This is a genomic window from Cysteiniphilum halobium (genome assembly GCF_003574425.1).
GTDB lineage: Bacteria > Pseudomonadota > Gammaproteobacteria > Francisellales > Francisellaceae > Caedibacter > Caedibacter halobius.
On the sequence record NZ_QLIU01000030.1, the window covers coordinates 1 to 57,671 of the forward strand.

Genomic DNA, 57,671 nt, shown 5'->3' on the forward strand with positions numbered 1-57,671 from the left:
GAATACAAAGACGCTAAATTAAAGCCAATCAAACGTAAAAAACATGGTCGGTTACAGTCTAGCTATTTCCGGTATGGCTTGGATATGATTGCTAATGCTTATCAAAGAGCAGCTTTTAGCATAAGAGATTTTAAGCTCTGCCTTAAGATTTTAAATCGACCATTACAGGAGCTACTCAAATGAAAAAATCATCGTGTACAGAGATGTTAATTATAATCCACACATGTATAGAGCTTATCTTGGACTTGATATTCCAAAGGGCGATATTGCAATGAAAATATGTGGTGATATTTATAGGTGGCATAATGGAGAAATATTATTATTAGATCACTCCTTTCCTCACTGTCCTCATAATAGGACAAAAACACCAAGAGTTGCCCTTGTTATTGACTTTTTAAAACCAGATAAAAACAGACAGGAAATGTTAAGCCTCGAGACAGATCTTATTAATAAAAGAATGATAGACAACCCTCTTGGCTTAGGAATATTTACAACAGAAGACAAGGTAAGTGATGAAACTTTTAAAAAATATGGGCTAGAATATCAGCTTAATTGGCAAGGGGAAAATATGGTTTAAATCATTATTGACATTATAATATCTAACATTGATCAACAAATTACTAATATAGTCATTTAACCATTCATGAAATCTAATGGGAGTCCGCTATTTTGTTAAATATAAGTATAGTTCAGAAAAAACCTATGCAAATTACTCAAATGCAGATGTTAATGGAAATCACAGAAGAATACTTACGCTCTGCCCAACAGCAAGAAGCTAATATTATTGTATTTCCGGAGTACTATAATGTTCCTATAAATGAAGATATTATTCAAAATACAGCACTAACTAAAAACCATTATCTTTCCATATTTAGCTCATTGGCTAAAGAATATGAAATATGGATGTTTGTCCCTCTTGTTTTTAAAGAAAATACACAAATTTATAATGCAATACTTGTATTTAATGACTTGGGTCATTTGGTTTCAGAATATATAAAAATACATCTTGTTGCTTCTGAACCTGAGATTTTTGAAGAAGGTGATTCTTTACAAATTGTTAAAACACCATGGGGTAATATCGGGCTTGCTATTTGTTATGATATACACTTTCCAAACGTTTTTAGAGAATATGCCAAAAATAACGTTGATGCAGTTATTATTCCTTCAACCATACGCAAGCAACGTGTTGACATGTGGAATCTATTGGTTCGAACTCGAGCTTATGAAAACCATATGTATATGATTGCCTGTAATTTTATAGGTGAAAATAATATTGAAAATAGCAAAATGAGTAATCGCTTCAAAGAAATGGGCGGTATGACATGTATTATTGGACCTGATGGAAAAAATATTGTTTCTGCAGGATTAGACTGCTTAGTTATTTCAGCCTCGATCGATCTAAAACAATCACAATACTCCAAGCTTAATTATTCCAACCTTGAGCTAAATGACGGTCCATATAAAATAGCTATAAGCGACTAATAGACATTAACTGTAATCTAAAAATAATGCTATTTATTGCTCAGCTTGCAGGTTTTTATCAACATTATGCGCCACGGTGCAACCAGCAACTACAGCGGTAAAAGCCGTTGCTAACCAGAATATATAAAAACTTTCAAACACATATGACAACACCAAAGCGACAATACCAATAATCCATACAATTATTTTCATTTTTAAAACTCCTTAACCTTCTTAATATAACTCATGAGAACGTTGCTCAATTTCTTGTGCTGTCATTTTAGTACCTCTACCCCACATTTTCTTGTAGACAAAAGTCGTATAGATAAAAATAATCGGTAGCATAATGACTGCCACAATTAATATGCCAATCAATGAAATCAATGAGCTGCTTGAATTCCAAAGTACCATACTTTGCATAGGCTCAATGCTTGATGGCATGATAAATGGAAACAAGCTAAATCCTAGTGTGAAAACTGCACCAAAGCATGCGATAACACTAGCTGAAAATGCAAGTAGTGGATTTGATTTTTTAGCAAAGTGTAACACCATTATGGCACCAACAAAGCCTAATACAGGCGCGATTAGCATCCAAATATGATTGCCATAATTACGCCACCAACCACCTTGTGTCACTGTCACAACACCACCAGTTAATGGGTGATTGATCGCTTGTGAATACGTGCTTAAGTCACTTGCTAATTGCCAGTGAAAGCCAGGAATAAAGATAAGCCAAATACCACCGATGGCAAATAGGATGATAAAAAGCCATGCACTTACTTTTTGGATTTTGACAAAACGATCTAATAAAACGCCACTGGTGCGCATAGCACAATATGATGCACCATGCATAATCGACATAATGACAGCAAAAATACCAATTAATAGTGCAAATGGTCTTAGTAAGCCAATGAGTGAGATAAAGGCAGGCTCTTGTACCAATTCTTTGGTTTCACCGTAGTAAAAACGTAAGCTATGCGGATCAAATTGAAATGGTAAGCCTAAGAATAAATTGCCAATGGCAACACCGATAATCAAGATGGGAATTAAGCTACCTAAGCATAGCATCCAATCCCAAAAACCAGTCCACTTAGTACTTTCAATTTTGTGGCGATATTCAAAGGCAACAGGACGTAAAAACAAGCCCCATAGCACAATAAGCACACCTAAGTACATACCTGAAAATGAGCCAGCATAGACACGTGGCCAAATCGCAAACAGTCCAGCACCTGCTGTAATTAACCATACTTGATTACCATCCCATGTTGGTGCAACAATATTAATAATAGCACGTTTTTCATTGTCATTTTTACCGACAAAACGCACCAAGATACCAGCACCAAAGTCAAAGCACATCGTCGCAGCTGTCAAAAACATGATAAGACCAACCGCTAACCAACTTAATAACTGAATAACACTATATAAATCCATCATTATTGGTTCTCCTTGATCGTTGCTGGCGCTTTTTTAAGAGGACCACTTGGACCTAGACGCGCAAATTTAAACATTAAATACATTTCAACAGCAAATAATAAGCCATAGAACAAGCAGAATATTACGAGCGTAAACAAAATATCCCAGCCATTGATCATTGATGAGCTTACGGTTGTTGGCAAGATATCATACACTGTCCACGGTTGGCGCCCATGTTCTGTAACAATCCAACCACATAAGCAAGCAATCCACGGTAATGGGATCATATAAAGCATGGTTCGTAAAACCCAACGCTTTTCCCATAAAGTTCTTCTAAAAAGTAAGATCAAGCCCACAACCATCACAAGAAACATAAATACACCAATACCAACCATCACTCTAAAGGTCCAAAATATGGTTGAAACATTTGGTACAGTATCTAAGGCTGCAGCACGGATTTGCTCAGAAGTCGCTTGAGTTAATGGCTCACCGACTGGCAAATAACGTAATAGCAACATACCATAACCTAGATCTTGGTGATATTCGTTATAAGTGGCGTAGTCACTTTTTGCTGCTGAACCATCTCGCATTTTCATCATTGCTTCATAAGCTTTGGCGCCATTAGCAATTCTTGTAGTAACCGCTGGAATCTCTTTGCCTGTCATTACATCAGTATAGCCATTAAACAGTATGGTGTTAACGCCATAAATCTTCTGATCAAAAGAATGCGTTGCTAATAGTCCTAATAATTTAGGCACTTGAATTGAGAAATCATTCTTGCGCTTAGACTGGTTGGGAAAAGCAATGACATTAAAATTAGCCGGAGGCGTTTGTGTGCCCCATTCTGCTTCAATCGCAGCAAGCTTCATTGGTTGGTATTTATAAGCTAAAATGCCCTGCTCATCGCCCATCACCATCACCATTAGTGAAGCGATTAAGCCAAAACCTAAGCCAACACCCATTGAGCGCTTAGCAAAGGCAACATCTCTTTTACGTAATAGATAAAAAGCGCTAATACCAATAACAAAAACAGAAGATGTCACATAACCGGCAATGACTGTGTGCGCAAAGCCAATCTGCGCAATCGGGTTGATAAATAAATCCCATAAGTGTGTCGTTTCCATACGCATAGTTTGCCAGACAAACTCACCACCAACAGGTACTTGCATAAAGCCATTGGCAACCAGAATTAAAAGTGCTGATAAATTTGAACCAATTGCCAAACAGAATGTCACACAGAGATGTTGTTTCTTAGAGAGCTTATTCCAACCCAAGAAAAACATCCCAACAAATGTTGACTCAAGCATAAAGGCAACCAACCCTTCAATGGCTAATGGAGTGCCAAAAATATCACCGACGAATTGCGAATAATATGCCCAGTTTAAACCAAATGAAAATTCCATCGTTAAGCCTGACAGCACACCTATAGCAAAGTTAATCCCTAAGAGTTTACCCCAAAATTTAGTCATGTCCTTATAGACCTGCTTGCCTGTAATAACATACATAAGCTCCATCGTGAAAATAATCCACGTAAGCCCTAGTGTCAATGGTACAAAAATAAAGTGAAAGCATGCAACAAAGGCAAACTGCCAACGCGCAAGCTCCACTGATAATAGACTTGGTATCATTTTACTACCCTTTAGATGATTAAATGTTGTTATCAGTACTAAAGTACCTTATCTGTATTGTAATTCGAGTAACCTGTAGTCTTAAACTATTAGATATAAATCAGTGGCTTAAGCTTGCTGTTTGTTGACATATATCAAGTTTTTGGCACAATGCCTGACAATTCTTATTAGAATAAATAAAACTAAACCGACGTGATACGACAAGTGTACAAACCAACTGATCGCCCTAAAACCTGCCATTTTTGTGATTGTCGTGATTTATGCAATGCACTTAATATTAACTCTTTTAATAATGACAGAATGTTAACTGAGGTTAAATCAATTGTGGTTAATGTTAAAAAAGGTGATGCCCTATATGCGATTAATCGTACTTTAACTACTCTTTATAGCGTGCGCGCCGGTAGTTTTAAACTAGTAAACTCGCATGAACATATCATTGATTTTTGTTTGCAAGGAGATGCTTTAGGGTTTGATGGCATTGAAACCAGTTATCACCAATTAAATGCTATTGCCTTAGAAGATAGTACTGTGTGTGGATTTGATTATCATAGTTTTGTTCAAACAATTTCTATTAATACAATATCAAACTTAGATTTTTTGCAATTAATGAGTAAAAAAATGAATGCCATAACCCATCTTATTGATGCATCGTATGAAGCACATATTAAACTTGCTCAGTTTATATATCGTTTAAGCTATCATCAAAAGCGCTGTGGTTATTCTAACAAGTCATTCACGCTACCGATGAAACATCTTGAAATTGCCAACCACCTTAATCTAAGTATTGAGACAGTTTCTCGCGCATTTAAAACACTGGCCAAAGATGAAATTGTCCAAGCCAAGCACAAGGATATTACCATACTTGATATGCCTAAGCTTAAAACACTGGTATTAGGTTGTAAGTTATAACTTCAGAGCTATTTTCAGTAAGTCAGAAATTGTCGCAACACACACGCTATGCTACACTACACATAGTAGTAGTTAATAAAAGGTTTTTTTATGTCAAAAGATATCCAAATCGTCAAGGTTACCAGTGGACAAAGGGTCTGCTGCCCTATTCCTGAACATGCTTCTTGGAATCAGCACCCGCGCGTATATATTGACCTGCATGATCGAAATGAAGGCGTATGCCCATACTGCAGCACACGCTTTATTGTTGATAATCCATCTACTTCTCATGCGTAAATATCTCATCATCTCACCAAGTTGGGTTGGTGATATGGTGATGTCACAATCACTTTTTCGTTTTCTTAAAACTTTAGATCCACATTGTATAATTGATATTGCAGCACCAAAACACTGTTGTGAATTGGCAAAATTTATGCCTGAAATTAATGAAGCTTTTAAGCTTGATTTTAAACATGGTGAGTTTGGGTTTAGTGCACGCAAGCAAAAAGGACTCGAGTTTAAAGATAAAGAATATAGCAATGCACTGGTTTTACCCAATTCATGGAAGTCAGCACTCATTCCTTTTTTTGCCAAGATTAAAAAACGAACTGGTTGGCATGGTGAAGTGCGATACGTGCTTTTAAATGATCGCCGTAAACTCAACAAAACAAAATACCCGTTAATGATCGAGCGTTTTTGTGCATTGGGCATTGCTAAAAAAGAGCGCTTACCCGCAAAGCTACCTTACCCTAAATTCAACGTTAATAACAGCTTAGTCGAAGCAATTCTTAATAAATACCGCTTAATTAAAGACAAACCAATTATTGCGTTGTGTCCAGGGGCAGAGTTTGGTCCTGCTAAAAAATGGCCAAGTGCCTATTATACTGAGCTTGCGCAATACCTTTTAGATCACGATTATCAAGTGCTTTTACTAGGTGGCAGCAAAGATCAGGAAACAACGTCGGATATTAGTAAAGGTTGCAACCATCACGCACATTTATTTAATTTAGCCGGAAAAACAACGCTTTCAGAAGCAGTTTATCTATTGGCTAGTTGTCAACGTGTTGTAAGCAATGATTCCGGATTAATGCATATTGCCTGCGCGCTTAATATTCCAACACTTGTTATTTATGGCTCAACGTCAGATCAATTCACACCACCACTAAACCCATTAGCAAAGAGTATTCATCTTCCAGGTCTTGAATGTCGTCCTTGTTTTAAACGTGAATGCCCTCTGGGACATATGGATTGCATGAATAAACTGCTACCAAGTACGATTATTGCTGAGCTTGAGAAATTGCCACTAAACTCGCCAACATCATATTCACATAATCCGGATTACTAGGCACCCCTTCAACATTGTGCATTGCTTCTTTGAATGCCTTTGAGCTAATTGCTAATGAACAGCGTTTTAGTGATGGTAATGCTTCCTTAATCGCAGGATAAAGCGATTTATCGACTTTGCTTATAGTAGCTCTTAATTTAGTTAAATCTAGGTCTTTATGGTTGAAACTTTTAGGGTCAGCTAACCATTTACTTAACCAATATTGCTCAATAAACTTTGACATATCCATTTGTAATTGGGTAAAGGTTAAGGTTGGGTAAAGTGGTAACTTTTCCTTGTTGGCAATTGTTTGTATGTTTTGCAATACCTGTATTTCACGTGCTGGTGCGTAAATACTTGTCTTATCTGAATATTTATCAGCAGCGATTAGCTGCATGACTTCGGCACGCTTGGCAATGAAGTTAAATACGTTAGTGAGTTTGCTGATGTCACAATCAGATGCATGTGACATACCGGTTAATATTAGTGCCATAAAACAAACCTTTTTTACTGTTGTTATTATCTTTAACATGATTTTCTTCTCATTGTAAAACCATAAAACTCATGATATTAAGCTACATCAAACGCCTACTTTCAATGCTTTTATATAAAAAATATCAGTTTATCCAGGTTTTTGCTGTTTCATGTGCCACTTCTTGCACTAATTTGGGAACAAGGTATCCTGAGGTCAATGATTTAAGCTCAGTGTGTATTTTTTTTGCACTTACCGTATCGATATCAAAATGCGCAGCACCTTTGATTTTATCTAGCACATGTAAATAATATGGCATCACACCTGCGGCAAAAAGTGACTCAGATAATTCTTTTAGGACATATACATTGTCATTAACCCCTTTAAGTAGGGTTGATTGGTTTAATAACGTAAATTCTGCAGCCTTCTTAAGGGTATTTAGCGCAATAATAACCTCATCATTAATTTCATTGGCATGATTCGCATGAATCACCATAATTTTTTGTAATCGTGTTTCTTTAAATATATCAATAAAATCATTGGTTATTCGCGCAGGCAAAACAACCGGGATACGTGTATGAATACGTAAACGTTTAATATGCGAAATTGCCTCAATTTGCCTCAAAAACCATGCTAATAAGGTATCATTATGCATTAACGGATCACCACCAGAGAAAATCACTTCATCCAGTTCAGTGTTTTTACGTATATAATCAAAAGCATTAAGCCAAAGCATTTTTGATTGCGTTTGTGCTTGATAATCATATTCTCGACGAAAGCAATATCGACAATGCACCGCACACGCAGGATGAAGTATCAATAGCACGCGATTTTTATATTTATGTAAAATGCCTTTTGAAGGATTGAAGTCCCCTTCTTGTAAAGGGTCATTCACATAATCAGTTGTTAATTCAAACTCTCTTATTGATGGCAAAACCTGTAACAATAACGGATCATTAATATCTCCCTTTTTCATACGTGAAGCGAAGCTTAAGGGAATCCGCATTGGAAATGATTTAAGTATAGGTGCATTATAAGATGTAGGATCAATTTCCAAAAAATGTGCTAAATCCTGCCAACGAGCAAATCCAGTTGCCAATGCGTGTTTCCAGTTTGCGCTTTTGCCATATGCTTTAGCTTCTTTATTCGCTTTATCCTGTTGTGTGGTGTGTTTTTCGTGTATCATGTTGGGCGTTTTGAAATAAAGTAGCGCTAATATACTAAAGAGGAAAAAGATGGCAAGTTTTAGTACTAATGAATTTAAAAATGGTCTGAAATTATTAATCGATGGCAATCCAATGGTTATCGTTGAAAACGAGTTTGTTAAACCGGGTAAAGGTCAAGCATTTAATCGGGTTAAGTTACGCAATTTAAAAAATGGTCGCGTCATTGAAAAGACATTTAAATCTGGCGAATCCGTTGACGCTGCGGATGTCTTAGAGGTCTCAGCAAGCTACTCATACTTCGATGGTGAGTTTTATGTCTTTATGCATGACGAAACCTTTGAGCAATATAACGTTACTGAAACAGCGTTAGCTGATAGTAAAAAATGGATCAAAGAGCAAGACCAATGCGCGATCACTTTGTTTAACGGTGAACCGATTAGCGTTACCCCACCAAACTTTGTACAACTCAAAATTGTTGAAACAGATCCAGGCTTAAAGGGTGACACAGCAGGTACTGGTGGAAAACCGGCAACACTTGAAACAGGTGCTGTAGTCAAAGTGCCTTTATTTGTCCAAGTTGATGAAGTCATCAAAGTAGATACACGTACTGCTGAATACGTTTCACGCGCTAAGGACTAAGGTTGTGAGCGACGTGGCACAAACAAAAAGCAATCTTATCTGGCTTGATCTTGAAATGACTGGCCTTGAGATTGATATATGTCATATTATTGAAATCGCTGCCATTATTACCGATCCAGATTTGAATATTTTGGCTGAGTCACCTGCGATTGCCATTTATCAAAATGAAGAGGTATTAAAAAGCATGAATTCATGGTGTGTTAAAACACATGGTGAATCTGGCTTAACGGAACGTGTCAGACAAAGCAAAATTGGTTTAAATGAAGCAGAGCATTTGATTCTTGACTTTATTAAGCCACATGTCAAAAAAGGCCAGTCTCCTTTGTGTGGTAATTCTGTATGGCAAGATCGTAAATTTTTAGCCAAATATATGCCAACTTTGGAAGATTATTTTCATTATCGCTTGTTTGATGTCAGTTCATTTAAAATTGCCGCTTCATTCTGGCGCCCAGAGATTTTGCAGCAATTCAACAAACAAAGTACACATTTAGCTTTAGATGATATTAAAGCGTCAATCGATGAGATGAAGTTTTATCAGGCTAACTTATTAAATCTAGATAAGTAGCGCAATGCTTGACTAAGTAGTGTTGAAGCCACCTACCAACTAGCGATTGCTTACTACATACTGTTTTGTTAACACAATTTTTTCTTTAAGATATAAATTCAGCTCAAAAACATCATTGAGTTTAATTTCACCAACGCCTTCAGGTGTCCCTGTCATCACAATATCATGATCTGCTAATGTGAAATAGCGTTGAATATAATGCACCAGATCTTGTGGTTTATACAACATATTTTGATATATACCATGCTGTTTCACAATGCCATTGATTATTAATTTAAATGAAAAATCTGCTAAATCACTCACCTTCTCTAACGGTATAAACTCACTAAAAACTGCTGCACCATCAAATCCTTTGGCTTTTTCCCATGGCAGTCCTTCTTGCTTAAGCTTACTTTGTAGATTGCGATCCGTTAAGTCAAACCCTAAGCCAATGCCTACAATTTTTTGTGATTCCATTAATAAGCATAACTCTGTTTCATAGTGCAGTGTACGCGCGGAATCAATTGCCAAAGCCTCACTAATCGCTGAATTGGGCTTGATAAAAAGCACAGGGTCTTTAGGCACTTCATTATTAAGCTCTTTAATATGATTTAAATAATTACGTCCAACACACACTATTTTTAAAGGGGAAACTCTTTTACGATTAAAAGTAACAGTTTGCATATACATTTCATGACTCTAATCAAAGTAGAGTAAGGCTAACAGTTTCTATACCCATCGTAAATCATTTTGCGGTGCTTGGTTACAAAGTAGTTTATGATGGGTAAAATCCTCTGTAATGCGTAACATAAGCAAAAATCCTTAAATTAATCGATTGAATATTTGATTGATTTAAGATTTTTTCTTATGATAGCCAGCCGTTCTTAACCCATTAATGGAAACAATTACACCTATGTTTAACAAAAGTTTTATGACAAATCTTATCGCCTTAATCATTAGTATTTTAGGTGTGTTATTTGCTAACACTCAACTTAAGGCCGTTGGTTTCTATGCACTTTCTGGCGCCATTACCAATTGGCTTGCAATTGTAATGCTTTTTGACAAAATTCCCTTCGTTTATGGCTCAGGCGTTATTCCACGCCAATTTGAAGGCTTTAAACGTGCAATTAAAAATATGCTATTAAAGCAATTTTTCAAAACTGAATATCTTGAGCGTTTCTTATTGAGCACTTTTTCTAATGAAAAAAACAGCCTCAAAGATACGATTGCTAAAAAGGTTGATTATGATTTGCTATTTGATAGTTTTGTTGAGGCAATCATGGAAAGCCAATTTGGCAGCATGATTGAATCTTTTTTAGGCGGAAGGGATGCGATTGAGCCGATGCGCGCCTCTTTCAAAGTCAAAATGGAAAAATCAATCATGGCGATGCTAAGTAATGCTAATCACAATGGCAGTTTTAAGCTTGATCAATTAAACGCCCATCATATTGCTGAAAAGCTTGAGTCTATGATTGATGCGCGTTTAGAAGAGCTAACACCTAAAATGGTTAAAAATATCATTCAAGAGATGATTAGAAAACATCTTGGCTGGTTAGTGGTTTGGGGAGGTGTTTTTGGTGCTATTATTGGGCTTATTGCCAGTTTTTTTAATTAATATGCTCTTGGCACAATTGCTCGGCAATACCAATGTAATTGGCTGGCGTCATCGCTTTTAGACTTTCTTTCACTGCATGTGGTAAAGTTAAATCATCAATAAAAATTGATAAATCATTCAGTGAGATGCGCTTGCCACGCGTTAATTCTTTGAGTTTCTCATAAGGTTTTTCAATACCATAACGACGCATGACGGTTTGTACTGCTTCACCTAAGACTTCAACATTATGTTTTAAGTCGTCTAAAATCGGTTCGCGATTCAATTCAAGCTTTTTCATACCTTTTAACATCGCTTGATAAGCAATTAGGCTATAAGCTAACCCTACACCAATGTTACGCAATACTGTTGAATCGGTCAGGTCACGTTGCCAACGTGAGATTGGCAGTTTAGCAGATAAATGATTCATTAACGCATTAGCAAGGCCCAAATTGCCTTCAGCATTTTCAAAATCGATTGGGTTAACTTTGTGTGGCATGGTTGATGAACCAATCTCACCAGCAATGGTTTTTTGTTTGAAGTAATTGAGAGAAATATATCCCCAAATATCACGATTAAAGTCAATACAAATCGTATTAATGCGACATAAGCAATCAAAGCATTCAGCAACATAGTCATGTGGCTCGATCTGTGTTGTTAATGGGTTGTAGCTTAACCCTAAGCTCTTGACAAAGGACTTAGACAGTTTTTGCCAGTCAATATCAGGATATGCTGCAACATGCGCATTAAAATTACCGACCGCACCATTGATTTTCCCCAAATACTCAATTTGCGTTAATTGCTTTATTTGACGTGATAAGCGATAAGCGACATTAATAAGCTCTTTGCCAAGCGTTGTAGGTGAGGCAGGTTGCCCATGAGTGCGTGATAACATCGGCTGATCAGCAAAGTCACTTGCTAACTTTTGAATAAAATCTTGCACCTGTTTAATTTCAGGTAATACGACCTTTTCAATCGCATTTTTTAACATCAAGGCATAAGAAAGATTATTGATATCTTCAGAAGTGCAGGCAAAGTGAATAAACTCGCTGATATTAGCAAGCTCTGCATCCTCTGTAATTTTATCTTTAATAAAATACTCAACGGCTTTGACATCATGATTCGTGGTTTTCTCAATCTCTTTGACTGTAAGCGCATCCTGTTCACTAAAGTTATTCACAATACCATCTAAAACAGCTAAGGCGTCATGCGATAAGTGTGGTATTTCAGCAATATCAGGTGTATTAGCAAGATGCTTCAGCCACTTGACCTCAACAAGTGTTCGATAATAAATCAGACCATACTCACTTAAAAAAGGACGTAAAAGAGACGCTTTGTCAGCATAGCGACCATCAACAGGTGACAAACAAAATATGGAATCCATCAACAAGACTCAACATTCAAAAATAAAGGTATCAAGATTGTAACAAAAACTATTCAATACCCTCAAACGCTATTTCTAAAATTTCTCATGATTTTTGCAGTTATGATTTAATATTTGCCCCTCCAAGAGAAATCAAGAAGTGTACTTGAAACAGGATACTAGACTTCGACTTATATTAGATTACTACTTATGCAGTAAAAATAAGTGGTATATAATCATGACCATTTTTATGATTTTTCAATCGCAAGTAGACTGCACTTTACTTTACTTTGAGCGTTAAATCCGCTATTTTCCTTACCATTATGACCAAGCTTTAAATGTGGCTTTTATGGCTTATTATATCTATGACAATATTGAAATGATTCGCGTATTTGGCACGGATTGCGTGAAGTTTCTGCAAGGGCAACTAACCAATGATGTGACGTTGCTTAATGCAGATAACCCGATACAGCTAAACGCGCTATGCAACCAAAAGGGACGCATTATTGCCCTATTCTTTATGCATTTTATTGTGGAAAATGAATTTCTATTAGCCTTACCTAGCAATCTTGCTGATCAAACATTACAAGCCCTTAGAAAATACGCTGTATTTTCTAAGATTACCTTTGAGACTTCTGATCAATACCAACTGGTTTATAGCCAAAATCAAAATGAAGAAGGTTTTTTTCTGCAACACACTATTATTGATGTTTCTCAACAGCTAGCAGCGAACTCATTAAGTTTTGATGAAGTGCAAAAAGAGAATATTTGTCAACAATTACCAATGATTGATATTCATAATAGTGAGGTTTTTTTGCCGGCAGAGCTTAATCTTGATCGCCTATATGTGGTTAGCTATCAAAAAGGCTGCTTTATGGGACAGGAAATTATTGCACGCATGAAATATCGCGGTAATTTAAAAAAATCTCTGTTAAGCATTAAAACAGATAAGGCATTACCCACTGCCGAGAAACTGCAAAGCCTTGAAGGCAAAAATATTGCTAATATTGTCAATCAGGTTGATATTAATGATCACAGCTATGTGCTTGCTGTATTTAATCAAGTCATTGACAATACACCAATTATTCTACAAGACGATATCCATGCCAAAATTATTGCTTAAAATAATATGCATCAATTAAATCCACAGCAACAACAGGCGGTTGAGTATATTAATGGTCCATTACTAGTACTAGCAGGAGCTGGCAGTGGTAAAACCAGTGTGATTACTGAGAAAATCGCCTATTTAATTCAAAAGTGTCATTACAAGGCAAACAGTATCTTAGCGGTTACTTTTACCAATAAAGCAGCCAAAGAGATGAAATCACGTGTGCAATCACGCCTTGAAGGTGAGAATACCAGAGGCTTGCGTATTTCCACCTTTCATAATCTTGGATTAACTTTATTGCGCAAGCACCATGCCCTGCTCGGTTATAAGGCCAATTTCACCCTTTTTGATGAGCAAGATGCGATTACTCTTATTCATGAGATTGCCTATAGCGCTTTCCAATCAACCAAACAGGCAGCTGCTGAATTTAAACAACAAATTTCATTGTGGAAAAATGCACTATTAACACCGACTGAAGTTGCACTTGCAGGTAATGACCATTTAAAACAAGCACATGAAGTGTATATTCAATATCAAAAGTATCTTAAAGCTTATAATGCGGTAGATTTTGATGATTTAATCTTTATTCCCGTACAATTATTGAAAAAACATCCTGAGGTTAAAGAGTATTGGCAAAAGCGATTTCATTATATGTTAATTGATGAATACCAAGATACCAACGAAAGCCAATATAAACTCATGCAGCTATTGGTGTCACAGCGTCAACAATTTACTGTGGTGGGTGATGATGACCAGTCAATTTATGCCTGGCGTGGTGCTCGCCCTGAAAATTTATCCCTTTTGCAACAAGATTATCCGAAACTCAAAGTTATCAAACTTGAGCAAAACTATCGCTCAAGTGGGCGTATTCTGCATGCTGCTAATACCTTAATTGATAATAATCCCCATTTATTTACCAAAAAACTTTGGTCAGCTCATCACTATGGTGAACCGATTCGTGTGCTGGTGACTAAAAGTGAAGAAGATGAGGCCCAACGTATCGCTAGTGAAGTTATGACGCACAAAGTCAAAAATAATACGTATTTTAAAGACTATGCCGTGCTTATTCGTGGCAATCACCAATCTTTTTTGATTGAGCGTTATTTTCAGCTATATAAAATCCCCTATGCCATTAGTGGTGGTGGTTCATTTTTTGCTAAAACAGAGATTAAAGATGCTTTGGCATATTTTAAGTTACTTGTGAATGATCAAGATGACTGTGCATTTTTGCGTGTTATTAATACACCCAGACGTGAGATAGGCCCATCCACACTTGAGAAACTCGGTGAATATGCGACATCACGGCATATTTCATTGTTTAGTGCTATAGATGAAATAGGATTAACACAGATGTTGAAGCCTCTTGCTATTGAAAAGCTTAAAACCTTTAAACAATTCATTTATGACTATCAGCAGAAGATTAAAGATATGCATCATTTGGCAACGCATTTGATCAACATGATGGAAAGTATTAATTACCATACTTGGCTGGTTGACAATACGAACTCATTGGCGCAAGCAGAAAAACGCTACAAAAACGTGCAAGATTTAATTGCTTGGATATGTGAGAAAAGCGAAGATATAAGTGATGCTGAAAATATAGCAGATGTGGAAGAAGTAAAAAATACAGCAAGCCAGTCCACAGAGATAAATTTTGCTGAGACAATTAATCGCATGCTGCTATTAGATATCATTGATCGCGAGCAAGAACAAAAAGAAGATGAAAAAGTCCAAATACTCACCGTCCATGCCTCAAAAGGTTTAGAGTATCCACATGTATATATTATGGGTGTTGAGGAAGGTTTGTTACCGCATCAGCAAAGTATTGAAGATAACTTTGTTGAAGAAGAGCGTCGTTTAGCTTATGTCGCAATTACCAGAGCAAAACACACACTCACCCTAACCTTAACCAAAGCACGTAAAAAATTTGGTGAAATAATCCCATCAAAACCTAGTCGCTTTATCGATGAGTTACCACAAGATGATCTTAGCTGGAGTGGCAAATCAGAAACCACACAAGCTGAAAGAAAGACACTTGCTAAGAGCAATTTAAGCTTATTAAAGAATCGCTTTACATAGTTGTCGTAAACAAAAAGGCATCTTCATCAGCCAAATATTTGGTGTTAATTTTAAATGATTTTGTAAACTCATTATCAAGTATTACTTTTTTTGGCGTATCCATTTTTATTAATTTACCATTATCGATCAACAGCATTTGATCACAAAATTGCGCTGCTAAATTCAAATCATGCATCACCATAATAACACCTAAGTTATGGCGTTTTAATAATTCATCTAAAACATCAAAAACTTTAGCTTGTTGATAAAGATCTAATCCAGTAGCATGCTCATCTAATAGCAACCATTTTTCTTCATGACTATCACTGGCAATAATTTGCAATATAACGCGTGCCAGATGAATGCGTTGTTTTTGACCGCCTGAAAGCATATGAAAAGGTATTTCACATTGTTTAGATATACTTAATAATTCACAAATCTCGCTGATTAGTTTTACTTTACGATTGGTATTTAACTGATGCGCATAAAACCCCATTTTAATAATATCATTAGCGGTATAGTTGAATAAAACTTGTGTGTTTTGCGCAAGATAAGCAAATCTTTGAGCGCGCCTTTTGGGGGTAAATTGCGCTACATCTTCGCCATTAAGTAAAACCTTCCCTTTGATCCTTTTATGTGAAACTCTGGCAGATATCACATCAAGTAGTGAAGTTTTTCCTGCTCCATTTATACCAATAATCGCATATTTTTCACCTGATTTAAATAACGCATTAACATCAAAAATCCTTGCCGCAACATTAATGTTTCTTAATTCAAGCATATATATTTCATCTAACTGAACCTTGATTGATAACAACTATAAAGAAAAGCCAATGATATGGCAATTCACTAATATTCGGATAGGCAAATACCTATTGCTCTAAATATTTGTATATCCAAATATTTAAATATTCGGATATGCGGATATTTAAATATACGTAAAATTAGATATTTGTAAATTCAATTAAATATATATCATTTGACTCCCCTGCCCTCATCGGTAAAAATAGATACACATTAAGATGATGAGGGTATATTTACATGTCGATATTAAAAAACTTAGGATCAACATATCAAACAGAATTATGTTTAAAGGCGTTTAAAGCATTGTCTAATCCAGATAGATTTAATATTGCACTATGGCTTTTAGAGCCTAAAAAGAATTTTTTCTCCGAGAAAATTGACATCGAAAAAGATGGTGTCACCATCAATATGATTATGCAAAAATTAGACCTCTCTCAATCTGTTACGTCACAACATATTCAACAACTTGAAGAAGCCGGTATTATTACATGTGAACGCAAAGCGCAATTTAGAATGTGCAAATTAAATAAGACCTATACGCGTCAGATGTTTGAATCAATTGCTGATATGTTTCAATAACCCCCCTTCTGCCCTTTAACACTCGATAGTAAAATGCTTTTGCATGAGTATATCAAGCATGCCACCTTCATCACTTTGTTTATTAAAACTAAATAAATATATATCTTATTAAGGCTGTGCACTCCTTACTATTGCGGCATTAGGATATGTTAAATGCAAGGTAAGAAACGCTACAAAATGATTCTCTGCAAGTATATACTAATACTACTTTTTTAAAGATATTGATAGATTTATGCAACATTTTGATTTGATTTGTATTGGTGGAGGTAGTGGCGGTATTGCAGCAGGAGTTCAGGCAGCACGCTTTGGTAAAAAAGTCGCTATTATTGAAGCAAAAGATTTAGGTGGTACCTGCGTTAACCGAGGCTGTGTCCCTAAAAAAGCCATGTGGTATGCAGCTAATTTAGCCTCACGTTTAAAGCATGATTATCAAGGCTATGGCTTTGATCTAGACGTCAAAGGCTTTAATTGGCAGACACTCAAAAATAAACGTGAAACCTATATTTCTAATATTCACCAGTTTTATAACAAGCTATTTGGTACCCAAAAAATCACACCTTTTAAAGGATGGGGGAGCTTCAAAGATAAGAATACTATCATCATTGATAATGAAAATAGCCAAACTGAAATTAGTGCCGATCACATTTATATCTGTCCAGGCGCCTATCCTTTGACTCCACCCATTCCAGGTGCTGAATATGGTATCACTTCAGATGATTTTTTTGAGCTTGATACACAACCACAAAAAGCTGTTGTCGTTGGTGGTGGTTATATTGGTGTTGAAATTGCAGGGGTTTTTCATGAACTAGGCACAAAAACACATCTTCTTATTCGTCGGGATAAACCACTTAAAGAGTTTGATGAGATGTTAAGTGATGAATTACTTAGCAGCATGCAGATGCTACAGATGGATGTAAAAACGCATACTAACATTATTAAAGTGATTAAAAAAACCAGTGGCTTGCTTGATATCCATTTAAATAATAGTGATGTGCTTTATGATGTTGATTGTCTTGTTTGGGCAACCGGGCGCGCACCATTAACTGATAACTTGGGATTAGAAAATGCAGGTGTTAAACTCAATGACAATGGCACCATTATCGTTGATGAATATCAAACAACCACGGTTCCGCATATTTTTGCATTGGGTGACGCCACAGGTGCTGCACAGTTAACTCCTGTTGCCATTGCCGCAGGCAGACGTTTATCTAGACGCTTATTCAATGGTGAAAATAAACTCAAACTGGATACACATTTGATTCCTACGGTTGTTTTTTCACATCCAGCGATTGGTACGGTTGGTTTATCTGAAAAAGAAGCAAATAAAAAGTATGGCAAAGACAATATCAAAATATATCAAAGTAAATTTACTCCTCTTTTTGCCGCGATCTCAGGCTTTAGACTGCCTACAGTAATGAAGCTTATTGTTGCCGGCGTTGATGAAAAAGTGGTCGGTTGTCACTTAATTGGTTTAGATGCTGATGAAATATTACAAGGCTTCGCAGTTGCTATTCAAATGGGTGCAACAAAACAAGATCTTGATAATACTATTGCCATTCACCCAACCAGTGCCGAAGAATTGGTTACAATGCGTTAATGTTTACTAGGTAATGATGTAAAATAAATTGCATCACCTATTACCTCTCCCCTTGTGGGAGTCGTGCAGCTTAAGCTGCGCGAATGCGGGGATAATTGAAGCTCAACTTAATTCTTTTATGGATTACTAAGCTAATTTCTACAAGGATAAGATATGACAGATGATGTTCGTTTAGATAAGTGGTTATGGGCAGCACGTTTTTTCAAGACACGCCAATTAGCTAAAGAAGCAATTGAAGGTGGCAAGGTGCATTATAATGGTGCACGCTCTAAAGTCAGCAAAAAAGTTGAACTTGGCGCGACACTGACCATTCGCCAAGGTTACGCTAAAAAAGTCGTTACAGTTATGGCTTTATCAGATGTACGAAGTACAGCAAGTATTGCACAAACGCTTTATAATGAAACAGCTGACAGCATTGAACAACGTGAGCATGAGACAATGCTTAGAAAACTAAATAAAGCCACCCTACCCAATCCAGTTAAACCAAATAAAAAAGAACGCCGTCAGATTATGTCTTTTAAGCACCAACAAGACAGTGGTGATTAAGTTGACTCTGAAAATATCACGCCGTTGGTGGTGTTAAATCAATTGGCTGACTACCTGGTGCTGCATTTACTGGAGCATAATTATTTGCTGGTGTTGGACAGTCGTTATTTGATGTCGAGCATGAAAATACTTGCGCCTGAGTTAATGCCGCATTTAAATCATTATAACTGACATTGATCGTTTGTGTAGTGGCGCCTGCTGTCGTTAGTGAATATACTCCATTTTCAAATCCTGCTGCAGCCCCTAAAGTATAACCTTGCAAACCAATATAATACTGGACATTTGATCCTTGCCCTTCAGGGACAGTCCATTTAAGTGTCACACTACAAGAACCACCTGAACATGTATAACCAGTATGCTGGCTAATAGTTACTGGCAATACAGTAACATTTGCTTTAGGGTAAACTGCTGAACTTGTTGGATTACCAACTCCTGGAGCTCGTGTAATTCCAGGGCAGTTACCACCAGGCAAGTCAGAGCAAGCAAATACTTGAACTTTTAGACCACTGACACTCCCTACACTTCCCACTGCAGGAGCCCCAATGACATCTTCTTGTGGGATGGTTAATGTTGCAGTGTAATTTTGGACACCAGACCCTTGGTTAGTTCCAGCTACTATAGCCTGTTTTTTAGCAAGGTCGTTTGAACTTATATTGTCAAACAAATTATGTGCTAATGGATAATAGCTTACTCCTTTTTGAGCAGGGGCTTTAAAACTAACATCAGTAGTACAATTTGCACCATCACAATACAGTGAATTTTGGTTTGATTGACTATCTACAATGCCTGTTACTGTTGCTGGGTGAAATTGTGTCGCTGGCGGTGGAGTTGGGATATTGATACCACTCATATCACCAAAGACTATCATTACTGGTTGGGTATTATTATTTGAATTAAGCGTTCCATCTTGCTTGACTACATCATCGTATGCATAAGCATAAGTATTTGGCATAACTGCGTGAATTGCTTTTGCATAAACATCATACGAACCAGTTTGGTAGTAATTGCTTTTATTATTTTCAAAATAACTTGAACTAAGAGATACATCCTGTTGTGGTGATGGCGTCAATAATCCCACAGACCATGCTGCTGTTATGTTTTTAACAAGCACGCTTTGCAAAGTTTTATTTGGCGTAGCAAATGCTGTACCTGCTTGACCTGGTTCAAAAAAACCCTGTGCAATTTGAGCAGTATTACTTAAATCAATTTTTTCAGTGACAGCTTCAAGTTCCTTTCCTTTAGCCTTATTTACTTGATCCACGCCTGCCTTATTACTAAAAACAAATTCATTTTTGTCATTTACCTGACCTGTAAATTCATATAACTTAGGATAAAGATTAGCAGGATACATTGGCTGACCTTTGTCAGCACCACTTGTTACATAACCATATTTTTCACCTAAAGGCATTGGGTTACTTGCATCACCAACCAGTTCACTACAATTAATTGTTAGCGTTTTGTTTTTATAATAATTTCTAAAGGTTGTAACATAAGTATTTAAATAACTATCTTTTGGAAAATCAGGCGCTATGTGTGGTGCTGCAATACGGATCCTTGTCCCATCATAAGTATGCAACAATTTTGTCCATGAACCTCCTGCACTGTCTAATGTCTGATTCATAGCATTGATGATTTGTGCCCGTGTTTGATTCAGTGGAGCACCTGAGCTTGCTTTTAAATCCCCTGAAGTTTCATTTGTACCATATTTTATTAAACTAATTGGGATTGAAAAGAAGTCAACAGAGGTTGGATTAATCCAGAATACACCATCATCACCATAGGTAAACTCAAATTTATCATAGATAATATCATAACTAGGATCTTGTTTATTACTATCGTCTGGAGCCTGATAACTAATCGTATTATCTGTTTTAAGCGCATACATACTTAATTTATGATTTAAGGAAAGAAACGCTCGCCCACTTTGCACCTTCGGTATATACACTAAAACACTATGTGTATTTGCATTATAACCAGGAATAGTGCTTAATGCTTGTGCTTGCTGTCCAATATCTTCGCCAACTTGTGGCACAACGCAATGACCAACAGCAACTGTTGTACCATCTAAGTTTTTAGAAGAAAACTGCATAACACATGCGTTGGCAGGATCTGTTTTCACTTTAGGAATCTGCTGAGCAATCATAAGAAGATAAGCATTAGTGATACCTTGTTGATTATTATCTTTAAGATTATCAACAATCTGTACTGGGAAATAGTTAGACTGTTCTGTTACTGGTGTATTTGCAAGTGTATTCAATGTTGTTGCATAATCTTGAGCACTTGAAGCAGCAAAGGCATTTGCAAAAATAAATAATGAGCTAACAGCAAGGCTTAGGTATTTGACTTTCATAGTATTCTTCCTTATTTAGTTTACAGGGTGAAATGATTCTTTTTAGTAGAAATTATCTACTACTTGTTAAACCATTTACCCAATAGTATAGATAAAAAAATAGAAGAACCATGTAACTTAGATGACTAAAAATGACTCAAATAGTTGCACAAAAATTTTCACATTAATAAAAGACCATTTAATATCATTTATCCATGATATATGCTTCTACGCTATTGCTATCATTTGGCGCATTATTCATTTTGTAACTTCTAGTTAGCGTATTATCATTAATATTCGAATTCCCTATAAATGTTAAATTCATCCCAACTTTATTCCAAAGAGATTCTATGTTCCAACCTTTTTCTAAGAATCCATCGGCAAGAGAATCTCCAATGCCAACAGGACTTATTAATGACTTTGCTACAAGCGCCCTACCAGTTAGGCCATTATTGGTAATTTTAATTCCCCAAGGAGCATGAAACATAACAGCAATATCTTTATTGTTATATTTTGAAGTGCCAATATATAAGCCAAGATGACTGGTTGAATTTTCTGAGTTGCCAAAAGAGATTAATGTTAAAAATGGTAAAGGTTTTATAAAACCTTTACCATTGATCAGAATATCTTTCCTTTCAAGCTCTGATTTGCCATATAAGCTATATTTAGCACCTGTGTAATTAGTTTGCCAGTAAGTTGCTCTTGGCAACCAAATTCCAAAGCTCAAAAACAATCTTCTCATAAGACCTGAGCAATCACTATTAAATCCATTACCTCCCCAGCCATATGGCATGTTTAAAAGTACACTAATTTGCAAAGAAAAATCTCGAGGCGTTGGCAAAAGTGGCCAACTTTCTGTAGAGAGTCCATGTAAACTCACCCGCTTTCCTTTTGCTGTAGAATTTATCGATTTATAAGGAACAATCAAATAATGTTCTTTTTTAGGGAGCATACTCCCTACATACAGGGTGATCATATTCTGTTTATTTATATATATCTCTTGCTTTTGTACAATAGGGACTACAAAATTAGATGACTCCCATTTTCTAATAAATTTTGAACTAACAAAGGCAAATGTTTTGCTTGGTACCCAACCTAATATTCCTTGACCTTTTACTAATATCCATTTTTCATCTTTTGTCATTTGTACTGCTTGTACAGGCGTTCCTAGCCACATATCAGAAAGTTGAATGTAATCGAATGGGAAACCTTCACCTGCAGTTGTAAAATCATTATAAAAGGGAGTGTTTGTTGGTAATGATCTAACTTGTGCATTATTCACCATAATCACTTTGCAACCAAGTGATGATGAGCAGGAAATATTGGGGAAATTATCTAAATCCATATTTATGGCAATAGAATCTAACCATGTCGATATATGAGGCAAGTAGTATTGATTATATCCTCTTTTGTTTTTATAGTACGCAATAGTTCCAACTTCTAGATCCTTTGTTGAACTACAGGTTGCTCCAATTCCTGGGACATAACAAAATAAATGTTGATTAGCTTTATCTGTCCAAGGATAAAAATATTGTTGTTTAAAATAATTGATGTTTTGTAATTGTTCTTTTTTTGATAATAAAAGTTGATCCATGTTACCTTCAACATAGATACTAGGACTTTGTTTAATTTCGGTTGGAATAGTAATATTATCAGTGCTAGCGCAAGCAACTGTAGTAATAAGCGAAATAAATACTATAAATCCTGCTTTGATCAGTTTCATGGCATGGTCTCCTTAATTATCCTTACTGAAACTCTACACTCCAGATATATTTAAAAATGCCATCGATCAATGACGGCAGGGTTTTATTATTTTCAAAAAGTATCTGCAGGGCTGTCAAAAATAGAAAATACAGTGGAAACTGCCTACTGGTCAATAAACAGCAATTTCCATTAACCTCGCCAGGCTAGATAAATCAAGGCTTCCAGAAAATTATTTTCGTAATCTTTTTTCTAATAAACCTCTCAACCATAGGCTTTCAGAGAGTTTTTCAGTGGGAACTACTGGTCAATAAATAATTTTATTTAAAAACTAAGGCGTCAGGTATATAATTACCTTTCCACATAAAATTAAAGAGAAATCACGCATGAGTAATCAAAAAAATAAAAAACTAATTGTCATCACTGGTGCCAGCTCTGGTTTTGGTGCTGCAATTGCCAAAAAGTTAAGTGCTAATGGTTTTCCATTATTATTAATTGCTAGGCGTTTAGACAAGCTTGAAGCACTTAAACTACCTAATACCATTTGTACTAAAGTTGACATTACTAACCGCAACGCTTTTGAAAAAGCCATAAGAGATGCTGAGCAGAAATTTGGTAAAACTGACTGCTTGATTAATAATGCAGGGGTTATGCTGCTTGGTCAGATTGACACTCAAGATGGTAGTGAGTTCTCCAAGATGCTTGATGTTAACGTTAATGCCCTACTTAATGGCATGCAAATTGTTCTTTCTGATATGAAAGAGCGCAATGAGGGAACAATCATTAACATCAGCTCAATTGCAGGAAGAAAAACTTTCCCGAATCATGCTGCTTATTGTGGTACTAAATTTGCTGTTCATGCTATTAGCGAGAATGTTCGAGAGGAAGTTGCTGAACATAATGTTCGTGTGATCACTATAGCGCCGGGGGCTGCTGAGACTGAGCTGTTAAGTCATACGTCATCGTCAGAGATTAAAGCAGGTTATGAGGCATGGAAAGACGATATGGGTGGCGTTTTATCCGCGGATGATGTTGCTAATGCAGTAATCTATGCTTATATGCAGCCACAAAATGTTTGTATTCGTGAGATTGTTATTGCTGCAACAAAACAGCAACCTTGATTCTTTATCTACTTTTTTATCTACGCAACACCTCTATTTTGTGACTTGGCAAGCTTAGCTGAGGAATAAGCCATTACGCGCCATACCTTGCGTTCGGTTTTAAATTTACGCTTTAGCTCTTTATAATGCTCTTTAAGCTGAATAATTTGTGTTGAAGATAGTTTATCTTTCTTTGCTTGTAAGCAGGCTTGCTTTGCTTTTGCCCACTCTTTGATACTATCAAAAAGCAACTTATATTGTGTTTCTAAACGCTGTTCAAAGTCAACAATCAGTTTAATATAGCGCTTATCTTTAAGTTTGCTTTGCGCATGTTTTAATTGCATCGAGGCACGTGCTGCTTCAATTACAGGTTTTGGCGTGGTTTTTAGATCATATGCCCAGCCAATTTTTGAGGCACTGAAAATAATCCATTTAGAAGGATCAAAGTCATACCATTTGACACCATTGCGATAATCCCCTGCATACTTATGATGATAGTTGTGATAGCCTTCGCCATAAGTGACTAATGATAATATTGGATTATCACGTGCGGTATTTTCATCTGAATATTTTTGCTTGCCCCAAATGTGCGCAAGTGAATTAATAAAAAACGTAAAATGGTGATTAAGTACTAAGCGTAGTAAGCCAGCCAATAATAAACAGCCACCAATGCTTCCATAAGTTGCACCGATAAGCATTGGTAACACTACGCACATAAAAATAGCTAATGGCACATAATATTTATGTTGAAAAGCAACGATTTTATCTTTTTCAAGGTCATTGACATTTTCAATTTTACTAACTTTTTTTGGTAGCTCTCTTAACATCCAGGTGAAATGGCTGTACCAAAAACCTTTGGTTGCGGCATAAGGATCTTGTTCTTTATCATCAACATGACGGTGATGTTTACGGTGATCTGATGACCACTTAATAATACTATTTTGCAAAGCTGCGGCACCAAACAGCATAAAGAAGATTTTAAGTGGCGCTTTAGCCTTATAAGCGCGATGCGACCACAAACGATGATATCCTGCAGTAATGGATAACCCCGTTGCAATCATAAAAAAGCCAAACCAAAGCCAATCAGCTAAAGAAAAGCCATAAGTTACAGCATAATAAGGAATAAATATTAATGCCGCAATCGGTGTTAAAGTCAAAATCAGCACACTTTTCATATCTAGTGGCCGTTTTTCTACATTGTTTTGCATATGTCTCCTTTTTATAAGTTAATTCAGCAAAAAACAAAAATGTGAAACGCGAAAAATAAATTTACACTGCTCATCTTATAGCAAATATCCGAAAATGCTAGGATTATTTTTTGCACAATGATAAAGCAAAAGCGCTTGCACCTTTAATACCAACATCGGTATCCATCACAACAAAAACGGGAATTTCTTTCATTAATCCTGTCATACGTCCTTTGTCATAAAAGGTTTTTATAAAGCGACCATCTTGCATTTGTTTAATAAGCTTTGGCGCAATGCCACCCACAATATAAAGCCCACGTTTTGGTAAAGTCACTAACGCCATATTTCCGGCTACCGCACCATAAACTCGAATAAAGATATCAACGGCTCTTAGTGCCATCGGATCACCTTTTTCAACGGCGTATTGTGTGATCAGTTGTGCTTGATCGCCACCTTTATGCATATCTCTTCTTAGCTCAGGTGATTCCGGTTGATTATATAAAGGATTAGCGACTACGTATTTATAAATGTTAACAAGGCCAGGCCCACAACAAATACGCTCGATTGATACACGATGTAGTTTTTTCTTTAGAAATTGAAATAGCCCAATTTGTTCATCGTCTACTGGCGCGAAATCTTGATGCCCTCCCTCACTTGCGTAAACAAAGGTTTTATCATCATGTTTAGTGACAATCCCCATGCCAATGCCTGTACCAGCACCAACCATTGCAATAGGTGCACTCTCATCAATAGGCGACTGTTGCAAACAGGCTAAGTCTTTAGTTTCCACCGCATCTAGACCATAGCCAATTGAGGCAAAATCATTGATTAATTTGACCTTGCTAATATCAAGTGTTAATACTTTAGCTAATTCTATTTCCGTTAGCCCCCATGGCAGATTAGTAAATTCAATTGCACCATTTTTAACAGGGCCTGCCACCGCAATACAAGCAGCTTTAATTAGCACTTTATCAATCGCTGACTCTGCAAGAAATTTCTCAATAATGGCAGATAAACTTTTAAAATCAACAGCCAAATATTTTTTAGCAAACAGTACCTTGGCTTTTTTTTGTGTATATTCAGTCAATTGCAAGCGTGTATTGGTTCCACCAACATCACCAGCTAATACGATCATCTTTTTTGTCCTTATTATTAATAGTTATGGCTAAAAATAGACTACAACGGATGTAGTAAGTCAAATATTTTCTCAGCAAGCATTTTTTGCGCCTTGGTCGTTGGATGAACATAGTCCCAAAATAAGTGAGTCTGTGGATCGTGTTCAATAGGAATGTCTGTTTGGATTTCACCACTACCATCAACACCGCCAAAACTTCTAATACACGCTTCGGTTGCATTATCAAAACCAAATGCCATTGGTGTTTCTAATGCTTCATGCAATAAAGCATAGGCATCAAATAAATAAATCTGCACAAAAGGATACTTCTCTTTAAGCCTATTGATACCGATTTCAAGTTGTTTATTTTGCTTAATAATATTGTGCTTTATATATTTCTTAAGCCAAATAACCATAAGCTTTGGAAAAGGAGTTACATCATAGGCAGGTGCTACCGTAACATCAGGCACATTCCAAACAACAATCTTTTTGGCACCTAACTTAATCACTCGGTCAATACTACATAATAAATCACTGGCAACGCGATAAACTGCAGGGAAGTTTAAAAATGGTTTTTCATTATGCACGGCAAATAAGAAATTATTACCACCACCATTTAACATGACAAGTGCATCATCGGTAAAACGGCCTTTCTGTGCAACATATCGGTCAATCTGGTTTTGCACTGAAAAAGCATGTGCAGTCAATAGTGATTTTGGATTTTTGCCTGTGGTGCACGCGCCACCAATAGCATAGTTACTTACTTTAATATCGGTTGCTGTTTGCTGCTTTTCTTTGAGCATAGTGCCAAGATATTCACAAGCAACTAAGCCATCACTAAAACGGCCACGGTCATAAGGCACTCCTGGGATTTCCAATGTTTTAATTAAATTACCATTATCTTGTAGGCTATCGCCAAATACTACAATACTACCAACAGTCATCGTTAGCTCCTTCAAAAAAATTGACCATCCATTGTGCAACCACTCTGCTGTGATCACGCATTCTCAAGCTATCTATACCGGATTCAAAGCAATGTGATAACGCCTCTTTTTGTTCTTTTATCAATAAATGATTATGTGCACGCAACATTTCAGGGTGTGCCTGCATACCCCAAACAAGATTATCAATAATAAACATTTGTATAGGGCAAAAGGTATTTGTAGCAATTAAAGTGGCATTTTGCGGCAGCTCAACCACTTGGTCTTGATGATAAAAAGACAGACTTAAATGATCATGAAACGGACACATCCATGCTTGTTTTTCAAGTATCTTAATGCATTGTACACCAACGCCCCAACCCCTGATTGATCGCTCAACACGTCCACCTAGCGCCTGCGCTAAGATTTGATGACCGAAACAAATACCAACCATCTTTTTGTGTAAACCAAAAAGTGACTTTATATAGTCTTCTAGTACACAGATCCATGGCAGGCGTTCAAATGATGTTGCTTTGCTACCTGTAATAATAAATTTATCATAATATTTAATATCTTTTGGGTATTGACCAACCGTCACATCAAAGACATCGATATCAACAATGGTTGAGACTTTCAAAAAAAGATTGGCAAACATATCAGGATAATTGCCCCCTGAAACATAACGACGATACTCAGGAATATGATCAGCTTGCAGTAAGGCTATTTTCATTAAGACCCCTTTGAACTCCAACCTTTTAAATCATTTCTTTAAGTTGCATCAAAGCGGCTTTTGATAGTTTGAACGTATAGAGTTTACTCGCATGTTCTTTATCTGCTTTAAAGCCAATCAAACCATCATCCAAATTTAAAATTTCCTCAATCTGAATTGAGTTTTCTTTGCCTTCAAGCTTTTCTTGTTTCTTGTACCATGTTTCTTTAGCGCGTTTTATCGCTTGGCGATAAGCACCATGAATTTTATTCTCACGCACTTTTTGCACAAACTGATTGGCAACTTGTGGTAATTCATCTTCAAGTTTTTTCAATTCATACAATGTGCGCACATCATCGATTAAACCATCATGATTTAATAGACGAACTGCTTGTGAGGACTTGGCAAGTTTTAAGCGCAGCGACACCCAGCTTGGTTCACGTCCTAGAGATTCAGCAACTTCTGCTTTATTCATTTTACGCTTCATCACAAGCTCAGTTAAAGCATCTGCTTCTTCAAACGGAGATACCTTTTCACGTTGCTCATTCTCAAGTAATTGGATGATCAAAATATCATTGTCAGCCTCATCGCGTAAAATACATGGTACGGTTTCAAGTTTTAACTCTCTTGCCGCTCTAAACCTGCGCTCTCCAGCGATAATATGATAAAACCCATCCTCCTTTTTGGGTGTTACAATAATTGGTTGAATAATACCCTTTTGCGCAATACTTTGTGCCAAAGTATCGATATTTCTAAAAATCTTACGTGGCTGATTTGGATCGGGCATCAGTTCATTTAAACTAAGATCCAATAGTCCACCAGATTGTGTAGCATGTTCATTTAAGGTTTTAAGCTTAAGTGCTAATAGTGCTTCCTTCTTATTATCGGCACTTCCATCAACACTGCCTAATTCATGCACTCTTTTCCTATTGGCTAAGGATATTTTTGTACTCATGCAGTCACTCCTGAGAAAGAGGCTACGATCTCTTTGGCTAACTTTCTAACCTGAACATGAACATTACTCTCAGGCGCATAATCACCAATATACATTCCAGAGGCTTCTGCTTCGACAAACTTGACACTTTGTGGAATAAACGTACTAAAAGATTTACCTTCTTCTTCCAACACATTAAGCAAGCTGCGTGACATATTTGAGCCTTTAACGACGCGATTAGCAAGGAGTTTATAAGGACGATCTGCGGTTAAGGCAAGATCTTTTGCCTCAAGAAGGCCTGATAAATCCATACCACTGGGAGCTGCTGGAATAATTACCAAATCAGCTAACAAAGCCGCCTTTAAAGCTGCCGTTTGAAAATTTGGTGGCGTATCAATCACAATATAATCAACCTTTGATTTAACTTCGGCAATTGCCTCTCTAGCATGTTTCTCGTCAACTTGAATCACATTATCAGCAGAGCCTTCATTTTTAGCTGCCCACGACCAAGCATCTGGCTTGTCTTTATCCATATCGATGACTAACACAGAGTGCCCTAATTCCTTAAGGCCTCCATAGATATTCATTGCGGTTGTTGTCTTACCAGAGCCACCTTTTTGTTGTAAAAGGGCAATTACTTTTGCTGTCTTCATCTTCAGTTGATTAAGTTACATTTAATGCTTATGTCAGTATATAACACTCATCCTGTATTTTACAGTCTTTCTGCCATGGCTTTTTTGCTTTATTATTCATGTGACTTAGTGTTTATTTTGATTCGCTTGCTCAGTTTGATTATACTCTCCAGCAAGTTTGATCTAATAACAAATGATAAGGATCTATTATGCATAACAAAGCCCAAAGCAAACCCAGCAAATTTGATGCAAATAAAGCGAATGAGCTGGATGATCTGCTTCTTAATTTATATCCGGATCCAGCCGATGATTTTGATAAAGATGAACATATTTTCTCTTTATCCATGCTTGATGGATATCTCACAGCAGTATTACTTTGTCCTGAAACCATTGATCACAAAGACTGGTTAGAAGGTGTTTGGCAAGAAGATGTGTTACCTGAATTCAAATCCGAAATTGAGAAAGATAAATTGATTAAACTACTAACTGCTGAGCATACGCGTCTTAAAAAAGCATTTGACAATGAACTGACTGAGTTTGAGCCGCTTGTTTATCACGTGATGCATAAAGATCAAGCATTACCTGCTATTGATCTTTGGCTTGATGGTTTTGAGCGCGGTTTTGAGTACTTTGCAGATGCTTGGATATTAAACCCACAGATTGAAACGGTTATTGATGATATTTTAGGGTTTGATGATGATTGTGACTTCGAGCATCTTTCATTAGATCAACGTAATAAGTCATTAGAGAGACTGACTGATTTAATTATTCAGTTATATGCATTAAATCGTAGTAACCCAAATTCAAAATAGCTTCTTCTAAATAAATGCGTCTATTGTATGTGTAACTCATACTAACTATTCTACAATAATTGCTCCTTGATACATATTCATCTGACAACTAAAGTGATATACCCCTTTAGGAAGCTTTCCAAGCGCAATATCAAAAGATTCTTTCATTGGTAATATATATTGCTTATTAAGTTCTTTGAAAACGACAATTTCAGCACAAGCACTTTTGTCATTACGTATGAATTCAAGATTTATGTCATTATCAACGTTAAAATAAAGGTTCGCAGGGGAATATACCCCATCTTTTACAAGTATTCTTGCCTTAGTATTACTCTTGACTTTCGTGCCTTTTGATTGCGAGAGCCAAAACCAATATACAACAAAGAAAGCAGCTATGACTAAGAAACTATTAACAAAAACAGTGATCATAATGATTCTCCTTTAACCTTTAACTTTAAAAAATCGTAAGCGATTAGCATTAGTTATTACCGTCAGAGATGATGCTGCCATAGCAGCAGCTGCAATCATTGGACTTAAAAGTACACCAAATACTGGGAATAAAATGCCAGCTGCAACTGGAATGCCCAATGTATTATAAATAAATGCACCAAATAAATTTTGTTTGATATTCTTCATTGTTGCACGTGAAACCAAAATAGCATCAACAACACCAGTCAGTGAACTACGCATCAAGGTGATATCAGCACTTTCTATTGCAATATCAGTGCCATTGCCAATCGCAAAACCAACATCAGACTGTGCTAATGCGGGTGCATCATTAATACCATCACCAACCATTGCAACAATTTCATTTTTTTGCTGCAAAGCTTTAATATGCTGAAGTTTATCTTGTGGCATACTTTCAGCCAACACATTATCTATATCGAGTATTCTAGCGATCGCATGTGCAGTTTCTTTATTATCCCCTGTGATCATTGTTATTTGAATATTATTGCGCTTAAATGCCTCAATTGCCTCTTTGGCATGTTCTTTTATTGGATCTGCAACAGCAATAATTCCGCTTAGTACATCATTGATTGCCACATACATTACCGTTTGACCTTCACGACTTTTAGCTGCTGCTGATGTCTCCATTTCTAAGCTCTGAAGTCCATAGTTTGCCATAATTTTATGATTACCAACGATAATACTCTGACCATTAACTTCACCCGTCACACCAAGTCCGGTATGACTTTGGAAGTTATTAACCTGTAAAAGGTCACCTAAATGCTGTGCTTTTTTGACAATGGCTTCGGCAAGTGGATGTTCAGAGTGAGCCTCTAAACTTGCAGCTATCTTCAACAAATCCTGTTCATTAATGCCTTTAATACACGTCACACTCATAACCTCTGGTTGTCCTTTGGTAATCGTACCGGTTTTATCAAGTACCACATGTGTGATCTTACTTGCATTTTGTAAGGCTTCACCATTTTTGATCAAAACACCTAATTGTGCTGCTTTTCCCATACCAACGATAATCGAAATAGGAGTTGCCAAACCAAGTGCACATGGGCAAGCAATCACAAGCACAGTAATCCCTGCTACGAGTACAAAACCAATGCCAAATCCTAAATTAAACCAAATAATTGCTGCAGCGATTGCACATAACATAACAAAAGGCACAAAATAACCTGATACCATGTCGGCAAAACGCGCAATAGACGGTTTAGTATTTTGCGCCTGTTTGACTAAAGCAATGATTTGCGCAAGTATCGTATCTTTAGTGAGTTTAGTCACGCGATAGCTAAAACTACCCGTTTTATTGATAGTACCTGAGAATACTTTGTCTGTTGCTGACTTTACAACGGCCACTGGCTCACCTGTTAACATTGACTCGTCGACATAAGAGCTACCCTCAATAACTTCACCATCCAATGCGATTTTAGTGCCTGGTTTAACACGAATGAGATCACCTATTTGCAATTGATCAATAGCAACCTTTTCCTCTTGACCGTCAGCATTAATACGATAAGCAAATTTTGGTTGCAAACCAATAAGTTGTTTAATCGCTTCAGAGGTTTTGCCACGTGCTTTTTGCTCCAACCAAGTACCAAGATTAACTAAAGCTATAATAATAAGTGCTGCCTCAAGATAATTATGTCTAGCATTTTCAGGGATTACCTGAGGTGCTACAATCACAATAATTGAATAAATCCATGCAGCTAATGTACCCAAACTAATCAGAGTATCCATCGTCGCATGATGCTGTAAAAAAGCTTTATATGCTGATTTATATAAATGTGCTGCAGCTGTAAACATAATCAATAGTGTAATCAATGCCATAATAAGCCAAAAAATATTAATACTATGTGGAACAACTGTCGGTGCCAATGAACTTAACCCATAAAACATTAGAAACAAGCCTAAAACACCAGGAATAATCACCTTGCGCCATAAATGCGGTTTTTCAGTCAAGGTATCATGTGCAACATCCTCTTTGATTTGTTCGGCAATATAACCTAATTGCTTTAACTGTTGAATAATGTTCAGAGCATCAAGACTCGTTGTAACCTGTAGTATTCTATCGGCAAAATTAACACGTGCTTCTATAATTTCTGGTGTTTTAGCAAGAGCGGATTCAATTTTGCTAACGCAGCTCGTGCATGAAATGTTTTTCAATGCAAATTCATAATCATGTATTTTTTGCTTATTTGTCATTATCCTTCTCCTTTGCAATTCCTTGGTAAAGATCTCTTAAAATAGGACATTCCTGACCTCTCAATTCATCAATACCCATGACAATCTTTTGCTTTAGTATAGTCAATATAAGATTAATCTTAAGGTGAAGGTCAATAAATTATCGCAAAATATTTACTGATTACCTATAAGGGGTTAATTCCAGATAGCACTGGTTTTTCCCAGATATGATGCTTAGCCCTTACTCCATATAGTTTGTAGCCATCTGTATTTCATCAAATTTAGGGTGGTACTCTCCAGTGGCATGGTGAAACTTTGGCATGACCTTGTGCGCCACGTTCGCCCACATATTGATTTTGACCTTGGCGATGGACTGGTGTGTGTTCTCATCAAACTCGATTAGCTCACTGTAGTAGTGCGCGCGCGTACCCAGTAGCCACCGCCTTTGAATTTACGGTCAATGGTTTGTTTTATTTCGGTGAGGAATTGGGATAGTGTGAAAGAGGTGGTGTCGGTTTGTGTGGCAGGTTCTGCCATAAAAATATCTTTGTTCATTTTGGAATCTCTGGCAGGCTAGAGTTGTTGTCAAAGAAATCATCAACGCTATAAGTGTATACTTCATCATGATATATGGTTGATTTATACGTAATAGCCTTGGGTGTAAAAACACCTATATACGTAGGCATTATTTTTAATGAGTTTTCTTTGAAAACACTGGGTGTATAGGCTGCAAAATTCTTGTTATCTGCATAACGTGCAGATTCGTATAAAAATGCTTCGATATTATTTTTTCTCATTGATTTTGATAATTGCTGAGTGTAAGCATAACTATTTTTAGATATCAGTAGTTTATGGTCTAAATATTTAATCTTAGTGAGATCGAGAAAGCTATGAATGTTGCATTGCACTGAAAAAACTGTTCTTTCAAAGTAAAGTATATCGCGTATGTTTGCTTGTCGGTTGAAGTTAAAGAAATAAAATGCAGATTCAGCTAGGGCTGTTTCCTTGTTGCTTGAACCGTACCATAGCGACTTTTCATAGATGGTGCCAAACCTAGAGCCATATTTCAAAGGAGGATATCTAAATGGAGTATAAATTAAATAATGATGGTCTATATGCTTGGTTTTGGGTTTAGCCTTTTCTTCAAGTAGTTGCTCTAATCGTTCTTGTTCTTGAATATTGCCAGCCGTGAGTTTAAGCGTTGAAGCAGTATTTTGTGTTTCAATACTTCTATAGACTGTTAGCCTTTCACATGGTTGGATGTACTTTTTAATGAAGCTACACTCGTCCACGGTAGTAATCCAAGTAGTTCATTACCAAAACCAATCCCTTGACTGATGTCATTAAATCCATAGGTGTGTTGCCATTAAGATCGTTATTTTTATTTGTTAGCCATTTTTTACATACCGCTTCATTGCCGCCATATATTGCATCTAGTGATCGGATGATTTTTATAAAATATAACGCAAGTTCTCCGGTACTGGTTTCGGGTGAAAATGTATTTGAATTGGTTTTTTTGGCTTTGCTGAAAGCTGAATTGCTCATATGAAGAATGCGCGCGATATCAGATTGTGGGATATTATATAACTTCGAGACATTCTCTAAAGATTTTGCAATGATTGAGCTATCATTTGTTACACTAACCGCAGTCATTTTAGCAACTCCTTATTTATTTACTTTATCAAGTATAATTTAAAAAAGTGAAAAAGTAAATGATCTTTACGAATTGAATTTCAGGCAAGGGCAAGCTGTAACGAGCCAAATTAAATTGCCTGATTTGAGCCACATTATTTTGCCTATTACATATGTAATCTAATCATCGTATTTGAGATGTTTCATTCGTTGATATAAATGAATAGAACTAAAGGCAATATGCCAATTATTTTTATTTATAATAAAGTTATCTTCAATACTCTCTTAATCTGAAGTTTAGAGTTTCAGATTAATTTTTTATTGTATCTGGCTATTTTTAATCGACTTATGGCATGGTAATTGGCAGGCTATAAGTGCAAACAAAACAACAAGCCAAACACATTATGATCATAGTCATAAAGGGAATCGCCCTCATTATGTTCGAGGGCAGTGTTGGGTTGTATTAGGTTGTGTGCATGGTGGCTTATCACGCCTAAGCTGAAGTCAGTGGTGTTGATGTTATTTTAGGCTATGCCAGACGCTACTATATTGAGCCTGTCTTTGATGATGTGAAGAACAGATGGGGTTGGAAAAATGCTTGGCACAAACCAGACAGGTATTACATCGCTGGACGCATTTGATCTTTGCAGCCTATGCGTTACCAAAATTACTTGTTTTGAAACTTGCTGATTGGAAGTTTGATCTTAATGTTATTCCCTGGAGGCAGAGTTAACCGATGACGGCTGGGTTAGTACGAATATGGCTTTGGCGTATTTTTTCGCAGTTTGAAATTAGGACTGGTGTACAAAAGCAAGAAAATTCACTATCCCAATTCTGCAGGCAAACCGTGCTAGTCATAGAAAAGTAGATAAAGCTGCTTAAAAGCTTAGTTGCGTGAGCTAGCAAGTAAATCGACTGATTGATAATTTAATGTGTAAAACTCTAAACTTCAGAACTAGAACAAAATAACAACAAATTATTAAAAATGACTCATGCGACAAACAATAGCAAACTCACAATACTGGCAACTACTTGCCGAAGGTGTGACCATCGATTCTCCCGCGACAAAATCAGACATTTGTTTTTGCAACTGAGCTTGCCAATAATACTTTAGCGCCATGTAATTTTGTGGCATATCATCTGCTACTTTCTTTATAGGATAAGCTTTTGGCTCACCCGCCATTATCCAATCATCAATACTTGAGATACTTTGTAACCCTATCTTAGCACCATTTATTATAGCAACAGCTACCGCATCGGCATCTTCATAGATAGCATATAATGGCAATTGTGACTCAGTAATTGGTGATTTTAGTAAATCGCTAATCTGATAACTTTTAGACGTTTTATAATCAATCACTACGGTATGATTATCCGCCAATCGATCAACTCGATCCAGACGCAATTTAAGCGTGACACCAGCAATTGTACATTCTAACTCTTTTTCAAGTGCCACAACCTCAAATGATGCTTGACGCAACTTCTCATAATCAAGCCATTGTAAGATTATCTCTTGCAAACGCGTTATTTCAACCTCTTTAATTAATGCTGGCAGTATATTGATTAATGCCACATGTTTATTCAACGCCGATTTGACATGCTGTTTTATTACTTCAACTAAAACATCTTTTGCAGTATTGATTAAGTTGTCAGATGTTCTTAATTGTCGCCATACTTGCTCTAATACATGATGAATAATCAACCCCTTCTCGAGGGCTGATAGTATCGGTTTATGTGTCTTATCCGCATCAAGATGCAACCGATGAATCAACGCCGCGCGATACGGACACTCAGCAAAATTTTTAAAAACTTGTGAGCCACCCTTGACCTGTTGACAGCTGTCAGCGATTATTGCTTGCAAGGTATTATCCTCAAAGACAGCAAACTGAATAGGCACATCCGCTTTATCATCAGATTTTGTATGATCATAATGAATCTCAGCTAAATTCATTAATAAAGGTGAACATGTTTGTATTTTTTCATCATTTAATAAAGCATAACTAAAATAAATATTTTTCGCCTGCTTTGTTAGACGTTTGGTAATTGTCTTAGCAAATTGAAGCTCACGCTCAACACTAGAATGCGGCATTGACTTTGATCTTTGTAGCGACAAAGGTAAATAAGGGTTCATATTAGCAAAGCTTGGCCAATTGTTATCGTTCATCCTGATGACAAAAAGATGATCAAAGTAGATTTCTGTTGCCTCAAGCACACCTAAAATATGTACGTGTGGGTTATACTTTGTTTCCGTTTGAAAAAGTGTGTTGCTTACTAAGTTTTGTAACTCTATTAACCACTGATCAAACGTAAGATGGACGTCTAAACGCATTAATATAATAAGCTTATTAAGTAGTTTATAAAATTGCGCCAAAGCCTGATGCTCTATACTCGTTAGTTTACATTGATCAAGATATCCAAGTATCGCAATGGCTTGTTGTAACTTTTCAATAAAGGTAAAGGCTGTGAGTTTACATCCTTGCTTTTGTGATTGATGAAAGCTCATCATATTAGTGATAGTTTCTAATAAGATAGGATCACAATCATCCGTAAATAACTTAAGTTTAACCAGTTTGCCAAATTTAATTGATTCAGGCACTTTGGATTTAAGTGCTTGCAGCTTCTGATATCTTTGTACTTTGTAATCATCATACCCTTTAAGATAGCTTGAGCTAAGTACCAGTTTAATCTCATCAAAGTTTACAATTTTATCAAGCTTAAGCCATAACATAAGCTGATAAATAATCCCTTGGTGTAATAAGCTTTCACCACCTGATATGGTATATTCACGCATGCTGTTATCTAACAGTGGATTTTGCTTGGCTTGAGTAGTAATAAAATACTGATCAAATACATTAACTAGAGAATTAAATTGCGCCTGCAAATCTGGTACAATTACACCAATGGTGGCTTGTGGTTGACTTTGACTTAACTCAAACACTGCTTTAGCAACCTTTTCAATTTCAAATTTATCCTCAAGATATTCGGTAATTTCAATATGGCTTGTCGTGTCCATTAAGCCCCACGTCTCTATAGCGATATGAAGTTCAGATGTACAATACGCTAAAAACATCTTCATTTGAGGTGTCACGGTATCAAAGCCCACTAAGATAATTTTCTGATAGCTAAAATAATTCACTGTCTTAGTTAACACCTCACTTCTTGCTAAAAGCTCTGTTATCAACCGTGATTTATCCGTCCAGTTATATTCCGTCAAAGTATTTTGGTAGCGTCCAATCCATTGTAAAAACAAACGAATATTCTTATTATCTGACTGATTTTCAATATCTGCTACCCTCAAACGCCATTGCTGTAACAATTGCCATGCACTAAACACAAGTTTTACTTGATGTGCATTGGGCATAAAAACATTCTCGTCTTCTTTAAGATAAGTCAACAGCAGAAATCGTGCTTCATCATCACTGATTAGATTAGGTAAAGAGCTATCTAACATTTGTGCATGAGCGTATAAAGCATCAATAAACCCATCAAAACTCATACAAACATCACGCAATACAACATATTGTTTTCGTGTACGTGCATAGTTTAAATACAGTGTGGTTAAATGATCTTTTAAGCGGGTATTTGCAGTAATAACAATTGTTGTGTCATTGATTTGGTTGAACAATCTAAGATAGTGACTGACATCTTTGTCATCATTTAATTGATTTTGTGCATCAAGCATTTTTTAGTATAACCACATCACAAGGTGCATTATTAGAAATCTTACTGGCAACTGAACCCATACGCCCAAAAACACCATGATGATGGCCATTGAGAATCAAAAGATCAATGTTATGTTCTTCAATATATTCAATAATGCCATCCGCTACAGAATCCGCATCAATCACTTTGCAGATAACATGATTGTGTTTTGCAATATTTACGGTGACCTCAGTAAACTTTTGTGTCAAACGATCTTTAATTAACTGATTGGGCGTTTTTTCGGAAACACCAGCACCATACCCATAATCAAAAACCGTTTTATGAACGCTAACAACATGCAAATTTGCTTTTTTGGTTTTAGCATAGTCAACTAAATGCGCCAATACTTTTTCCACATCATCATTGACATCAACCGCATAAATAATATTTCGGTATTCAAACATTTATATCTCCTTTTTATTTTTATTGAAGTTACATCGTTTTTTTATTCTACTACACTCTATTATTATGCCCTTGAAATGATGGTCAAGAGAATACTTTGAATGAATCTTTTTACTTCAATCTAATTTTAGCTACAATATTCTTGTTTTCTGCTTTGAATTAATTAAAAAATTAATAAAGGAAAAGCCATGGATAAGGATTTAAGTTTTTTATGCAACACACCATTAGCAGCCGATGCCAGTGCTATCAAACAACTACTTATCAGTAAGTTATTGCCACAAATAAAATGGCAACAAATAACACAGCATTATTTAAGTCCACTGGTCCCCTTTAATATCCATTATAGGCTTTATGAAATTTGTTATGCTAAAACAGATTTTAAGCCCATTTGGCTGCCAGATAATGAAACAAAGACAAATAGCTACTTAGGCAGATGGCTTAATAAGCTGAAATTTTCTGACATCTCTCAATTTTATCAATATAGTATTGACTCCCCACAGGACTTCTGGGGACAAGCCATCGCTGACTTGAATTTATCTTATACAAAAAAACCTTTAACTAGCTTTGATATGTCATTATTTCCACACACGCCAACCTGGCTACCTGGTGCTTGTTTTAATATTGCTGATTGCTGTATTAATGTTGCAGATAATATCGTATCAAAGCCTGCAATTATTTATAAAGGCATGCGGGATGGTAAATGTATTGAGCAAACAATGAATTATGCCGAACTTCAAGACCTAGTGCACACAATTGCCACAGGATTTAAACAACACTATCAATTAAACCCAAAGGATACAGTTGCCATTATTATGCCGATGAATATTGAGGCGGTGGCAACTTATTTGGCCGTTATCTATCTTGGTGCGAGTGTTGTTTCAATTGCTGATAGTTTTTCTGAAAGTGAAATTGATAAAAGACTAAGTACCAGTAATTGCAAACTAGTAGTCACACAAGATGTGATTACTCGAGGCAATAAAACACTGAAGCTTTATCAAAAGATCATGAATTGTCAGGTTTCATCAATTATCTGTTTAAACACTAAAAGTCAAAGTGTGAGTTTACGTGCCAATGATATGCTCTTTGACGATCTGTTAAATAAAAACAACTCAAATATAACACCCACGCCTTATCTCCACAATGCGCAGGGGGTTATAAATATTTTATTCTCCTCCGGTACGACAGGTACAGCTAAAGCGATTGTTTGGGAACAAAGTACGGCTCTTAAGGTAGCAACTGATGCTAAGCTTTATATGGATACTAATGAAGAAGATATCTGGGCATGGCCGACAAGCCTTGGTTGGATGATGGGACCATGGCTTGTGTTTACCGTCTTTTTAAATCGTGCAACGATGGCATTAACTGAAGATTTATCAACCTCCCTTGAGTTTGCTCAGTTTATTGAGAGAACTCAAGTCACTAAACTAGGCGTGATTCCTAGCATTGTCAATGCTTGGCATAAAAATGCTGTGCTAGAACAGGTTAACTGGCAGCATATTAAGCTCTTTGCCAGCACCGGTGAAGCATCCAATGTTGAAGATATGTTTTATTTATCTTTGCATGCTCACTATAAACCAATCATTGAATATTGTGGCGGCACCGAGATTGGTGGTGCTTATATCAGCTCGACACTCTTGCAAGCGAATGCCCCTGCACAGTTTTCACAAGTATGCTTTGGTATTGAGCTTATACTTTTAGATGAGAATCAAAAGATTTTGCTACAAAGTGGCAAGGTAATTGGAGAAGCTGCATTAAGCTCTTGCGCATTAGGCCTATCTAATCGCTTATTAAATGCTGATAACAATGATATCTATTATAATGGTATGCCACTTTATAATGGCAAACCACTGCGTAGACATGGCGATTTGTTAAAACGCTCAGCTAATGGTTACTACCATTCATTAGGACGTGCTGACAATACCATGAATTTAGGCGGCATTAAAACCTCTAGCGCTGAAATTGAACAGGTGCTTCTAAATTTGGAAGGTATTTATGAGTTAGCCGCAGTTGCAGTGAATAATGAGACAAAAGGGATATCTAAGCTGGTAATATATGTCGTACCAATGGTACCGCTAGATATTTGTCAACTAAAAATTCAAATGCAAGCACTACTGAAAGAATATTTAAATCCATTGTTTAAAATAAACGATGTTATTTTAATTGAAAAACTGCCAAGAACGGCAAGCAACAAAGTCATACATCGTGAATTAAAAGCGCATTATGCGCAGTATTGTCAAAACAGTACGTGTTGCTAACTAAAGTTTGTTAGTTTGTATCAGGATTGGCTTTACGCGCCAAGGTTTGCCCTTCGGTTAAGCTATTTTGGTTAGATTGTGTCTGTGTTTTCACCTGACGAATCGTATTATAGCGTTCAGTCGTCACATCAACATCAAAGCCGGTTGCAATAATGGTAATATCAACATTATCGCCCATATCTTCTTTGATTGAGGTACCAATAATAACTGGCGCATCTGCTGAGGCAATTTCTGCCACTCGATCACCTAACTCAGTAAACTCGCCTAAAGAAATATCATTACTAGAGGTGACACATACCAATAAACCTTTGGCATCTTTAAGTTCGATGTCTTCCAACAAGTCACAAGAGACAGCTTTATCAACAGCTTTTAAAATACGATCCTCACCACCGGCGTGCCCCGTGCCAATAACTGCCAAACCAGGCGAGGCCATAACTGTTTTGACATCCGCAAAGTCAACGTTAATGTGACCTGGTGTACGAATGATCCCAGTCATTGATGACATAGCATTATAAAGCACATCATTGGCAGCATGAAAAGCCTCCATTAAGGTTGTTCTATCCCCTAATGATTTACGTAGTTTATCATTAGGAATGACAATTAATGAATTAACATGTTCCTGAAGCGCTGAAATACCTTGTCTGGCAATCACTTCACGACGACGCCCTTCAAAGGAAAAAGGTGTCGTCACTACACCAACCGTAACAATACCTTTACGTTTTGCAACTTCTGCAATAACTCCAGCGGCTCCCGTACCTGTACCACCACCCATACCAGCAGTAATAAACAACATATCGCAATTAGCGATTGCTTCTTCAATATGATGCATGCTTTCTTGCGCTGCTTTAAGCCCCACTTCAGGATTAGCACCTGCTCCTAACCCTTTAGAAATGAATTCACCAATTTGGACTTTATGTGGCGATAAATTCTTATCAAGTGCCTGTTTATCGGTGTTCATAGCATATATTTGCGCACCTTGCAGTCCTCTTTCCACCATGTAGCTTACAGCGTTACCGCCTCCACCACCAACACCAATTACTTTAATGCGACCATGTTCAAAACCACTTGAATATTGTTCATGTTCTGATTTTGTCATCATTTCTCCTCAACTTTTCCCTTAACTAAATCGCTATAGTATATACGTAAATACGCTAAAATAACGATATTTCTGCGCTTTCATTGTAAAATCTTTCGTAAATAAAACGTAAATTTAGACAAATTATTTTTTGCGTAGTGTATTTGCTTTTCTCATATATTGATAATAAGTAATTTATGTTACACTGCATTCAAGTAAATTTGCTAGATGATGGGAATTTTTTCATGGAAAAGCAATACGATAAAGCCAGAGTCAGGCTCATTAAAAAATATCCTAATCGACGCTTGTATGATACGCAAGATAGTTGCTATATCACCGCAGAAGGTGTGCATAAGCTAATTATTGAGCATGAAAATGTTGTCGTTGTTGAGAATAAAAGTGGTAAAGATATTACGCGTAGCGTATTAATGCAGATCATCAATGATCTTGAGGAAAGCAGCCCAAGACAGATGTTTAGTAATGAGTTTTTGGCGCAGATTATTAAATCTTATGGCACAGATATGCAAAATACACTAGTGATGTGTTTTAACAAAACGCTGGATCTGTATTTAGGGCAAAAACATGCAACTGAAGCCATTACCAAAAAATTAAATACTGCAATGACACCAAGCGACTACTTTAATACTACAGCAAGAGAGAATATTGATCGCTGGCAAAAATCTTGGGATAATCTAAAAAGTTCTAAAAAGTCTTAAAATTTTCCGATGTTTTACGCTAATAGGTACATAAATAGCGGCAGTGTTACTAATGAAAGCAATGTACTTGAGAAGTAAATGCTGGTTGCCTCCTCTGGTCTTGCGTTCCACTGCACTGCTAACACAGTAGCAATTGTAGCAGTGGGCATTGCTAATAAATAGACCATCTCCCTTGCAGAATCACCCTGTATTCCAAAAAGAATCACAATAAACCATGCAATAAAACCACTAAAAAGGCTCTTCATCAATAGGTTAAATAGCAGTAATTTACTAAATCTTATTTTTGTTCTATAAAGTGCTAATCCTACAGTAAATAAAGAAACAAACATACAGGCTTTAGAAATGCTGTCAATTGAGTTAAAAATTACTTGAGGAATATAATCACTAAATCCACTAAAGCTAGAAATTACACCTATTACAACTGCCAAAAACATAGGTGTTTTTAACGATCGACTAAAAGCAAATATAAATAGATTCTGTTTACCTCTTTGCCCACCACTGTCAGTTTCTAATAAAATAATAGTAAGCGGAATTAAGACAATAGATACAATAAAATTTGCTTTTGCTACGGATATAATAGCGCTACTACCAATAACATAAGATAGAAAAGGAATTCCCATTCCACCCATATTAGGGAATGCACATAACATTGACTGCATTGCTGCATTGGATATTCTTTCTTTGAAAAAATACCTACTTGATATAAAAGTAACCAACCATATCAACATCATGGCAGTTAAAAATGCCAATAACCAGCGATAATCTAATATATCTGAAGTTTTGGCTTTTGCTGTTTCCATAAATAGTAATGCAGGAAAAACATAAAATGACACTAATTTTGCACATACTTTTTTGGCATCAATACCTACTACGCCGAAACGAATAGAACACCAACCAACAAAAATTAAGATAAAAACGGGTAATATGGAGTTAATGATTTCAATAAGCATTTTCTACTCCACTACTTGAAAACAAAATAAGTAATTGATTATTTAACATAATGAGCTCCCCCTCTTTGAATAGTATTTTTTTAAGATACGGATTATTGATTTATTTAGCAGCTAAGAAACGTTCAATCCGTTGATATAACACTTCACACTCCTGGGGCACTAACTTGCCAAAATTAATGAAGCCATGAATCATGTTATCAAAATGGTAATGATGTGTATCAACGCCCTTTTCCATCAAGCTTTGCGCAAAGAGTAAGCCCTCATCTCTTAAGGGATCAAAGCCTGCAGTAAATACCATCGTGCGTGGCATTTTTTCAAGATCTTTAATATAAAGTGGTGATATTTCTGGCTCAGTCCCATCCATTTCTTTAGGGCGATATTGCATATTATACCAATTGACTTGGCGTGATTCTAATAAATATCCTTGACTAAATTCACGCATTGATTCTGTGTTATGCGTTAAATCAGTTGTAGGATAGATTAATACTTGATTACTAACTACAAACTCACCTGTTTGCAGTGATTTCTCGACACAAAGCGCGGTGTAGTTACCTCCTGAGCTATCGCCAATCATCGTAAAGTCTTTATTGTCTGCCTTGATATCAGCAGCGTGCTCATATGCCCACTTAGTGACTTGATAGACATCGTTAAGGCCTTCAGGATATGGATTTTCAGGTGCTAAACGATAGTCAACGGCTAAAACAACACGATTTGTCGTATGTGCTAAATGCCTGCATGGTGCATCAAATGAATCAAGCGTTCCTGAAACAAAGCCACCGCCATGCGTATAAACAATAATAGGCAAATGTTCCTTAGGGTTTGGGTGATACAAGCGCACATCAATCTCACGCCCTTTAACCTTTACCGCAAAATCACGCACAGATGTAATCTCAACCTTGTTGCCGGCATAAAGCATAAGAGATGCTGCAGATTTGCGGACACCCTCAATGCTTAAAGTATCATTTTTCCTATACTTATTCACAAAATCTAATAAGTTTTGCAGTTTTTCTGGTACAGCTTTTTGTCCATGATACAGTGTGACTTTACGCATATTTTCAGATAATGCTTTGGATGCAGTAACTTCACTATTAGATTTAGCTAAAACATTAAACCAGCTTTGCTGGCGTGGTGTCATCCGATCCCCCATTCCACTGATGGAACTTGCAATCCCCTGATCGCTACAATCGCTTTGTGCAAACTCCATTAAATGTTTACTTACCCAACGAATTAAAGTTATTGCTTTATCATGATTATCAAAACGTGTCTGCAAAATACAGTCGTTATTGGCAATACCATTAGTCCACGGCACATAATCAACAATAAAATTACAAGGCAGATAATGAAGTCCCGCCTCACGCGCTAATGCAAACTCCGGAAATGCCGTCATGCCTATGACACCTCCCCCCATCGCTTGATAACACTTTGCATCAATCATCGTTGGAAATTGAGGTCCATCAATACATACACAAATTTGGCCAAAATGGATTAGAAAATCGAAGTGATCCTTTTGTTTTTTAATGCTATCAGCGGCTTTTTCACTGATTGGATGGGTTAATGACACATAAGCCAAAATGCCATCATCACAAAAAGTTGATTCACGCAACCCCTTAGTGCGATCAATATATTGATAAGGAATCGACATATCCCCAGGCTTTAATACGGTTTGTAAGCTACGTACAGACGACAAAGCTAAAATGGCCGTTGCACCATATTTTTTAAGGGCATAAATATTAGCGCGATAATTAATTTTGCCAGGTAAAATATTTTCAGCCTGTCCCGTACGACACAAAAATAGCATCTCAACATCATTGACTTTAATGCGATAAAAGCCATTTGAACATAATCCAAATGGTGTCTCACGTGGCAGTGTTTCTAATATTTCAAACTCATCAAACTCTTCAAACCCACTGCTACCAATAATTGCCCACATAACGCTTCCTTATGATTTAATTGCTTATGCATATTATCGGATAGTCTTAGCTATTTATCCAACCTAAACAGCCAGAGTTTTAGTATTAAGGGTTAAAACTTCCCGTAATATCCTTCTTTTAAAGCGTCATAAAGATTTGCTGCTGTGTGTTCTTCACCGTCATACTCGATCATTTCATTACCCTTTAGCTCAAGTACTGAGCCATCATCAAGTGTGAAGCGATATTTGGTTTTCTCCAGATCTTCATCTTTAACTAAAACACCTTGAAATACTTCTGGATTAAACCTAAAAGTCGTGCAACCCTTTAAACCTTGATGATACGCATAAAGATATATGTCTTTAAAGTCTGCAAATGGGAAATCTGTCGGCACATTAGCTGTTTTTGATATACTAGAATCAACCCATTTTTGTGCTGCTGCTTGAATATCAACATGTTCTTTTGGTTTCACGTTATCAGCACTGATAAAGTACTCTGGTAATTTTTGTGCTTGATCTTTGGCAAATGGCATAGCATCTTTATTAACTAACTGACGATATGCCAATAACTCATAGGAGAATACATCAACCTTTTCTTTAGATTTTTTACCAGCACGAATCACATTGCGCGCATAGTGATGCGCGAAGCTTGGCTCAATACCATTACTCACATTATTTGCCAATGATAAGGAAATTGTCCCAGTAGGTGCAATAGATGTGTGATGGGTAAAGCGACAACCATACTCACAAATTGCGTCAATAATTGAGATATCTTCTTTGCCAATACGCTGCATATAGCGACTATACTTGGCATGTAACATGCGTCCTTTAATGATATCACCGACTTTCACTCCATCCGCTGCCATCTCGGGGCGCAAGCGTAAAAATTCCTCAGTAACGGTATAATCTTTTTCAAGCACGGGGGCACTACCCTTTTCTTTGGCTAGCTTAATCCCCTCACGCCAGCCTTCTAATGCCATTTGTTTTGCTACTTCTTCAGTAAATGCCACGGAATCTTTGCTGCCATACTTCATCTTCAGCATGGTGATTGCTGATCCTAAACCTAAAAAGCCCATGCCATGACGACGTTTGGATTCGATCTCATAGCGTTGCTCTTTTAATGGTAATCCATTGATTTCAACAACATTATCAAGCATCCGCGTGAAAATACGTACGACCTTGCGGTATTTATCCCAATCAAAACGTGCTTCTTTGGTAAATGGTCCTTCGATAAATTTAGTTAAATTAACCGATCCTAATAAGCAAGAGCCATAAGGAGGTAATGGCTGCTCACCACATGGATTGGTTGCACGAATGGTCTCGCAGAACCAGTTGTTATTGTCTTCATTGACTTTATCGATCAAAATAAACCCAGGCTCTGCATAATCATAGGTTGACGACATAATCATATCCCATAAGCGACGCGCCTTGATCGTATTATAAATCTTACATGCCACAAGCCCTGACGTATCACTAATATAATCGTCTTTAGCTGGCCAATCACGCCATAATACCTGCGATTTATCATACAAATCAATATTATGTGCTTGCTGCTCAGCCTCAGTCATTGGAAAAGCCAAATGCCATTGCCCATCCTGCTCAACTGCATCCATAAAGTCTCTAGTAATTAAAAGTGAGAGATTAAACTGTCGCAAACGCCCATCCTCACGTTTAGCACGAATAAAATCAAATACATCAGGATGCCCAACGTCAAATGTGCCCATTTGTGCACCGCGCCTACCACCGGCAGATGCCACCGTAAAGCACATCTTGTCATAGATATCCATAAATGACATAGGACCAGAGGTGTGCGCACCAGCACCAGCAACAAACGCACCTTTAGGACGCAATGTCGAAAACTCATAACCAATGCCACACCCGGCTTTAAGAGTGAGTCCTGATTCATGAACTTTTTGTAAAATGTCATTCATTGAATCATGAATGGTGCCAGAAACTGTACAATTAATCGTAGAAGTTGCTGGTTTATGCTCAAGTGCTCCGGCATTAGAGACAATTCTTCCTGCAGGAATTGCACCATTTCTTAGCGCCCACAAGAACTCTTCATAGTGCTTTTGCTGCAACTCTTTGGTTTTCTCAACATCTGATAATGCTTTAGCGACACGTTGATAGGTCGCATCAATATTTTGATCAACCGGCTCACCTAAACGTGTTTTCAAACGATACTTACTATCCCATATATCCAAAGATGCTGCTTGGAAATCTATTGTGGGTATTGCTTCTGTCAACGACATGGCAGGCTCCTCATAACCTAAAAATCACAAAATACACTCATTATTCTAGCGCTATTTTTTATGAAAGGCGGCATTTTTTTCCTTGAATATTTTTATGATATGTCTTGACTCACTGACGTTAACTAAGTTCCGTCATAGAATCACACCTTTTATTTTAAATTTGACTGAATTCGCCCAAGCAATTTTAAATAAAAGCATTTGGTAAAGAATACTTGAGTGATATATGATGATGAACAACTTTTAGTAAGTAACCATAAATCATTTTGCGGTTTAAAAAATAAGGACAATCTATACAATATGGGTTTTATTTTTAAAAAGATTGCGATCATTGGCACACACGACAATCCAGCAGTTGCTGAAACTGTTGAGTATCTAGCACATACATTAATTGAGCACTCAGCACGGATTTACCTTGAGACTGAAACGGCAGAGAGCTTAGACCATCGCTTTGGTGATGGTTATGATTTAAAGGCGATTGCTAAACACTGTGATATCGCTGTAGTTGTTGGTGGCGATGGTAATTTCTTGAATGCCGCAAGAAGTCTGTCCCTACTAAGCAGCATCCCTATTGTTGGTGTTAACCGTGGGAAACTTGGGTTTCTAACAGATATTAATCCTGATGAATTAAGCACACGTTTGTTTGATGTACTTGAGGGAAATTACCAACAAGAACACCGCTTTATGCTGCAGGCATCCATTAAAAGCGCTATCTGCCCACCTGAGAAAACCGTTGCATTAAATGACATTGTCATTGCCGCTGGCCAGCGTAGTCGCTTATTCCAAATGCATATCCATATCGATGGTCGTTATGCCTTTGATCAACGTGCTGATGGTATGATTATAGCTACTCCTACTGGCTCAACAGCGCATGCACTATCTGCAGGAGGTCCCATCATGCATCCAAAGCTCGATGCGATTGTTATGGTACCGATGTTCTCTCACTCCTTAAATAGCCGCCCTATTGTCTTAAATGCTCATTGTGATATCCAAATTACGATTGGTGAATATAACAATCCAGAGCCAAGCTTAAGCTTTGATGGACATATGAAATTACAGCTCTCACCAGGCGACACAATTAAGCTTAGTCGCTGTCCAAAATCAGTGACAATCTTACACCCATTAGATTATGACTACTTTCACTCATTACGCTCAAAGCTTCATTGGGGTAAAATGCTCTTTCCTTAAATTTTGATCAATTCAATACCTTGGTTTGCCAGTAAAACTATTGGTATTTATGCTTTGATCGGGCATAATAACGGCTCAAATTTAACGGTATATATAGCAAAATAATAGGATTAAACATGGAAAACACACAAAATAATCAGCCCAACTTTGTTGTTCAAAAAGTTTACACGAAAGATATCTCATTTGAAGCACCAAGCACGCCTGATGTTTTTAAAGCACAATGGCAACCTGAAGCCAACGTTAATGTTGATACTACCTCTTCAAAGCTTGATAATGATGTTTATGAGGTTGAGTTAAGCTTAACAGTAACTGTTAAAAATAATGACAAAAATGCTTATTTGATCGAGGTCTCTCAAGCAGGCATTTTCACTTTACAAAACATGCCAGAAGATCAGGTGGCACCAATGTTAGGTGCTTTTTGCCCAACCACATTATTTCCATATGCCAAAGAAACGATTGACAGCTTAATTAATCGTGGTGGCTTCCCACAAATCAACCTTGCACCTATTAACTTTGATGCACTTTATATGCAAAGACTAGCACAACAGCAATCAGGTGAGCAAACACAACACTAAAAACCTAAATAATTCCTTTTTTTTCTAGTGCGTCTTTTGCATTAGAACGTTCATCCACCCTGCTGGAACTTGCCATTTCTTGTGTGAAGCGTTGTAAATTATCATCATATTTTTGTTGCATATTTTTTATATTTTCAATTTCTGCTTCTTCATTTGCAAATAACTCGGCAGTAATTAAGAGCATTGTTTCTTCCATATTTTCTAGAACATCTTCAATACTAGCTTTCTTATGATGATAGGCTTGTAAACTCAATCGCTGCTTTAAAAAGCTTTTTTGTAACGCAAAATAACGTGATGCTTTATTAAGCTCGGGCTTTTTACTCGTCGCACCCACTTTTTTGTTGAGGCTTGTAAGCGAGTGTTTTAAATAGTTCTCACCATAATCACCATATTCTGTTCGCTCATTGCCAAGCATAACTGCACCTACTTTAACCGAAATGCCACCTGATACATAACCCTGATTGCCATGAGCTTGATAAAACGTGCTGATCCTTTTAAAATCTTCTTCCTCATGGCTGATTTGCGCATGATTAATCCGCGTTTTTGTCAAGCTCAAAATAGCAGTTGGTTCTGGCAAAGCATCAGCAAATGCTTGGTTAATCTCTGCATGTACTTGGTAATCATTAGCCTGGTTAGCAATATAGGGAGCTGCTGTATCCCAAGATAAAATAAATACCTTCAAACGGTCGAACACTTTTATTGCTAGATCATTACGTTGTATAGCAGATATGCCTTGATCTATGGGTGTACTGTATTCTGAAAATCCCCTTACTGCATTAAGCTCAAAAGCATCCAACAGCGTTAAAAAAGCAGTATCATTTAACTGTTCATTATGTTCATCCAAAGTATTTTCGCCAAGGTGATATGCATCCAGTTTTTCTTTGCCATGTGGTGATACCGTAGTATCAATCTTGATGCGATATAAAGGCGCACACAATATTGCTTTTATTTTTTCAGCCAAACAAAAACTCAATGTAATTGCATCATCAATATCTCGTTGTTTAATCGTAGATCGACCAGCAACTCGACTGCGTAATGAATAGAATTCTAAATAAAAATAACACGCGCTAGTAATACCATTATATAATGCACTCAAATATTGATTCATCGCATCAATGAGATTCTCACCTGTTAATGATGAGCTAAAAATAGGTTCATTTAAAATAAACTCTGGGATAACTTTGATTAAATAAACCATCGCTAAATCACATACACGTAAATCATTACTAAAAGTCTCTTTCCAATGTTTTTGATAATTGTCAGGAATTATTTTAATGATCTCTCTTTTGACTTCAGCACCTAACTTCTTATTAAAATAGCTATTGTAATCATCAAAGTACGCCCATAAGGTCAGTTTTGTATCAATGACTTTAAAAAACTGCTCTCGTGTTATTGCATACTCAAATTGTCCGACTTGTATTGCCTGATAAACAGGATAGCCTTCAAGCGACTCACTTATAAGCCCTGTGTTTGTAAAATTAAGTTTCTTATACTTACGATTATAGCTTGTATCTCGTGCCATCACTTTAGAATTAATGACCTTCTGTAGCAGTTCTTGACGCACTTGCCTTACTTCTTCTTGTGTCATATTACCAAGCTTATCTTGATCAGCATAAAAGCGCTTATAGACCTCACGCGTTTTTGTCCCTAAATGACGATCTGCCGGTTGAACAGCTGCGACAAGATTAGCAAGACTAATATATAATAAATTCGTTTTATAATTAACACTCTTAGTAATGGATTTAAGATGATATAAACGCAAAGTCACCATTAAAATAGCTTGATTTAGAGCATATTCGGCATATTTATCTTGATTGCGCTGCAAATAATCGATTTTTTCCTCAACTGTTTTGCTCTCAACCGCCTTAAGATTGCCTGATTTCACCATAGTATTTAGAAATTCATTAATACAGCTTTGCGCTTTATATCTTGCCGTACCTACATTTGTAGGATCATAGTTTTTTTTGCCTGTTATTGGATCCGTCATACTAAATCCACGAATGTCAGCGCTAATGTACTTATTTGAAATGTAATTACTTAAATTCGATGTTACAGCAACAAACAAAGTATTGGCAACGCGTTCTTTTAAGTTCCCATCAACCTGCGATGCTTTATAAATACTGGTCATACTGCTAGCAATTGCATACCCTAAAGGACCACCAAAAAAAGTTGCAGCTACTGTTGCCATTCCTATCACCACATCAACTGCACCATCAAAACGATGCTGACGCTTTTCCTCTAAGGTCATTCTTAAATAATATTGGCTTGCTAAATTATCAATATCCTGTGCATAGGCTTTAGCTTCTTTTGAAAAAAGCGTGATCACTTCAGTTAATGCTTTTGATTGATCCTGTAAACGTTGAATGGACATATTTTCCTCCTATACGATATCTGTGCATGGCAATAATGGCTCGATGGTAGATTTGAATAATCTGCTATAGCAGGACGCAAATTATCCTACATGAATAATTCAATCTATCATCTAATTAAGTCGATATAATATAGTTGATTAGCGTTAAACCAGTGTCTGTAGTTTAATCATCTTATCTTCTGTATTATCAACTTCCTGTTGTATATTTCCTTCATAGCATCAAAGTCAGCTTTATCACAAAGCTATATACCCACCATAACAAAAAAACGATTAATACACACTTTAATCATTGCAAAATAACTTGAGTTATTCTTAAGCATTTTTAATCAGATTAAAAAAATACTTATGGGTATCTATATAAACCGCATCGATAAATCAATTGCCTGAATGTTTTTGGTCAGTGCGCCAATCGAGATAAAATCAACACCGGTTTGTGCAACTGCATAAATCGTATCAAGTGACATATTACCAGAGGCCTCAAGTTGTGCTTTGCCTTTAGCAATACTGACGGCCTTTTGCATATCTCTCAATGAGAAATTATCAAGCATAATCACATCAGCATGTGCTTTCAGTGCTTCATTGAGTTCATCAAAGTTTTCAACCTCTACTTCAACCATCTTTTGTGGCGCAATCTCTCGCGCTTTTTCAATCGCTTTAGTAATAGAGTGATCGCAAGCAGCAATATGATTTTCCTTAATTAAAAAGGCATCAAATAAACCAATGCGGTGATTCATCCCCCCGCCACAGGTCACTGCATATTTTTGTGCTAGACGAAATCCCGGAATCGTTTTACGTGTATCTAGTATTGTGCATTCAGTACCTTTGACCGCTTGCACATATTCACGCGTTTTTGTAGCAACACTTGAGAGCATCTGCAAGAAATTAAGTGCATTACGCTCAGCGGACAAAATACTGCGTGCTGAACCTTCAACTTCAAAAAGTATTTTATTAGCAAGCACCTCATCACCATCATGATGATACCAATGAAGTTTTAAGCTTGGATCAACTTGTTTAAAAACTTCATTGACCCAATCATAACCGCACATCACCATTGGCTCACGTGTAATCACGCGCGCGCGGGCTTGTTCATCTTCATTGATCAATAAGGCATTAATATCACCTTGATCAATATCTTCAGCCAAGGCTTGTGTTACCATTTTTGTAACAAGTGCTTTAGGGACTTCGGTAATTTGTTCAGTTTGTAAATGTGTACGACTCATTTATTATTGAACTCCACCATTCGCGTTAATGGCACCATCGCACGTTCACGCACATCATCTGGCACGATAATTTCGTTATTCCCGTTCTCTAACACCTCAGCAAGATTTTTTAAGGTATTCATTCCCATCCATGGGCAATGCGCACAGGATTTACATGTTGCACTATTACCCATTGTTGGTGCCTCAATAAATACCTTATGTGGCGAGGCTTGTTTCATCTTATAGAAAATACCGGCTTCAGTTGCCACAATAAAAATAGGGTTTGCTAACTTTTTTGATGCTTCCAATAACTGCGAAGTTGAACCCACCGCATCGGCTAACGCCACGATTTCTTGTGGAGATTCTGGATGCACCAATACAGCAGCTTCTGGGTATTGCGCCTTTAAATCAAGTAATGCACGCGCCTTAAACTCCTCATGCACAATACAAGCACCATTATAATGCACCATATCTGCACCGGTTTGCTTCTCAATCCAGCGCCCTAAGTACTTATCCGGTGCCCATAGAATCTTTTGACCTTGATCACTCAAATACTCGCAAATTTGTAAGGCATTGGATGAGGTGACCGTCCAATCAGCCAAGGCTTTAATACGTGCTGAAGTATTGACATAAACCACAACCGTACGATCAGGATGCTTAGCAATAAACGCTTTAAATTCTTCCTCTTGACAACTCACATCAAGTGAACACTCAGCTTCTAATGTCGGCATAATGACTTTTTTATGTGGCGATAAGATCTTGGCGCTTTCGCCCATAAAGCGTACACCCGCAACGACAAGTGTATCTGCCGGATGGTCCTTTCCAAAGCGCGCCATAGCTAATGAATCGCCTAGCATACCACCTGTTTCTTCAGCCAATGCTTGAATGTCTGCATCAACATAATAATGGGCAATTAAACAGGCATTTTTCTCTTTTAATAATTGCTTTATTTTCTCACGATAAAATGTTTTTTCTTGTTCATCCGTTACTTGTAGACTTTTGGCTTTTGGCCAAGCTTTAGCAACACGCGATTGAAATTCAATATCACTGATCATAATTGATAGGACTTCAATATACTAATAAAAGGTTTCTGGAGTGTACCACAGACCACCAAAAATAAGAAAAAATAGCAGCATTTTTCTTGTCTTTCTTATTTCTCCTTATTTTTCTGAAAATCCCGCATTTATTTAACCAAGTTATTATTTAATTCAATTCTAGAAAGCATTAAGTTTCAAATTATCATTTGCTTTTAATAAGTTTTTCTTTACAGTTAACAAACCATAAACAATGTGATAAGTTTAGTCATGCCCTCAAAAAAAACCATTATTATCACTGGTGGCAGCCAAGGCATTGGCAAAGCATGCTGTGCGCTGTTTCATGCTAATAATTATCATGTCATTAATCTAGATATTGCTCCAAATGAACTCGGTAGTATTGATTATATTCAAACCGACTTAAGTCAAGTTGCTGCAATCAGTGAGACCTTTAAACAAATTAAAGAAAAATATCCACGTATTGATGCGCTTATCTCTAATGCTGGCATTCACTTCTCTGACAGTATTGAAAACACATCAGAGAGAGATTATTTTCGCGTGTTAAACACCAATCTTACATCATGTTTTTTTGTGCTTAAAGAAACCATTTCATTGATGAAACAAAACGCACATGGTGGGCGTATTGTTACCGTCGGCTCAGATCAGTCTTTTGTCGCTAAAAATAACTCAGCGGTTTATGGATTAACAAAAGCTGCCATTGCGCAACTAACCAAAAACATCGCTCTTGATTATGCCAAAGATAATATTACCGCCAATTGTGTCTGTCCTGGCACGATTGAAACACCATTATACTGGCAAGCAATAAAAAACTATTGTCAAAAATCAGGTGCTGATATCAACGCCATTCATAAAGAAGAGCAATTACTACAACCGGCAAAGCGCTTAGGGCAGCCAGAAGAGGTGGCAAGTTTAATCTATTATCTGATTGAGCAAGCAGGCAGCTTTATACTAGGTAGCAGTATTGCTATTGATGGTGGTTACACCGCACAATAAACCGCGATCTTTTCTGCTATTGTCTGGTATATGCCAAGCCAGTTCGCTAAAATAACGCCACGCAATATTCTAGATTTAAATTTATCATGCAGATTCTGCCAAAAGCGACACGCAATATTTATGCTAACGCCATTCCTACGGCACTATCTCTTGCCTTAAACGAATACATTTTGGCAAATGATCAAAAGCCTCATTTATTAGTGTGTGAGAGCGCGCAAGTAGCATTGCAACTATATGATGAGCTGTGCTTTTTACTGCCACAAAAATCCATCTTACATTTTGCTGATCTTGAGATTCTACCGTTTGATTATTTCTCCGCGAGTGAAGATGTTATCTCCTCACGTCTAAACACCCTAAACCAGATTCAAAACAACCCAAATAGCATTATCATTGCCAATGTTAATACCTTGATTAAGTATCTGCCACCAACGTCCTTTTTGCATACCAACGCGTTTATGATCAAAAAAGGAGACAAGCTTGATTTAACGAAGAAAAAACGTCAACTGGAAACCACAGGTTATCAAAATGTTACCCAAGTGATTACTCGAGGTGAATTTAGTGTGCGTGGCAGTATATTGGATATTTTTCCGATGGGTTCGGATGATGCTTATCGCATTGACCTATTTGATGATGAAGTTGACAGTATTCGCTGTGTTGATGTGGAAACACAACGCTCTCACTCGCCAATCGATGAAGTCAACATATTGCCAACACAAGAGTTTGTCCTTGATAAAAAGACACTCGATCAATTTGCACTAAACTGGTATGCGCTAATACCGCACGCAGATACTCAAAATCAAATTTATCAAAGCATTATTAAAGGGCAGATGATCAGTGGTATTGAGTTTTATCTGCCACTCTTTTTTGAGCGTGTTAACACGCTCTTTGACTATTTACGACAAGATACGATCATTCATAGCATTTATAACTGCCAATTATCATTGGAGAAGTATCACACTGATATTTTGACAAGACATGATCAATTAGCGCATGATCGCGAGCGCCCTATTTTAAAGCCTGAACAGGTTTTCTTATCACCCACCACATTTAATGGCTTAATCAAAGATTTCACGCATATTAAATGGCTATCTCAAGAGAAAACCAAAGCAAATAATCTTGAGGTAGAAGGGTTACCTGATATTCATGTCCATTATCAGTATAAAGAACCCTATCAAAAGCTTTTAGACTTATTAGCAAGTACAACATTTAACAAAGTGATCTTTTGTGCTGAAAGCCCAGGCAGAAAGGCGCTTATGTATGAAAACCTAAGTAAGTTGGGCTTAAAGCTTGACACTTATGTCAACTTCAATGATGCACTTGAATCAGGCTCAGCACGCGCGATTACTGTCGCGCCCTTTACCCAAGGTATTATTAGTCATAACAAAAATCATACAATACTGATTGTTACTGAGTTTGATCTTTTCGCAAATCACAGTGCAATCAACCTACGCACACGTATTAAGCAAAAAGATGAAGTTATTCCTAGTGTTGCACTTAAAGACTTATCAGAATTAAGCTTGGGCAGTCCAGTTGTCCATATTGAGCATGGTATTGCACGATTTGATGGCTTGACTAAACTTGATTTTGGTGCGCGGGAAACCGAATTTCTAACGCTTAAATTTAAAAATGATGAAAAGCTTTATGTACCCATCTATGCATTGAACCTGGTCAGTCGCTATAGTGGTACTGAGCTTGAGCACGCACCCATTAGTAAACTAGGCACCGATACCTGGCAAAAGGAAAAAGAAAAAGCTGCGAAAAAAATCAATGATGTTGCCGCTGACCTTTTAGCAATTTATGCAGAGCGCGCACTTAAACAAGGCTATGGTAATCTTCTTCATGAAAAAGATTATTTAGCATTTTGTGAGGGGTTTCCCTTTGAAGAGACACCTGATCAAGCCATTGCAATTAATGATGTCATCAAAGATATGCTTTCAGATAAACCAATGGATCGCCTGATTTGTGGCGATGTTGGTTTTGGCAAAACAGAAGTTGCAATGCGTGCGGCATTTATTGCGGCAAGCAACAATAAGCAGGTGGCTGTTTTAGCGCCAACAACCTTATTAGCACAGCAACACTTTGATAATTTTAGCGATCGTTTTAGTGAGATGGGCGCAACCGTTGAGGTCCTGTCACGCTTTAAAACACCTAAGGAACAAAATGCTGCC

52 protein-coding genes and 1 pseudogene (1 of these 53 running past the window's edge) are annotated in these 57,671 nt (G+C 36.9%); 23 read left to right on the forward strand and 30 right to left on the reverse strand.

The genetic code is table 11. The annotated features are described in order from the left end of the window. The 3 genes from DNK85_RS06680 to DNK85_RS06690 form a co-directional block, all read left to right on the forward strand. The coding region (locus DNK85_RS06680) for a hypothetical protein (RefSeq protein ID WP_119328804.1) at window positions 1-183 on the forward strand (183 nt) is incomplete at its 5' end. Between the two features lie 10 nt (window positions 184-193). Further along, window positions 194-577, forward strand: a complete 384-nt coding sequence (locus tag DNK85_RS06685; RefSeq protein WP_119328805.1) for an aspartyl/asparaginyl beta-hydroxylase domain-containing protein — start codon at window positions 194-196, stop codon at window positions 575-577. Between the two features lie 92 nt (window positions 578-669). After that, window positions 670-1,482: a carbon-nitrogen hydrolase family protein gene (locus tag DNK85_RS06690; RefSeq protein WP_162896567.1), complete on the forward strand. Its 813-nt coding sequence runs from the start codon at window positions 670-672 to the stop codon at window positions 1,480-1,482. 33 nt (window positions 1,483-1,515) lie between these two features. Here the strand turns inward: DNK85_RS06690 and DNK85_RS11520 are convergent, their stop codons facing one another. From DNK85_RS11520 to DNK85_RS06700, 3 genes are read right to left on the reverse strand one after another with little or no spacing between them, the layout of a single operon-like run. Then, on the reverse strand, window positions 1,516-1,674 hold the full coding sequence (locus DNK85_RS11520; RefSeq protein WP_162896568.1) for a hypothetical protein: 159 nt from the start codon (window positions 1,672-1,674) through the stop codon (window positions 1,516-1,518). A 21-nt stretch (window positions 1,675-1,695) separates the two neighbouring features. Next, entirely contained in the window at window positions 1,696-2,895 is a 1,200-nt protein-coding gene (gene cydB, locus DNK85_RS06695) for a cytochrome d ubiquinol oxidase subunit II (RefSeq protein ID WP_119328807.1), read from the reverse strand. Further along, the gene (locus tag DNK85_RS06700) at window positions 2,895-4,502 is read right to left on the reverse strand and encodes a cytochrome ubiquinol oxidase subunit I (RefSeq protein ID WP_119328808.1); all 1,608 of its coding nucleotides are present in this window, start codon (window positions 4,500-4,502) and stop codon (window positions 2,895-2,897) included. The genes cydB and DNK85_RS06700 overlap by 1 nt, the downstream gene beginning before the upstream one ends. Window positions 4,503-4,694: 192 nt before the next feature. On the opposite strand from DNK85_RS06700, the gene DNK85_RS06705 reads away from it, so the two are divergent. The 3 genes from DNK85_RS06705 to waaF all read left to right on the forward strand — a co-directional run bounded on the left by DNK85_RS06705 (window position 4,695) and on the right by waaF (window position 6,735). Next, window positions 4,695-5,411, forward strand: a complete 717-nt coding sequence (locus tag DNK85_RS06705; RefSeq protein WP_162896569.1) for a Crp/Fnr family transcriptional regulator — start codon at window positions 4,695-4,697, stop codon at window positions 5,409-5,411. 90 nt (window positions 5,412-5,501) lie between these two features. Next, window positions 5,502-5,687, forward strand: coding sequence for a zinc-finger domain-containing protein (locus DNK85_RS06710; protein WP_119328810.1), 186 nt, complete (start codon window positions 5,502-5,504; stop codon window positions 5,685-5,687). Continuing rightward, window positions 5,611-6,735: a lipopolysaccharide heptosyltransferase II gene (gene waaF, locus DNK85_RS06715; protein ID WP_235842400.1), complete on the forward strand. Its 1,125-nt coding sequence runs from the start codon at window positions 5,611-5,613 to the stop codon at window positions 6,733-6,735. The genes DNK85_RS06710 and waaF overlap by 77 nt, the downstream gene beginning before the upstream one ends. Here waaF and DNK85_RS06720 read toward each other — a convergent pair. After that, window positions 6,668-7,246: a chorismate mutase family protein gene (locus DNK85_RS06720; RefSeq protein ID WP_119328812.1), complete on the reverse strand. Its 579-nt coding sequence runs from the start codon at window positions 7,244-7,246 to the stop codon at window positions 6,668-6,670. The genes waaF and DNK85_RS06720 overlap by 68 nt on opposite strands. Window positions 7,247-7,331: 85 nt before the next feature. Beyond that, window positions 7,332-8,372, reverse strand: a complete 1,041-nt coding sequence (epmB, locus tag DNK85_RS06725; RefSeq protein WP_119328813.1) for an EF-P beta-lysylation protein EpmB — start codon at window positions 8,370-8,372, stop codon at window positions 7,332-7,334. A 49-nt stretch (window positions 8,373-8,421) separates the two neighbouring features. Here epmB and efp point away from each other — a divergent pair, with 49 nt between their 5' ends. Next, window positions 8,422-8,991 carry an elongation factor P gene (efp, locus tag DNK85_RS06730; protein ID WP_119328814.1) on the forward strand — a complete coding sequence of 190 codons (570 nt, stop codon included), beginning with the start codon at window positions 8,422-8,424 and terminating at the stop codon, window positions 8,989-8,991. Window positions 8,992-9,004: 13 nt separating this feature from the next. After that, window positions 9,005-9,556 (forward strand): oligoribonuclease, encoded by a 552-nt coding sequence (gene orn, locus DNK85_RS06735; RefSeq protein WP_119328882.1) that lies wholly within the window; start codon window positions 9,005-9,007, stop codon window positions 9,554-9,556. A gap of 39 nt (window positions 9,557-9,595) precedes the next feature. Here orn and DNK85_RS06740 read toward each other — a convergent pair whose 3' ends face one another. Further along, the gene (locus tag DNK85_RS06740; protein WP_119328883.1) at window positions 9,596-10,219 is read right to left on the reverse strand and encodes a fumarylacetoacetate hydrolase family protein; all 624 of its coding nucleotides are present in this window, start codon (window positions 10,217-10,219) and stop codon (window positions 9,596-9,598) included. A 229-nt stretch (window positions 10,220-10,448) separates the two neighbouring features. On the opposite strand from DNK85_RS06740, the gene DNK85_RS06745 reads away from it, so the two are divergent. Beyond that, window positions 10,449-11,150, forward strand: coding sequence for a DUF445 domain-containing protein (locus DNK85_RS06745; protein WP_119328815.1), 702 nt, complete (start codon window positions 10,449-10,451; stop codon window positions 11,148-11,150). Here the strand turns inward: DNK85_RS06745 and purB are convergent. Continuing rightward, complete coding sequence (gene purB, locus DNK85_RS06750) at window positions 11,143-12,510, reverse strand: adenylosuccinate lyase (RefSeq protein ID WP_407919666.1); 1,368 nt, start codon at window positions 12,508-12,510, stop codon at window positions 11,143-11,145. The genes DNK85_RS06745 and purB overlap by 8 nt on opposite strands. A gap of 328 nt (window positions 12,511-12,838) precedes the next feature. Here purB and ygfZ point away from each other — a divergent pair, with 328 nt between their 5' ends. Together ygfZ and DNK85_RS06760 are read left to right on the forward strand one after the other, a co-directional pair. Further along, entirely contained in the window at window positions 12,839-13,612 is a 774-nt protein-coding gene (gene ygfZ, locus DNK85_RS06755) for a CAF17-like 4Fe-4S cluster assembly/insertion protein YgfZ (RefSeq protein ID WP_119328817.1), read from the forward strand. Window positions 13,613-13,618: 6 nt separating this feature from the next. Further along, on the forward strand, window positions 13,619-15,676 hold the full coding sequence (locus tag DNK85_RS06760) for a UvrD-helicase domain-containing protein (protein ID WP_119328818.1): 2,058 nt from the start codon (window positions 13,619-13,621) through the stop codon (window positions 15,674-15,676). Here the strand turns inward: DNK85_RS06760 and DNK85_RS06765 are convergent. After that, window positions 15,669-16,436 carry an ATP-binding cassette domain-containing protein gene (locus tag DNK85_RS06765; RefSeq protein ID WP_119328819.1) on the reverse strand — a complete coding sequence of 256 codons (768 nt, stop codon included), beginning with the start codon at window positions 16,434-16,436 and terminating at the stop codon, window positions 15,669-15,671. The two genes, DNK85_RS06760 and DNK85_RS06765, sit on opposite strands and share 8 nt — an antisense overlap. 260 nt (window positions 16,437-16,696) lie before the next feature. Here DNK85_RS06765 and DNK85_RS06770 point away from each other — a divergent pair, with 260 nt between their 5' ends. The 3 genes from DNK85_RS06770 (at window position 16,697) to hslR (ending at window position 19,181) form a co-directional block, all read left to right on the forward strand. After that, entirely contained in the window at window positions 16,697-17,038 is a 342-nt protein-coding gene (locus DNK85_RS06770; protein WP_119328820.1) for an ArsR/SmtB family transcription factor, read from the forward strand. Window positions 17,039-17,270: 232 nt separating this feature from the next. Continuing rightward, the gene (gene gorA / locus DNK85_RS06775) at window positions 17,271-18,635 is read left to right on the forward strand and encodes a glutathione-disulfide reductase (protein WP_119328821.1); all 1,365 of its coding nucleotides are present in this window, start codon (window positions 17,271-17,273) and stop codon (window positions 18,633-18,635) included. A gap of 153 nt (window positions 18,636-18,788) precedes the next feature. Continuing rightward, window positions 18,789-19,181 (forward strand): ribosome-associated heat shock protein Hsp15, encoded by a 393-nt coding sequence (hslR, locus tag DNK85_RS06780; protein WP_119328822.1) that lies wholly within the window; start codon window positions 18,789-18,791, stop codon window positions 19,179-19,181. A 16-nt stretch (window positions 19,182-19,197) separates the two neighbouring features. On the opposite strand, the gene DNK85_RS06785 is transcribed toward hslR, so the two are convergent. Together DNK85_RS06785 and DNK85_RS06790 are read right to left on the reverse strand one after the other, a co-directional pair. Further along, complete coding sequence (locus tag DNK85_RS06785; protein WP_119328823.1) at window positions 19,198-21,531, reverse strand: beta-1,3-glucanase family protein; 2,334 nt, start codon at window positions 21,529-21,531, stop codon at window positions 19,198-19,200. A gap of 184 nt (window positions 21,532-21,715) precedes the next feature. After that, window positions 21,716-23,233 carry an SH3 domain-containing protein gene (locus tag DNK85_RS06790; RefSeq protein WP_119328824.1) on the reverse strand — a complete coding sequence of 506 codons (1,518 nt, stop codon included), beginning with the start codon at window positions 23,231-23,233 and terminating at the stop codon, window positions 21,716-21,718. 364 nt (window positions 23,234-23,597) lie between these two features. Here DNK85_RS06790 and DNK85_RS06795 point away from each other — a divergent pair, with 364 nt between their 5' ends. Continuing rightward, the gene (locus DNK85_RS06795) at window positions 23,598-24,332 is read left to right on the forward strand and encodes an SDR family oxidoreductase (RefSeq protein ID WP_119328825.1); all 735 of its coding nucleotides are present in this window, start codon (window positions 23,598-23,600) and stop codon (window positions 24,330-24,332) included. A gap of 20 nt (window positions 24,333-24,352) precedes the next feature. Here DNK85_RS06795 and DNK85_RS06800 read toward each other — a convergent pair whose 3' ends face one another. The 6 genes from DNK85_RS06800 to DNK85_RS06825 all read right to left on the reverse strand — a co-directional run bounded on the left by DNK85_RS06800 (window position 24,353) and on the right by DNK85_RS06825 (window position 29,834). Further along, window positions 24,353-25,519, reverse strand: coding sequence for an acyl-CoA desaturase (locus tag DNK85_RS06800; protein WP_119328826.1), 1,167 nt, complete (start codon window positions 25,517-25,519; stop codon window positions 24,353-24,355). 103 nt (window positions 25,520-25,622) lie between these two features. Beyond that, window positions 25,623-26,633, reverse strand: a complete 1,011-nt coding sequence (gene glk / locus DNK85_RS06805) for a glucokinase (RefSeq protein WP_119328827.1) — start codon at window positions 26,631-26,633, stop codon at window positions 25,623-25,625. A gap of 41 nt (window positions 26,634-26,674) precedes the next feature. Next, the gene (locus DNK85_RS06810; RefSeq protein ID WP_119328828.1) at window positions 26,675-27,556 is read right to left on the reverse strand and encodes an SGNH/GDSL hydrolase family protein; all 882 of its coding nucleotides are present in this window, start codon (window positions 27,554-27,556) and stop codon (window positions 26,675-26,677) included. Beyond that, window positions 27,543-28,262, reverse strand: a complete 720-nt coding sequence (locus DNK85_RS06815; protein ID WP_119328829.1) for a glutamine amidotransferase-related protein — start codon at window positions 28,260-28,262, stop codon at window positions 27,543-27,545. The genes DNK85_RS06810 and DNK85_RS06815 overlap by 14 nt, the downstream gene beginning before the upstream one ends. A gap of 25 nt (window positions 28,263-28,287) precedes the next feature. Next, window positions 28,288-29,196, reverse strand: a complete 909-nt coding sequence (locus DNK85_RS06820; RefSeq protein WP_119328830.1) for a ParB/RepB/Spo0J family partition protein — start codon at window positions 29,194-29,196, stop codon at window positions 28,288-28,290. Further along, the gene (locus DNK85_RS06825; RefSeq protein ID WP_162896578.1) at window positions 29,193-29,834 is read right to left on the reverse strand and encodes an AAA family ATPase; all 642 of its coding nucleotides are present in this window, start codon (window positions 29,832-29,834) and stop codon (window positions 29,193-29,195) included. The genes DNK85_RS06820 and DNK85_RS06825 overlap by 4 nt, the downstream gene beginning before the upstream one ends. Window positions 29,835-30,016: 182 nt before the next feature. On the opposite strand from DNK85_RS06825, the gene DNK85_RS06830 reads away from it, so the two are divergent. Further along, window positions 30,017-30,619, forward strand: a complete 603-nt coding sequence (locus tag DNK85_RS06830; RefSeq protein ID WP_119328832.1) for a UPF0149 family protein — start codon at window positions 30,017-30,019, stop codon at window positions 30,617-30,619. Window positions 30,620-30,664: 45 nt separating this feature from the next. Here DNK85_RS06830 and DNK85_RS06835 read toward each other — a convergent pair whose 3' ends face one another. The 5 genes from DNK85_RS06835 to DNK85_RS06850 all read right to left on the reverse strand — a co-directional run bounded on the left by DNK85_RS06835 (window position 30,665) and on the right by DNK85_RS06850 (window position 34,888). After that, window positions 30,665-31,027, reverse strand: a complete 363-nt coding sequence (locus tag DNK85_RS06835; RefSeq protein ID WP_119328833.1) for a cupredoxin domain-containing protein — start codon at window positions 31,025-31,027, stop codon at window positions 30,665-30,667. 12 nt (window positions 31,028-31,039) lie between these two features. Next, window positions 31,040-33,256, reverse strand: a complete 2,217-nt coding sequence (locus DNK85_RS06840) for a heavy metal translocating P-type ATPase (protein ID WP_119328834.1) — start codon at window positions 33,254-33,256, stop codon at window positions 31,040-31,042. A gap of 378 nt (window positions 33,257-33,634) precedes the next feature. Further along, on the reverse strand, window positions 33,635-33,772 hold the full coding sequence (locus DNK85_RS11525; protein WP_162896570.1) for an exodeoxyribonuclease VII large subunit: 138 nt from the start codon (window positions 33,770-33,772) through the stop codon (window positions 33,635-33,637). A 14-nt stretch (window positions 33,773-33,786) separates the two neighbouring features. Further along, a complete protein-coding gene (locus DNK85_RS06845) occupies window positions 33,787-34,527 on the reverse strand; it encodes an RES family NAD+ phosphorylase (protein WP_162896571.1) in 741 nt (246 codons plus the stop codon). Next, window positions 34,514-34,888, reverse strand: a complete 375-nt coding sequence (locus DNK85_RS06850) for an antitoxin Xre/MbcA/ParS toxin-binding domain-containing protein (protein ID WP_119328836.1) — start codon at window positions 34,886-34,888, stop codon at window positions 34,514-34,516. The genes DNK85_RS06845 and DNK85_RS06850 overlap by 14 nt, the downstream gene beginning before the upstream one ends. 476 nt (window positions 34,889-35,364) lie before the next feature. Here DNK85_RS06850 and DNK85_RS12630 point away from each other — a divergent pair. Then, window positions 35,365-35,749: pseudogene (locus DNK85_RS12630) on the forward strand (IS701 family transposase); the annotation flags it as partial. A 97-nt stretch (window positions 35,750-35,846) separates the two neighbouring features. Here DNK85_RS12630 and DNK85_RS06855 read toward each other — a convergent pair. Beyond that, complete coding sequence (locus DNK85_RS06855; RefSeq protein WP_119328837.1) at window positions 35,847-38,549, reverse strand: PD-(D/E)XK nuclease family protein; 2,703 nt, start codon at window positions 38,547-38,549, stop codon at window positions 35,847-35,849. Continuing rightward, entirely contained in the window at window positions 38,542-38,973 is a 432-nt protein-coding gene (locus DNK85_RS06860) for a universal stress protein (protein WP_119328838.1), read from the reverse strand. The genes DNK85_RS06855 and DNK85_RS06860 overlap by 8 nt, the downstream gene beginning before the upstream one ends. A 186-nt stretch (window positions 38,974-39,159) precedes the next feature. Here DNK85_RS06860 and DNK85_RS06865 point away from each other — a divergent pair, with 186 nt between their 5' ends. Next, window positions 39,160-41,226, forward strand: a complete 2,067-nt coding sequence (locus DNK85_RS06865) for an AMP-binding protein (protein ID WP_119328839.1) — start codon at window positions 39,160-39,162, stop codon at window positions 41,224-41,226. Window positions 41,227-41,236: 10 nt separating this feature from the next. Here the strand turns inward: DNK85_RS06865 and ftsZ are convergent, their stop codons facing one another. Next, window positions 41,237-42,322, reverse strand: coding sequence for a cell division protein FtsZ (gene ftsZ, locus DNK85_RS06870; protein WP_235842401.1), 1,086 nt, complete (start codon window positions 42,320-42,322; stop codon window positions 41,237-41,239). A gap of 224 nt (window positions 42,323-42,546) precedes the next feature. Between ftsZ and phaR the strand changes: the two genes are divergently transcribed. Next, on the forward strand, window positions 42,547-43,017 hold the full coding sequence (gene phaR, locus DNK85_RS06875) for a polyhydroxyalkanoate synthesis repressor PhaR (protein WP_162896573.1): 471 nt from the start codon (window positions 42,547-42,549) through the stop codon (window positions 43,015-43,017). 14 nt (window positions 43,018-43,031) lie between these two features. On the opposite strand, the gene DNK85_RS06880 is transcribed toward phaR, so the two are convergent. From DNK85_RS06880 to DNK85_RS06890, 3 genes are all read right to left on the reverse strand, one after another. Next, window positions 43,032-43,967 (reverse strand): AEC family transporter, encoded by a 936-nt coding sequence (locus tag DNK85_RS06880; RefSeq protein WP_119328842.1) that lies wholly within the window; start codon window positions 43,965-43,967, stop codon window positions 43,032-43,034. Window positions 43,968-44,067: 100 nt separating this feature from the next. Beyond that, window positions 44,068-45,897, reverse strand: coding sequence for an alpha/beta hydrolase fold domain-containing protein (locus tag DNK85_RS06885; protein WP_119328843.1), 1,830 nt, complete (start codon window positions 45,895-45,897; stop codon window positions 44,068-44,070). Between the two features lie 92 nt (window positions 45,898-45,989). Then, window positions 45,990-48,125, reverse strand: a complete 2,136-nt coding sequence (locus DNK85_RS06890) for an adenosylcobalamin-dependent ribonucleoside-diphosphate reductase (RefSeq protein WP_119328844.1) — start codon at window positions 48,123-48,125, stop codon at window positions 45,990-45,992. Between the two features lie 297 nt (window positions 48,126-48,422). Here DNK85_RS06890 and DNK85_RS06895 point away from each other — a divergent pair, with 297 nt between their 5' ends. Continuing rightward, a complete protein-coding gene (locus DNK85_RS06895; protein ID WP_162896574.1) occupies window positions 48,423-49,310 on the forward strand; it encodes an NAD(+) kinase in 888 nt (295 codons plus the stop codon). A 116-nt stretch (window positions 49,311-49,426) separates the two neighbouring features. After that, window positions 49,427-49,885 (forward strand): protein-export chaperone SecB, encoded by a 459-nt coding sequence (gene secB / locus DNK85_RS06900; RefSeq protein ID WP_119328846.1) that lies wholly within the window; start codon window positions 49,427-49,429, stop codon window positions 49,883-49,885. 4 nt (window positions 49,886-49,889) lie between these two features. Here the strand turns inward: secB and DNK85_RS06905 are convergent, their stop codons facing one another. The 3 genes from DNK85_RS06905 to nadA all read right to left on the reverse strand — a co-directional run bounded on the left by DNK85_RS06905 (window position 49,890) and on the right by nadA (window position 54,510). Then, window positions 49,890-52,256, reverse strand: a complete 2,367-nt coding sequence (locus DNK85_RS06905) for a hypothetical protein (RefSeq protein ID WP_119328847.1) — start codon at window positions 52,254-52,256, stop codon at window positions 49,890-49,892. A gap of 353 nt (window positions 52,257-52,609) precedes the next feature. Further along, the gene (gene nadC / locus DNK85_RS06910; protein WP_119328848.1) at window positions 52,610-53,476 is read right to left on the reverse strand and encodes a carboxylating nicotinate-nucleotide diphosphorylase; all 867 of its coding nucleotides are present in this window, start codon (window positions 53,474-53,476) and stop codon (window positions 52,610-52,612) included. After that, window positions 53,473-54,510 (reverse strand): quinolinate synthase NadA, encoded by a 1,038-nt coding sequence (gene nadA, locus DNK85_RS06915; RefSeq protein ID WP_119328849.1) that lies wholly within the window; start codon window positions 54,508-54,510, stop codon window positions 53,473-53,475. The genes nadC and nadA overlap by 4 nt, the downstream gene beginning before the upstream one ends. A 249-nt stretch (window positions 54,511-54,759) precedes the next feature. Here nadA and DNK85_RS06920 point away from each other — a divergent pair, with 249 nt between their 5' ends. Continuing rightward, window positions 54,760-55,503, forward strand: coding sequence for an SDR family NAD(P)-dependent oxidoreductase (locus DNK85_RS06920; RefSeq protein ID WP_119328850.1), 744 nt, complete (start codon window positions 54,760-54,762; stop codon window positions 55,501-55,503). Between the two features lie 86 nt (window positions 55,504-55,589). After that, a protein-coding gene (gene mfd, locus DNK85_RS06925; protein WP_119328851.1) for a transcription-repair coupling factor crosses the window boundary here: on the forward strand, window positions 55,590-57,671 show its 5' portion. It continues 1,380 nt past the right edge of the window; the window shows 2,082 of its 3,462 coding nt (coding positions 1-2,082); it begins with the start codon at window positions 55,590-55,592; its stop codon lies beyond the right edge, outside the window.

Bases quoted from the DNA above. Each gene is read 5' to 3' on its own strand.
- DNK85_RS06785 (WP_119328823.1), bottom strand. From the start codon at position 21,531: ATGAAAGTCAAATACCTAAGCCTTGCTGTTAGCTCATTATTTATTTTT.
- DNK85_RS06770 (WP_119328820.1), top strand. From the start codon at position 16,697: ATGTCGATATTAAAAAACTTAGGATCAACATATCAAACAGAATTATGT.
- DNK85_RS06865 (WP_119328839.1), top strand. From the start codon at position 39,160: ATGGATAAGGATTTAAGTTTTTTATGCAACACACCATTAGCAGCCGAT.
- cydB (WP_119328807.1), bottom strand. From the start codon at position 2,895: ATGATGGATTTATATAGTGTTATTCAGTTATTAAGTTGGTTAGCGGTT.
- DNK85_RS06905 (WP_119328847.1), bottom strand. From the start codon at position 52,256: ATGTCCATTCAACGTTTACAGGATCAATCAAAAGCATTAACTGAAGTG.
- DNK85_RS06920 (WP_119328850.1), top strand. From the start codon at position 54,760: ATGCCCTCAAAAAAAACCATTATTATCACTGGTGGCAGCCAAGGCATT.
- DNK85_RS06790 (WP_119328824.1), bottom strand. From the start codon at position 23,233: ATGAAACTGATCAAAGCAGGATTTATAGTATTTATTTCGCTTATTACT.
- nadA (WP_119328849.1), bottom strand. From the start codon at position 54,510: ATGATCAGTGATATTGAATTTCAATCGCGTGTTGCTAAAGCTTGGCCA.
- DNK85_RS06795 (WP_119328825.1), top strand. From the start codon at position 23,598: ATGAGTAATCAAAAAAATAAAAAACTAATTGTCATCACTGGTGCCAGC.
- efp (WP_119328814.1), top strand. From the start codon at position 8,422: ATGGCAAGTTTTAGTACTAATGAATTTAAAAATGGTCTGAAATTATTA.
- DNK85_RS06820 (WP_119328830.1), bottom strand. From the start codon at position 29,196: ATGAGTACAAAAATATCCTTAGCCAATAGGAAAAGAGTGCATGAATTA.
- DNK85_RS06830 (WP_119328832.1), top strand. From the start codon at position 30,017: ATGCATAACAAAGCCCAAAGCAAACCCAGCAAATTTGATGCAAATAAA.
- DNK85_RS06810 (WP_119328828.1), bottom strand. From the start codon at position 27,556: ATGACTGTTGGTAGTATTGTAGTATTTGGCGATAGCCTACAAGATAAT.
- hslR (WP_119328822.1), top strand. From the start codon at position 18,789: ATGACAGATGATGTTCGTTTAGATAAGTGGTTATGGGCAGCACGTTTT.
- DNK85_RS06880 (WP_119328842.1), bottom strand. From the start codon at position 43,967: ATGCTTATTGAAATCATTAACTCCATATTACCCGTTTTTATCTTAATT.
- DNK85_RS11520 (WP_162896568.1), bottom strand. From the start codon at position 1,674: ATGAAAATAATTGTATGGATTATTGGTATTGTCGCTTTGGTGTTGTCA.
- nadC (WP_119328848.1), bottom strand. From the start codon at position 53,476: ATGAGTCGTACACATTTACAAACTGAACAAATTACCGAAGTCCCTAAA.
- DNK85_RS06760 (WP_119328818.1), top strand. From the start codon at position 13,619: ATGCATCAATTAAATCCACAGCAACAACAGGCGGTTGAGTATATTAAT.
- gorA (WP_119328821.1), top strand. From the start codon at position 17,271: ATGCAACATTTTGATTTGATTTGTATTGGTGGAGGTAGTGGCGGTATT.
- ftsZ (WP_235842401.1), bottom strand. From the start codon at position 42,322: ATGACAAAATCAGAACATGAACAATATTCAAGTGGTTTTGAACATGGT.
- glk (WP_119328827.1), bottom strand. From the start codon at position 26,633: ATGATCGTATTAGCTGGTGATGTTGGTGGAACCAATACACGCTTGCAA.
- DNK85_RS06890 (WP_119328844.1), bottom strand. From the start codon at position 48,125: ATGTCGTTGACAGAAGCAATACCCACAATAGATTTCCAAGCAGCATCT.
- secB (WP_119328846.1), top strand. From the start codon at position 49,427: ATGGAAAACACACAAAATAATCAGCCCAACTTTGTTGTTCAAAAAGTT.
- DNK85_RS06765 (WP_119328819.1), bottom strand. From the start codon at position 16,436: ATGCTTGAATTAAGAAACATTAATGTTGCGGCAAGGATTTTTGATGTT.
- phaR (WP_162896573.1), top strand. From the start codon at position 42,547: ATGGAAAAGCAATACGATAAAGCCAGAGTCAGGCTCATTAAAAAATAT.
- waaF (WP_235842400.1), top strand. From the start codon at position 5,611: ATGATCGAAATGAAGGCGTATGCCCATACTGCAGCACACGCTTTATTG.
- purB (WP_407919666.1), bottom strand. From the start codon at position 12,510: ATGGATTCCATATTTTGTTTGTCACCTGTTGATGGTCGCTATGCTGAC.
- DNK85_RS06710 (WP_119328810.1), top strand. From the start codon at position 5,502: ATGTCAAAAGATATCCAAATCGTCAAGGTTACCAGTGGACAAAGGGTC.
- DNK85_RS06885 (WP_119328843.1), bottom strand. From the start codon at position 45,897: ATGTGGGCAATTATTGGTAGCAGTGGGTTTGAAGAGTTTGATGAGTTT.
- DNK85_RS06850 (WP_119328836.1), bottom strand. From the start codon at position 34,888: ATGACTGCGGTTAGTGTAACAAATGATAGCTCAATCATTGCAAAATCT.
- DNK85_RS06855 (WP_119328837.1), bottom strand. From the start codon at position 38,549: ATGCTTGATGCACAAAATCAATTAAATGATGACAAAGATGTCAGTCAC.
- DNK85_RS06740 (WP_119328883.1), bottom strand. From the start codon at position 10,219: ATGCAAACTGTTACTTTTAATCGTAAAAGAGTTTCCCCTTTAAAAATA.
- DNK85_RS06895 (WP_162896574.1), top strand. From the start codon at position 48,423: ATGGGTTTTATTTTTAAAAAGATTGCGATCATTGGCACACACGACAAT.
- ygfZ (WP_119328817.1), top strand. From the start codon at position 12,839: ATGGCTTATTATATCTATGACAATATTGAAATGATTCGCGTATTTGGC.
- DNK85_RS06700 (WP_119328808.1), bottom strand. From the start codon at position 4,502: ATGATACCAAGTCTATTATCAGTGGAGCTTGCGCGTTGGCAGTTTGCC.
- DNK85_RS06745 (WP_119328815.1), top strand. From the start codon at position 10,449: ATGTTTAACAAAAGTTTTATGACAAATCTTATCGCCTTAATCATTAGT.
- DNK85_RS06840 (WP_119328834.1), bottom strand. From the start codon at position 33,256: ATGACAAATAAGCAAAAAATACATGATTATGAATTTGCATTGAAAAAC.
- DNK85_RS06815 (WP_119328829.1), bottom strand. From the start codon at position 28,262: ATGAAAATAGCCTTACTGCAAGCTGATCATATTCCTGAGTATCGTCGT.
- DNK85_RS06800 (WP_119328826.1), bottom strand. From the start codon at position 25,519: ATGCAAAACAATGTAGAAAAACGGCCACTAGATATGAAAAGTGTGCTG.
- DNK85_RS06835 (WP_119328833.1), bottom strand. From the start codon at position 31,027: ATGATCACTGTTTTTGTTAATAGTTTCTTAGTCATAGCTGCTTTCTTT.
- DNK85_RS06720 (WP_119328812.1), bottom strand. From the start codon at position 7,246: ATGTTAAAGATAATAACAACAGTAAAAAAGGTTTGTTTTATGGCACTA.
- DNK85_RS06860 (WP_119328838.1), bottom strand. From the start codon at position 38,973: ATGTTTGAATACCGAAATATTATTTATGCGGTTGATGTCAATGATGAT.
- DNK85_RS11525 (WP_162896570.1), bottom strand. From the start codon at position 33,772: ATGGCAGAACCTGCCACACAAACCGACACCACCTCTTTCACACTATCC.
- epmB (WP_119328813.1), bottom strand. From the start codon at position 8,372: ATGATACACGAAAAACACACCACACAACAGGATAAAGCGAATAAAGAA.